The organism is Microcoleus sp. Pol12B4 (assembly GCF_036701385.1).
Lineage (GTDB): Bacteria > Cyanobacteriota > Cyanobacteriia > Cyanobacteriales > Microcoleaceae > Microcoleus.
The window spans coordinates 1-57,671 of record NZ_JAUBQR010000001.1; the positions used below are offsets into that span (position 1 = coordinate 1).

At 46.1% G+C, this 57,671-nt stretch carries 48 protein-coding genes (1 of these 48 running past the window's edge); 26 read left to right on the forward strand and 22 right to left on the reverse strand.

All coding sequences use genetic code 11. The features are described from left to right. Positions 1–124: 124 nt before the first annotated feature. On the reverse strand, positions 125–682 hold the full coding sequence (locus QUA38_RS00005; RefSeq protein ID WP_333158044.1) for an NUDIX hydrolase: 558 nt from the start codon (positions 680–682) through the stop codon (positions 125–127). A 220-nt stretch (positions 683–902) separates the two neighbouring features. Between QUA38_RS00005 and QUA38_RS00010 the strand changes: the two genes are divergently transcribed. After that, on the forward strand, positions 903–2,237 hold the full coding sequence (locus QUA38_RS00010) for an AMIN domain-containing protein (protein ID WP_333158046.1): 1,335 nt from the start codon (positions 903–905) through the stop codon (positions 2,235–2,237). Positions 2,238–2,429: 192 nt separating this feature from the next. Here QUA38_RS00010 and QUA38_RS00015 read toward each other — a convergent pair whose 3' ends face one another. After that, positions 2,430–3,032, reverse strand: coding sequence for a DUF3172 domain-containing protein (locus QUA38_RS00015; RefSeq protein ID WP_333158048.1), 603 nt, complete (start codon positions 3,030–3,032; stop codon positions 2,430–2,432). 287 nt (positions 3,033–3,319) lie between these two features. Here QUA38_RS00015 and clpS point away from each other — a divergent pair, with 287 nt between their 5' ends. After that, on the forward strand, positions 3,320–3,601 hold the full coding sequence (gene clpS / locus QUA38_RS00020; protein WP_190658451.1) for an ATP-dependent Clp protease adapter ClpS: 282 nt from the start codon (positions 3,320–3,322) through the stop codon (positions 3,599–3,601). Positions 3,602–3,839: 238 nt separating this feature from the next. On the opposite strand, the gene QUA38_RS00025 is transcribed toward clpS, so the two are convergent. Both QUA38_RS00025 and QUA38_RS00030 read right to left on the reverse strand, forming a co-directional pair. Beyond that, positions 3,840–4,172 carry an RNA recognition motif domain-containing protein gene (locus QUA38_RS00025; protein WP_006635107.1) on the reverse strand — a complete coding sequence of 111 codons (333 nt, stop codon included), beginning with the start codon at positions 4,170–4,172 and terminating at the stop codon, positions 3,840–3,842. A gap of 287 nt (positions 4,173–4,459) precedes the next feature. Further along, positions 4,460–5,740: a hypothetical protein gene (locus tag QUA38_RS00030; RefSeq protein WP_333158049.1), complete on the reverse strand. Its 1,281-nt coding sequence runs from the start codon at positions 5,738–5,740 to the stop codon at positions 4,460–4,462. Positions 5,741–6,149: 409 nt separating this feature from the next. Here QUA38_RS00030 and QUA38_RS00035 point away from each other — a divergent pair, with 409 nt between their 5' ends. After that, the gene (locus tag QUA38_RS00035) at positions 6,150–7,532 is read left to right on the forward strand and encodes a UDP-N-acetylmuramoyl-tripeptide--D-alanyl-D-alanine ligase (RefSeq protein ID WP_333158052.1); all 1,383 of its coding nucleotides are present in this window, start codon (positions 6,150–6,152) and stop codon (positions 7,530–7,532) included. Positions 7,533–7,655: 123 nt separating this feature from the next. On the opposite strand, the gene QUA38_RS00040 is transcribed toward QUA38_RS00035, so the two are convergent. Further along, on the reverse strand, positions 7,656–8,090 hold the full coding sequence (locus QUA38_RS00040) for a hypothetical protein (RefSeq protein WP_333158054.1): 435 nt from the start codon (positions 8,088–8,090) through the stop codon (positions 7,656–7,658). Positions 8,091–8,306: 216 nt separating this feature from the next. On the opposite strand from QUA38_RS00040, the gene QUA38_RS00045 reads away from it, so the two are divergent. Further along, complete coding sequence (locus QUA38_RS00045; RefSeq protein WP_333158056.1) at positions 8,307–9,428, forward strand: HNH endonuclease; 1,122 nt, start codon at positions 8,307–8,309, stop codon at positions 9,426–9,428. A gap of 116 nt (positions 9,429–9,544) precedes the next feature. Here QUA38_RS00045 and QUA38_RS00050 read toward each other — a convergent pair whose 3' ends face one another. The 6 genes from QUA38_RS00050 to rpsB all read right to left on the reverse strand — a co-directional run bounded on the left by QUA38_RS00050 (position 9,545) and on the right by rpsB (position 18,614). Continuing rightward, positions 9,545–10,081 carry a Uma2 family endonuclease gene (locus tag QUA38_RS00050; protein WP_333100238.1) on the reverse strand — a complete coding sequence of 179 codons (537 nt, stop codon included), beginning with the start codon at positions 10,079–10,081 and terminating at the stop codon, positions 9,545–9,547. A gap of 123 nt (positions 10,082–10,204) precedes the next feature. Further along, complete coding sequence (gene fusA, locus QUA38_RS00055) at positions 10,205–12,289, reverse strand: elongation factor G (protein ID WP_333158058.1); 2,085 nt, start codon at positions 12,287–12,289, stop codon at positions 10,205–10,207. 576 nt (positions 12,290–12,865) lie between these two features. Continuing rightward, complete coding sequence (gene recG / locus QUA38_RS00060; RefSeq protein ID WP_333158060.1) at positions 12,866–15,379, reverse strand: ATP-dependent DNA helicase RecG; 2,514 nt, start codon at positions 15,377–15,379, stop codon at positions 12,866–12,868. Positions 15,380–15,661: 282 nt separating this feature from the next. Beyond that, complete coding sequence (locus QUA38_RS00065; RefSeq protein ID WP_333158062.1) at positions 15,662–16,615, reverse strand: hypothetical protein; 954 nt, start codon at positions 16,613–16,615, stop codon at positions 15,662–15,664. Between the two features lie 186 nt (positions 16,616–16,801). Further along, positions 16,802–17,461, reverse strand: coding sequence for a translation elongation factor Ts (gene tsf, locus QUA38_RS00070; protein ID WP_006635114.1), 660 nt, complete (start codon positions 17,459–17,461; stop codon positions 16,802–16,804). A 322-nt stretch (positions 17,462–17,783) separates the two neighbouring features. Then, on the reverse strand, positions 17,784–18,614 hold the full coding sequence (gene rpsB / locus QUA38_RS00075) for a 30S ribosomal protein S2 (protein ID WP_172187021.1): 831 nt from the start codon (positions 18,612–18,614) through the stop codon (positions 17,784–17,786). 433 nt (positions 18,615–19,047) lie between these two features. Here rpsB and QUA38_RS00080 point away from each other — a divergent pair, with 433 nt between their 5' ends. The 4 genes from QUA38_RS00080 (at position 19,048) to QUA38_RS00095 (ending at position 23,980) form a co-directional block, all read left to right on the forward strand. Next, on the forward strand, positions 19,048–21,252 hold the full coding sequence (locus QUA38_RS00080) for a cation:proton antiporter domain-containing protein (RefSeq protein WP_333158064.1): 2,205 nt from the start codon (positions 19,048–19,050) through the stop codon (positions 21,250–21,252). A gap of 90 nt (positions 21,253–21,342) precedes the next feature. Further along, positions 21,343–21,900, forward strand: coding sequence for a hypothetical protein (locus QUA38_RS00085; RefSeq protein WP_333158066.1), 558 nt, complete (start codon positions 21,343–21,345; stop codon positions 21,898–21,900). 277 nt (positions 21,901–22,177) lie between these two features. Continuing rightward, positions 22,178–22,804 carry a DUF3038 domain-containing protein gene (locus QUA38_RS00090; protein WP_333158068.1) on the forward strand — a complete coding sequence of 209 codons (627 nt, stop codon included), beginning with the start codon at positions 22,178–22,180 and terminating at the stop codon, positions 22,802–22,804. A gap of 3 nt (positions 22,805–22,807) precedes the next feature. Continuing rightward, on the forward strand, positions 22,808–23,980 hold the full coding sequence (locus QUA38_RS00095) for a DUF4335 domain-containing protein (RefSeq protein WP_333158070.1): 1,173 nt from the start codon (positions 22,808–22,810) through the stop codon (positions 23,978–23,980). A 163-nt stretch (positions 23,981–24,143) separates the two neighbouring features. Here QUA38_RS00095 and QUA38_RS00100 read toward each other — a convergent pair whose 3' ends face one another. Both QUA38_RS00100 and QUA38_RS00105 read right to left on the reverse strand, forming a co-directional pair. Further along, positions 24,144–26,219 carry an abortive infection protein gene (locus QUA38_RS00100; protein WP_333158071.1) on the reverse strand — a complete coding sequence of 692 codons (2,076 nt, stop codon included), beginning with the start codon at positions 26,217–26,219 and terminating at the stop codon, positions 24,144–24,146. A 5-nt stretch (positions 26,220–26,224) separates the two neighbouring features. Next, a complete protein-coding gene (locus QUA38_RS00105; RefSeq protein ID WP_333158073.1) occupies positions 26,225–26,896 on the reverse strand; it encodes a hypothetical protein in 672 nt (223 codons plus the stop codon). Between the two features lie 240 nt (positions 26,897–27,136). On the opposite strand from QUA38_RS00105, the gene QUA38_RS00110 reads away from it, so the two are divergent. Then, positions 27,137–28,072 carry an OmpA family protein gene (locus QUA38_RS00110; protein ID WP_333158075.1) on the forward strand — a complete coding sequence of 312 codons (936 nt, stop codon included), beginning with the start codon at positions 27,137–27,139 and terminating at the stop codon, positions 28,070–28,072. A gap of 165 nt (positions 28,073–28,237) precedes the next feature. Here the strand turns inward: QUA38_RS00110 and QUA38_RS00115 are convergent, their stop codons facing one another. Next, positions 28,238–29,350, reverse strand: a complete 1,113-nt coding sequence (locus QUA38_RS00115) for an AI-2E family transporter (protein WP_333158077.1) — start codon at positions 29,348–29,350, stop codon at positions 28,238–28,240. Positions 29,351–29,495: 145 nt separating this feature from the next. Here QUA38_RS00115 and QUA38_RS00120 point away from each other — a divergent pair, with 145 nt between their 5' ends. After that, positions 29,496–30,446, forward strand: coding sequence for an alpha/beta fold hydrolase (locus QUA38_RS00120; protein WP_333158079.1), 951 nt, complete (start codon positions 29,496–29,498; stop codon positions 30,444–30,446). Between the two features lie 71 nt (positions 30,447–30,517). Here QUA38_RS00120 and cysS read toward each other — a convergent pair whose 3' ends face one another. Both cysS and QUA38_RS00130 read right to left on the reverse strand, forming a co-directional pair. Then, positions 30,518–32,065: a cysteine--tRNA ligase gene (gene cysS, locus QUA38_RS00125; RefSeq protein WP_333158081.1), complete on the reverse strand. Its 1,548-nt coding sequence runs from the start codon at positions 32,063–32,065 to the stop codon at positions 30,518–30,520. An 83-nt stretch (positions 32,066–32,148) separates the two neighbouring features. Continuing rightward, positions 32,149–32,283, reverse strand: a complete 135-nt coding sequence (locus tag QUA38_RS00130; RefSeq protein ID WP_333158083.1) for a hypothetical protein — start codon at positions 32,281–32,283, stop codon at positions 32,149–32,151. A 566-nt stretch (positions 32,284–32,849) separates the two neighbouring features. Between QUA38_RS00130 and QUA38_RS00135 the strand changes: the two genes are divergently transcribed. The 12 genes from QUA38_RS00135 to QUA38_RS00190 all read left to right on the forward strand — a co-directional run bounded on the left by QUA38_RS00135 (position 32,850) and on the right by QUA38_RS00190 (position 49,818). Further along, a complete protein-coding gene (locus QUA38_RS00135) occupies positions 32,850–34,184 on the forward strand; it encodes a DUF4912 domain-containing protein (protein ID WP_333158085.1) in 1,335 nt (444 codons plus the stop codon). A gap of 554 nt (positions 34,185–34,738) precedes the next feature. Next, on the forward strand, positions 34,739–36,055 hold the full coding sequence (locus QUA38_RS00140) for an ABC transporter substrate-binding protein (protein ID WP_333158087.1): 1,317 nt from the start codon (positions 34,739–34,741) through the stop codon (positions 36,053–36,055). A gap of 163 nt (positions 36,056–36,218) precedes the next feature. Continuing rightward, positions 36,219–37,127 carry a sugar ABC transporter permease gene (locus QUA38_RS00145; RefSeq protein ID WP_333158088.1) on the forward strand — a complete coding sequence of 303 codons (909 nt, stop codon included), beginning with the start codon at positions 36,219–36,221 and terminating at the stop codon, positions 37,125–37,127. A 71-nt stretch (positions 37,128–37,198) separates the two neighbouring features. Further along, a complete protein-coding gene (locus QUA38_RS00150) occupies positions 37,199–38,062 on the forward strand; it encodes a carbohydrate ABC transporter permease (RefSeq protein WP_333097940.1) in 864 nt (287 codons plus the stop codon). 104 nt (positions 38,063–38,166) lie between these two features. Beyond that, positions 38,167–39,249, forward strand: a complete 1,083-nt coding sequence (locus tag QUA38_RS00155; protein ID WP_333158221.1) for an ABC transporter ATP-binding protein — start codon at positions 38,167–38,169, stop codon at positions 39,247–39,249. A 332-nt stretch (positions 39,250–39,581) separates the two neighbouring features. After that, positions 39,582–39,929, forward strand: a complete 348-nt coding sequence (locus QUA38_RS00160) for a hypothetical protein (RefSeq protein ID WP_333158090.1) — start codon at positions 39,582–39,584, stop codon at positions 39,927–39,929. 372 nt (positions 39,930–40,301) lie between these two features. Then, a complete protein-coding gene (locus QUA38_RS00165; protein ID WP_333158092.1) occupies positions 40,302–40,739 on the forward strand; it encodes a DUF3574 domain-containing protein in 438 nt (145 codons plus the stop codon). A 161-nt stretch (positions 40,740–40,900) separates the two neighbouring features. Next, entirely contained in the window at positions 40,901–41,104 is a 204-nt protein-coding gene (locus QUA38_RS00170; RefSeq protein WP_333158094.1) for a hypothetical protein, read from the forward strand. A gap of 330 nt (positions 41,105–41,434) precedes the next feature. Then, positions 41,435–41,947 carry a hypothetical protein gene (locus QUA38_RS00175; protein WP_333158096.1) on the forward strand — a complete coding sequence of 171 codons (513 nt, stop codon included), beginning with the start codon at positions 41,435–41,437 and terminating at the stop codon, positions 41,945–41,947. 219 nt (positions 41,948–42,166) lie between these two features. Further along, positions 42,167–44,200: an ABC transporter ATP-binding protein gene (locus tag QUA38_RS00180; RefSeq protein WP_333158098.1), complete on the forward strand. Its 2,034-nt coding sequence runs from the start codon at positions 42,167–42,169 to the stop codon at positions 44,198–44,200. 675 nt (positions 44,201–44,875) lie between these two features. Continuing rightward, positions 44,876–48,313 (forward strand): PAS domain S-box protein, encoded by a 3,438-nt coding sequence (locus QUA38_RS00185; RefSeq protein WP_333158100.1) that lies wholly within the window; start codon positions 44,876–44,878, stop codon positions 48,311–48,313. Between the two features lie 200 nt (positions 48,314–48,513). Then, on the forward strand, positions 48,514–49,818 hold the full coding sequence (locus QUA38_RS00190) for a cytochrome P450 (RefSeq protein ID WP_333158102.1): 1,305 nt from the start codon (positions 48,514–48,516) through the stop codon (positions 49,816–49,818). Positions 49,819–49,970: 152 nt separating this feature from the next. On the opposite strand, the gene QUA38_RS00195 is transcribed toward QUA38_RS00190, so the two are convergent. Next, a complete protein-coding gene (locus tag QUA38_RS00195) occupies positions 49,971–50,576 on the reverse strand; it encodes a chorismate lyase (RefSeq protein ID WP_333158104.1) in 606 nt (201 codons plus the stop codon). Between the two features lie 164 nt (positions 50,577–50,740). On the opposite strand from QUA38_RS00195, the gene QUA38_RS00200 reads away from it, so the two are divergent. Next, positions 50,741–52,360, forward strand: a complete 1,620-nt coding sequence (locus QUA38_RS00200) for an NAD(P)/FAD-dependent oxidoreductase (protein WP_333158106.1) — start codon at positions 50,741–50,743, stop codon at positions 52,358–52,360. An 85-nt stretch (positions 52,361–52,445) separates the two neighbouring features. Here the strand turns inward: QUA38_RS00200 and QUA38_RS00205 are convergent, their stop codons facing one another. Next, positions 52,446–52,997, reverse strand: a complete 552-nt coding sequence (locus QUA38_RS00205) for an acireductone dioxygenase (protein WP_333158108.1) — start codon at positions 52,995–52,997, stop codon at positions 52,446–52,448. Positions 52,998–53,224: 227 nt separating this feature from the next. Here QUA38_RS00205 and QUA38_RS00210 point away from each other — a divergent pair, with 227 nt between their 5' ends. The 3 genes from QUA38_RS00210 to QUA38_RS00220 all read left to right on the forward strand — a co-directional run bounded on the left by QUA38_RS00210 (position 53,225) and on the right by QUA38_RS00220 (position 55,635). Then, positions 53,225–54,190: a M48 family metallopeptidase gene (locus tag QUA38_RS00210; RefSeq protein WP_333158110.1), complete on the forward strand. Its 966-nt coding sequence runs from the start codon at positions 53,225–53,227 to the stop codon at positions 54,188–54,190. Between the two features lie 225 nt (positions 54,191–54,415). Then, entirely contained in the window at positions 54,416–54,841 is a 426-nt protein-coding gene (locus tag QUA38_RS00215) for a DUF4359 domain-containing protein (protein WP_333158112.1), read from the forward strand. Between the two features lie 227 nt (positions 54,842–55,068). Beyond that, positions 55,069–55,635 carry a TerD family protein gene (locus QUA38_RS00220; RefSeq protein ID WP_333158114.1) on the forward strand — a complete coding sequence of 189 codons (567 nt, stop codon included), beginning with the start codon at positions 55,069–55,071 and terminating at the stop codon, positions 55,633–55,635. 171 nt (positions 55,636–55,806) lie between these two features. Here the strand turns inward: QUA38_RS00220 and hpsP are convergent, their stop codons facing one another. The 4 genes in view from hpsP to hpsO are tightly spaced (at most 47 nt apart) and all read right to left on the reverse strand, a layout consistent with a single transcriptional unit that may run on beyond the window. Then, positions 55,807–56,985 (reverse strand): hormogonium polysaccharide biosynthesis glycosyltransferase HpsP, encoded by a 1,179-nt coding sequence (hpsP, locus tag QUA38_RS00225; RefSeq protein WP_333158116.1) that lies wholly within the window; start codon positions 56,983–56,985, stop codon positions 55,807–55,809. 47 nt (positions 56,986–57,032) lie between these two features. Then, positions 57,033–57,212: a hypothetical protein gene (locus QUA38_RS00230; RefSeq protein WP_190738631.1), complete on the reverse strand. Its 180-nt coding sequence runs from the start codon at positions 57,210–57,212 to the stop codon at positions 57,033–57,035. Next, a complete protein-coding gene (locus QUA38_RS00235; protein WP_333158118.1) occupies positions 57,209–57,556 on the reverse strand; it encodes a hypothetical protein in 348 nt (115 codons plus the stop codon). The genes QUA38_RS00230 and QUA38_RS00235 overlap by 4 nt, the downstream gene beginning before the upstream one ends. Before the next feature lie 43 nt (positions 57,557–57,599). Further along, positions 57,600–57,671, reverse strand: the final stretch of a protein-coding gene (gene hpsO / locus QUA38_RS00240) for a hormogonium polysaccharide biosynthesis glycosyltransferase HpsO (protein ID WP_333158120.1). The gene runs 1,098 nt beyond the window's last position; only the last 72 of its 1,170 coding nucleotides appear in the window; the start codon falls outside the window, past its right edge; its stop codon occupies positions 57,600–57,602.

The window sequence follows — 57,671 nt, forward strand, 5'->3', positions numbered from 1 at the left end:
CTGGCGAGGTTTTGGCTCAGGTTTTTGGTGCTGATAATTCTCTGACTTTTCTCGATTTTCTCACTCTTTCTACTTAAGACCACAGTGTAATAAACAGCGTGTAAGGTTCCATTCACACAGCACCTTACCGCTGTTTATTCAAAAAATCTAATCCTAAAAAAATAGCTGCGATGCTTCCTGCAACACAAATTTGTCGGTTTTTTATTTTTACCAAAACTTCGGTAAGGGGGACTAAAACTACTTCAATATCTTCGGTAATATCTAATTTAATTTTGCTGGCAAGCTTGACATTTTTAGCAAAGTATAGGTAGATAGAATTGGTGTCTTTTACGGGGTTATCATATAAGGTTGCTAGTTCCAAAAAATCTTCAGCAACATATCCCGTTTCTTCGGCAAGTTCTCTGGCGGCTGCCGATTTACCGCTCTCTTCAGCAGGGTTGAAAGATCCAGCAGGCAGTTCCAGCAAAATTTCGCCTACTCCGTGCCTGTATTGGCGCACTAATACAAGTTCTTGCTGCTCGGTCGTGGCAAATATTAGGGCGATATTGGGTCGGACATTAACAAAAAAGTCGTCTATAATTTGTCCGTTTGGCAATTCTATTTCATCTTGTCTAACCTGACACCACTTGTTTTTAATAACGAAGCGCGATCGCAATAATTTCCATTTAGTTAAAATTTTCATATCAATACTCCGGACAGTTTTTGAGACTGAGGCTGAAACCCTCATTCTACCGTTAGCATTTGACCTCGCTGAGAAGGCTGAAACCCTCATGCTGCCGTTGTTGATTGAAAACTGTCCGGACTATTGTCATATCGCCATAATGCTAAACTTTCAGCGTCATCCGAAGGCACAATTTTCCCATCCATAATCTATTTCAGATAAAAAATTTCACTTAGCCGCCATGCCATACAAAAAATTACTCACCCGATTTGGGGAAGACTTACAAAAATTGACTGTTAATTCTCTAGCACCCGGATTGTTTGCGATCGAGTCACTGAGTCTGAGTCTAGCAGTCGTTGCCGCAGTTGCGACAGTGTCGGCAAAACTAGAACCAGCAAATGCTTCTACAGTCACAAGTTGGAAATTCTATCCGGCGACGAATCAGTTAGAAATTACTCTTCCAGAGGGAACAACCCCCACATATTCTCTACTCAACCCGTCTCAGATTGCTGTGGATTTACCCAATACTGAGATCGGAGTAGATGCAACTCAGCTATACCCACAAGGCAGAGTGCGTTCTGTGGGGGTGAGTCAACTTCAACCGGGAACGGCGAGAATTCTGGTCAATTTGGCTCCTGGAGTCGGTTTCAGCGCAGGGAAAGTTCAGTTCCAAAGAATAGGGGTAGAAAATCGCTGGGTGTTGCGTCCTTCGATCGAACCGACTCCAATAATTATGGAAACTTCCGAAACTCAACCCCAGCCTGCAATACAAGTACCGCAAAACCAGCCACCGACAGATTCCAACTCAACTTCTGCCACAGAGGTCGATCGACCTGAGCCTCCTATTTCCCCGAATCCCGGTTCAAATTTTTCGCAGCGGTCTACTTCAAATGACCAAATCCGGCCGATAACAGTGCCTTTAGTTAATGTTCGCCTTGACGAACGCCGTGGGGTACAAGCTGCTGCGGTACCCCGCCTAGCCCCTCAAATAACGGCTGTTGCTGCACCCCAACAGCGCACCCTTACTTTTGGTGAATCACTTCCTCGCGGCCACTCAAATGCTCCTTTGCAGGCTGCGACTGGGGCGAATGTTTTGTTGCCGGCGGGCACGGAGCTCAGTTTGCTCTACCCCGGTGATCAGGCTTTGCACCTTGCCCGTGCGAAGCCCAGCCGAGAGGAAGTGCTGCTGCTGCAAGGGGGAATTCTCGACAGTCTTGGCAATACGATCATACCTGCTAATACGCCAGTCATCGGTAGGTTTGAAACAACCAACCTCGGCAGTCGATTTGTAGTCGAAGCTATTAGTTTCAACGGTCGCAATATTCCTCTCTTGGCTCGGTCGGAACCCGTGGGAGGCCGACGAACTCAGCCTTCCGATCGTAGTTTGTTGCGAAATACTGGTATTGGTGGCTTAGCTTTGTTCTTGCTTAGCGGCTTTTCCGGTATCGGTTTGTTGGCGGGAGCAGCCGGTGGTGTTGCTACAACTTACGTCGCGGCTCCTCAACCTGCTACGATTCAACCTGGCCAAATTTTGCAAGTTCAGTTAACGGAAGATTTTTCCCAGTTCAGTTTTTGAAGCAAGAAGGAAGAGGGGACAAGGAAGAACGAAGAAGTTCGAGGTAAGACTTCTTTTTTCCCTCGAACCTCTTTGTTTAAAATTTACTTAGAGCAGTTTTCCATTCTATGAAATAAAGTAAGGACTTAGGCAAAGCCTAAGTCCTACTCCCTATCTGTAATTGACTCAACTGAAAACCGCTATATCGGGGATTTAGAAATTTTGACCTTCCGTGGTTGGAGCTATCGAACCCGGTTGGTTGAGGAACAGGTTTTTAGCGCCGTCGTTTTGGTAGATACAGTTAATTTCGGGTTGAGCTTCCAGGGGGCCGGTGAAGCCAAAGGTGTTCATGCGATTTTTGCAATCGCGCACTTGGTCTTGGCTGATGAGTTTTCTTTGTTCCAGAATTGCCCAGTTATTGGTTCGCAGGACGCATCCGGGGCGCATACTCGGCTGCGAGATGTAGACGTTAAAAGGGTTGAGGGTGACGTAGAGGCGCATATCTGTCACCATCGCGCTTGCTCCAAACTGCACGCAAAGTTCTGGGTTAGGGGCGCTGCGATCGATAAATTCACGGGAGGCTACGTTCTCTGGGCTAATTGTAGCTGTGGAGCTAAAGGCAATGCCAATCCCAATTCCCAGAATAAAGACGGCTGTTAAGATTCCTAGGGTGGCGGAATTGAGGAAAGAGGGTTTGCCGGACTGAGGTTGACGCCGCGACTGTCCGCCCAAGGAGCCGGGGTAGTCGGAGTCTTCATCTCCTCGGGATGGGTCGCCGCTGAATCTGTCGTTGTAGGATTTAGGTTTGCGTTTCATATAAGGTTCCCTCAGTTCTGGAGACTCAACAGGTAGTAGTTTGTTATTTTTAACCGATCTCGCCTTTCTAATATTATGGCGCTAGGAAGGTTGTTGCTACAGGCCCAGGACACCTCCTATGGGTTTGGTGTTGGGTTCACAGCTCGAGATCGACCAAGGGGCTGCCTTGTCTGAATTTTCAGATTTCAATAAAATAGCTGAAAGTGACATACTCTTGCACAGCGGAGGAATCCGGCTCAAGACTGTTAACAAATTTTAACATTTTACAAGTCAGGAGGTATAGATTAGTGTCTGTCGAAATTATTCAAAAGCCTTCCACAGTCCGTAAGCTTGCACCGCGCTACCGCGTTCTGCTGCACAATGATGATTTCAATCCTATGGAGTACGTGGTGCAGACTTTGATGGCGACGGTACCGAGTCTGACTCAGCCACAGGCGGTAAATGTGATGATGGAAGCCCATACTAACGGGATGGGATTGGTGATTGTTTGCGCTCTCGAACACGCTGAGTTTTACGCTGAAACGCTCAATAATCACGGATTGAGCAGCACCATCGAACCTGACGATTAGAACCTGACGGTATTGCAACGGATTCGCCCAGTGGTTTCAGGCTGATACCGTCAACCCTCATACCAAAAAGCCAAGGGTCGAACCCTTGGCTTTTTGGTATATTTAATCTGGTAGATATGGAAATTTGAAGAGCATAGATTTTTCGGAACTGCCGGAAGTGGTTCCGAGCTAGGTGAGCTCGATCACCACTTTCAACTCTCCAATCTCAAATCTTTATCCGAGGAAACTAAAGAGGAAATTAATAACGTCCTCCTCCGCCTCCTCCTCCGCGAGCAAATTTTCCAGGACCGCCGCCGCCCCGGTTGCCGCCACCCCGGCCGCCTTCATCTTCGCGGGGCTTAGCTTTGTTTACTTTGAGGTCGCGACCCATCCACTCTGCTCCGTCGAGAGCACTAATGGCTGCATCTTCTTCTGCATCTGTGGACATTTCTACAAAACCAAAGCCGCGGGGGCGACTGGTTTCTCTGTCGGTAGGTAGATGTACTCGCTTAACGGTTCCGTATTCGGCGAAGACGGTGGTGATGTCTTCTTGGGTAACTTGGTAGGATAAGTTACCGACGTATATCGACATGAGGAATAACTCCAAAATTTAGACAGTGCGAAGATTTCAGTTTCGGAGAGTCCCCTGCCGATACAGAAGGGCAAGTTTTTAGACAATTCTGTAGCAATGAACAAAGCCTGCAACTGAATCTGATTCACACTTGGTACTTTAACATAGAATAGCGTCTTTTGAGTAGGTTTTAGGAGTCAATTAAGTCGTTCTAATTAAAGGTAAAACTTTTAGGGTATTCAGAAACCTGGTCGATCGGTGTGATGTTTTGCCTGCTGTGGAAGCAGAGAAAGTTATGCCGCCCGCTTTCACCGCAGGAAAGATACATCCACCTTGCCAAAGTTGGTACTCAAAGCTAGGTTTACGTTTTCCAGGGCTTTGACTAACCACACCACGCCTTCTCGGGTACTGCATTCGTAGTGACCGAACAAAATTGCCAGCCGCTTTTCTAGGTAGGGCTTGACTTTGCCGCAAATTAGTACGATTTTCAGCAGCAAACCAGTGGTTTGGGTGGGGCCGAGGTTTGAGATCAGGTCGATGAAGACAAAGTGGTTGGGCCGCACAGGACTCTCTACTACTAAAAAGTTCAATAACTGGCTGCAAGTTCTGATCATTAAAAATTCATTAAACTTTTGATCGTCGCTGTGGGGCAGGGTATTTTGTAGTTGCTTATACAATTTTTCGTTAAAGAGACGTTTGCCGTAGCGCTCATCGGTGACAGAAGAAATCAGGTATTCGTACAAGTCGTCTTTAAAGGAGCGATAGGACTGATTTGTGCTGGCGTTCGCCGTGAAACGGCCCGCTAGCTGTCTGTACGTATCGGCTCCTTCCACTTTTCCCACAAATTGCTTGAGGGCAAAGAATAGTTCCGGGTCGGTCAACAGGGTCGGATTTTTTATAACTTGTATATTTCTGCCGAAGGAAAGGGAAGTTTCTCGACGGGCTATTTGGGCTTTTCTCACTTGGTGAGCAACATATTGTGAGAGGTTGATCTCAAATTGCTGCTGCTTTTGAGCTTGGATTTTTTTAATAATTTTTTGTTGTTCGTAGGTGCTGTCGTCGCTGAGGAGGCAGTGTTTGTAGAGGTAGGGGTAACGGGGAATTAAGGTTCCGAGGGCAAGGGTAGCAGGGGTTTTGCTGTTGCTGCTATCTTCATTGCTGTGAGTTATGACTTTGGCTAAGCGTTGGAGGGTGAGGTACTGTTCACTTTCGGTAAATTGATTTACTAATTGGGGGATAGAGCCTCGCCCCCGCGATCGATTGTATCCAAATAATATTTTGGGCGCTTCTTCAAACACAGCGATCAATTCAGGGATGGCTGCTTGCTTGCTGGGGTATGTTTGCCAACGGTTGATCATGATGTGGCAGCAGCGGTTGAGGATGTATTTGAATTCTTGTTCGGCGTGTTTTGAGGCTGCTATTTTGTCAAGTGCGTCGGCGATCGAGCGATCGGGATATCCGGTACCCTGGATAAACAATGTGCGAAAGCGGCTGATGAGTTCGGCCGGCTGCTCTCGTTGTACCAACTCCAGCCAATGCTTGTAAAGTAGCTGTTCTTCTTCGTGGCTTTGTCTGTTGTAGTCGTTCACTGTGGATTAACCCTCCGAGGCTGGGGCAGGAGCTTTCAGCGCTATTAGCTTGATGAATTGGCAAATGAATCGCAATAATTGAGTCAACCAAGCTTCTCGCCGGCTGAGACTTATGGGTAGAAGCTGTCAGCAGCTTAAGCCGGTCGATATTTTTTGCTTAGTTAAACTATTTATCAACACCAGCATGACATGAATTGTTGGTAATTAGCAAGGCCTTAAATCACCATCGACTGTGTAAAGTATTGGTAAAGATTGTGGGTGGGTACGGGATAATTTCTTAGTGGGCCGACGATTTAGTATTAGGATGATCAAGGTCAATCCTGATCCGCAGCCTGCTGTTAGTGAAATTTGAGGTTGGGCGGGGTAGAATTAGCTGTGAAAATAATTATTTGAAATGTGAGTGCTGGTTATGGTTTGTCGTGTAAGTATCGCCCAACTATCTGAAGTTTTAAGTGTACCTTTGCCTGCTGTGTCTGAGGGCGTTTTGACAGCTTTAGGGACAGGTATTGCCACAGATACGCGCACTCTTGAGGGGGGTGAAGTATTTTTGGCGCTGCGGGGAGAGCATTTTGACGGCCATCAATTTGTGGCAAAAGCCCAGGATTTGGGGGCGATTGCCGCGATTGTCGATCGAGATTGGCAAGAGGAATTGCCGAATTTTCCGCTGTTGCGCGTTGATGATACTTTAAAAGCTTATCAGTCGATCGCCCGCTGGTGGCGTGACCAATTCAGTATACCTATAGTTGCTGTTACTGGGTCTGTAGGTAAAACTACTGTTAAAGAGTTAATTGCGGCGCTTTTGTCAACGACGGGAAATGTTCTTAAAACTCTATATAACTACAACAATGAAATTGGCGTACCAAAAACTTTGTTGGAGCTTTCACCGACCCACAATTATGCTGTAATTGAAATGGGGATGCGCGGGAGTGGCGAAATTGCGCTGCTGTCGAAAATTGCGCGTCCTACTGTGGCGGTAATTACTAATGTAGGAACGGCACATATCGGGCGATTAGGATCGGAAGAGGCGATCGCCCAAGCTAAGTGCGAACTGTTAGCCGAAATGCCTGCGGATAGCATTGCTATTCTCAATCACGATTGTGACAAATTAATCGCAACTGCGTCAAAAGTTTGGCAGGGAAAAACTTTAACTTACGGTTTAGAAGGCGGGGATTTGTGTGGGAAATTGCTCAACCCTGATACAATGTCTGTGGAAGGTGTAGAATTGCCACTGCCGCTGCCGGGACGGCACAATGCTGTAAATTATTTGGCGGCTTTGGCTGTAGGAAAAGTGTTAGGTATTGATTGGGAAGTTTTAAAGCAAGGTTTGTCTGTGCAGTTACCGGATGGACGGGCGCGCCGCTACGATTTGCCGCAGGATATTGTGATTTTGGATGAGACTTACAATGCGGGTTTGGAGTCGATGTTGGCGGCCCTGAGACTGTTAGCAGATACTCCTGGAAAGCGCCGGATTGCGGTGTTGGGAACGATGAAGGAATTGGGCGATAGGGCGATCGAATTTCACCGACAAGTGGGAATGGCGGCGCGAGAGTTGCAGCTTGACGCTTTGTTTGTTTTTGCTGATTTTGAGGAAGCAGCGGCGATGGCCGCGGGCGCTGCGGGTTTGCATTTTGTGGAGATAGGAGATATTACAGCCAAGGATGGGCGGGAAGATTTAGCAAAGCGGTTGTTGGGATTTGTCGAAAAGGGCGATCGGATTTTATTTAAAGCTTCTCATTCAGTTGAGTTGAATCGAGTTGTGGAGAAGTTTAGGGCAGATTTTGCGGGGGAGTAATAGAAAAGAAATTTTGGGGATGTGCAATTATGCGATCGCTTCTAGTCGATCGCCGCCTCAAACTCACGTTTCGATCGTTGATGCGTAGGGTAAGATGCCCATCTGCACCTAAGTCCCGATGGCTCAATATTTTGATAGCCCTCTGGCCTCGATTTCGATATCGGGATCGATCTCAATTATTGAAATTTTGGCATTTTCAACTACTGTATTTCCCATCATTGTATTGTGCATTGCCTCAAACTTAGATTCTTCCTTAGCAATTCGTTCGTAGTGCAAAATTACGTGATAACGCTTTTCAATAGGCTCTCCAGAATCTGAAATTTCCACCGCGTCCCAATCTATATTTTGAGATTGTTCGGCTTGCTGGCGGTAGCGAGAGGCTAAATTTTCTAGGGCGATCGCGATCGCGTGTTCTTTCGTTTGTCCGTAAAAATTCATGGTATCATCAGGGCGATCGCTCAGAGACGATGAAATCTGACAAAGATACTGCCCGTTTGATTGAGCGCAAACGTCGATCGCAATTGTACCAGCAGTGCGATCGGGATTTATTTGAGTCATAAGCTGTTCGGCATTTAAAAGACGATAGTAGGGTGCGTCAGTCCATGAGCGTTTCCCTTGTCCAGTAACTATTCTAACTGACGCACCCTACAAGGCTGAAACTCACCACAGCACAAGTTTTAGGAGCCGGGGAAGCATAACCTATTTCAGGATATGTCGAAAAAAAGCTAAAATATCGATTAGTTTTCGTTGAACTTGTAATGTCGGAGAGCAGATATGAATTCAGTTGAGGAGACCGGATTGTCACAAATCGTTGACTTGCCACTGATAGGGTCTGCTGAACAATATCTCTTCTCAGTCGAGGACGATCGAGAGCGTGCTGATAAGCTACAAGAATTACTTGTCCCTAAGCTTAAAATTCTCATTGAACAAGCTTGTGACCTAATTCACCAAGTTTATGGCACAGATGTACTCTCAGATTGCCGAATAACGACTACACCAGCTCATCGATCTGGAGCCAAGAAAACCAAGCCCGTGGAAATAGCAAGCGCTGGCTTGGCTATAAAAGGAAAAAGTTGGTATTTCCAACAGAGGTTCGCGTGTAATTCTGATAGTTTGTATGTGCAGTTTTTTGGATTAAGAGGGCTAGAAGGCAATCCAATTGTCCAAGTCCTGAAGAACCATTTGGAAGATGTTACTCGGATTTTGGAGCAGGGTAGATATGAAGTTTACTCTGATGCTATTGCACCGGGAGAGCCTAAAAAGTTAGAATCTTATGAGTCAATTAACAAGCTGCAATTGGTTCCTGAACCAGGTTGGAAAAGCACTTATATTTGGAGTCCATCCCTAGTTCTTCCTATTAAAGACCTAGATGCAGCTCAGCCAGTGATTGATAACTTTGTCGAACTCTTTGCTATCTTTCGTGCTGCAATAAATGTGTTTCTTGGTGAGGAAGATCATTTTGAGGACTACCTAAAATGTTTGTGGGATTGGCAAAATCCGCTTCAGGTTCAGGAATCTGTAACTACTACTAGATTCTTTCCTGATGAAGTAGATGCAGTACAAACATTTCGTGAGGGGGCAGTACGGCAAGTTTCAGTCAACGCTTATGAACGAGAGCCTAAAGCTCGGCAAAAATGTATTGATTATTACGGTTCAAGTTGCTATATTTGTGATTTCGATTTTGGCAAAACTTTTGGACAACCAGGAAAAGGTTTCATTCATGTTCATCATCTAAAACCCCTTTCAGAAATTGCAGAAGAGTATGAAATTGACCCTATAAAAGATTTGCGTCCTGTTTGCCCAAATTGTCACGCTATGATTCATCGTCGTTCACCACCATTTAGTCTTGAAGAAATCAAGATGTTGTTGATGTCTGCTCGTGGTTCTACTATCTAATATGTGGGGCTTGCTGAATAAGCCGATCGCAAACCCAGACCACGCAATATGCGCTATATTCAGCAAACCCTAATTACTATCAACGGGGTTTTAAACCCAGTTTTCTAATAAAATGCCTACTGTCGGCGAATCATAGCCATCACAGCATCAACCGTAAGTTCCGGGAGAATACCTAAAACTGGTAAAATATCTGCACCCGAACAGATTATAGGTAGCTCCTCACCCTGCCATACCCAAACTTGTTGGTGAGAGAGATCGATTAGCCATGCTAATTGCGTGCCGTTAATGAGGCAGTGGAGGATCTTATTCTGCAATTTTAAAGTGCTTTGATCCGGCGATAGAATTTCAATTAACCAATCCGGTGCGCCGTTAAGTGGTCCGTCTTCATCGGTAAGCCGATCGCCTGCTACAATCGCTATATCTGGTACTGGCGAGTAGGGAAGTACCAAGCAACGCAACTCTGGTATCGCTTCAAATCGATCAGTCCGATCGTTGATATAGTTAACCAAGTTGTGTTGCAGTCGCGAATGAAAAAGGGTTGGCATAGTTTTTTGAACTGCTCGTCCCAGAATAAATTCCCATGCAGGCGAGGATTCAATATCCGGTTGAGCGAGGAAGTCTGTTAGTGAAAGTGTTGCGATCGACTCAATCATATTTTTTTGTCGAACCTCACTGTACTTATTATCTAGATTAAATCCCCGACTTCGTAGAAGTTGTCGGGGATTTAATTGTTCTGTTTGACTCCAGATAGCACCTACCGGGAGTCAAAAGCACTACTACTTCGCGGCTTGACGCTCTTTTGCCGCCTTAATCACTTCTTCAGCGATGTTGCTCGGACAAGGAGCATAGTGCGAGAAGGACATTGAAAACTGTCCGCGCCCAGAGGTCATAGTACGCAAATCGCTAATGTAACCAAACATTTCGCTCAACGGCACATCGGCCTTGATCCGTGCTCCTGTTTGGCTTGTCTCCTGAGATTTCATCATCCCCCGGCGGCGGTTGAGGTCGCCGATCACGTCGCCCATGTAGTCATCTGGAGTGAATACATCGACATTCATAATCGGTTCGAGCAACTGAGGCCCGGCTTTCGGCAGAGACTGACGATAAGCCGCTTTGGCAGCAATTTCAAAGGCCATTGCTGACGAGTCTACGGGGTGGAAACCGCCTTCTAGAAGCGTGAATTTCAAGTCTAGGCAGGGGAATCCGGCCAAGACGCCTTTGTCGATGCAGCTTTCAAAGCCTTTTTCGACCGCTGGCCAATATTCTCTCGGCACGCTACCACCGGTCACTTTTGACTCAAACTGGAAGCCGCTTCCCACCTCACCAGGCTCGATCACATAGCCGATTTTGGCAAATTGACCGGAACCACCTGATTGCTTTTTGTGGGTGTATTCGTCTTCGAGGCGCTTGGTAATCGACTCGCGGTAGGCTACCTGTGGTTCGCCGACTTCTACTTCGATGCCGTGGGTGCGCTTGAGAATGTCTACTTTGATGTCGAGGTGTAACTCGCCCATCCCCTTGAGAATCATTTCGCCGCTTTCTTGATCCGTCACCATGTGGAAGGATGGGTCTTCTTGCACCATCTTGGTGAGGGCTGCTCCCATTTTTTCTTCGCCGCCTTTTTGTTTCGGTTTGACCGAAATCGAAATAACGGGATCGGGGAATACCATCGGCTCTAGGGTTGCGGGATTTTTGGGGTCGCAGATGGTGTGTCCGGTGCGGACGTTTTTCATGCCCACGATCGCCACAATGTCCCCGGCTTGGGCCGATTCAATTTCTTCGCGAGAGTTGGCGTGCATTTCCACCAAACGGCTGATGCGCTCGGTCTTGCCTGTGGCGGTGTTGAGTACGGTGTCGCCCTTGGACAGAGTACCGGAGTACAGGCGCGTGAAGGTTAGAGCACCGTAGCGATCGTCCATGATCTTAAACGCCAGTGCCCGCAATGGTCTGTTGGGATCGACGATCGCAAACTCGCCGGTTTCCTCGCCATCGAGATCGACTTCTGGCTGCGGTGTGACTTCCATCGGGTTTGGCAGGTAGTCAACTACGGCATCTAGAACCAACTGCACGCCCTTATTCTTAAACGATGAGCCGCAGTATGTGGGGAAAAATGCCCGATCGCGAGTACCTTTGCGAATACAGCGCTTGAGGTCATCAATACTCGGTTCATTGCCTTCGAGATATTGTTCCATCAGAGTGTCGTCTTGCTCGACGGCCAGTTCGATCAACTGTTCGCGCCAAGTTTCGACATCATCGACCATATCGGCGGGGACATCTTTAATTTGATAGTTCATGGGATCGCCGGAATCATCCCAGATCCAGGCTTTGCGGGTCAGCAAATCGACTACGCCGCAAAACTTTTCTTCTATGCCGATCGGCAATACCATCACCATCGGTTTAGCTCCGAGGATTTTATCAACTTGCTTGACAACGCGGTAAAAATCTGCACCGGTGCGATCGAGCTTGTTGATGTAGATGACGCGAGCGACTTTGGAATCGTTAGCGTAGCGCCAGTTGGTTTCAGATTGCGGTTCAACTCCACCCGAACCGCAGAACACACCAATGCCACCATCGAGAACCTTCAAAGAACGGTAAACCTCGATCGTAAAATCGACGTGTCCCGGAGTATCAATGATGTTGAGCTGATGCTCGTTCCAGAAGCAGGTGGTAGCAGCGGACTGAATCGTAATCCCGCGCTCTTGCTCCTGTTCCATGAAGTCAGTAGTCGCCGCGCCTTCGTGAACTTCACCAATTTTGTGGATTTTGCCTGTCAGTTTCAGGATTCTTTCTGTTGTGGTGGTCTTGCCAGCATCTACGTGGGCGAAGATGCCAATATTTCGATAACGAGTGAGATCTTTCATAATTACTGTTGAGATTAAATTCGACGAACCGTCGGCGACCACCTGCAAGCGTAACCAGCGAGGAATCAATGTTGCCTTAGGCGCCAGTACAGGCTAGATTTCCTTTCCCCTGTTTCTGGCAGAACTATCTTAATTTTGACACTTCCCCGTCATTCCTGCGAAGGATTTTTGGTTCGATCGGTACGGGAATCCTTACAATTCATAAAAATACCCTAGACCAAGGGAAAAATTTTCTGTGAAAGTTAGGTTGGGTTCAGAAAGTAGGTTGGGTTGAGGCACTCGTACCCAACAAATTCTTGTTTTTGACGCTTCGCTCAACTTGATATTTTGCACCATTCTCAGCAAAACGGTATAAAGCGGGTTTTCCTGACAAAAAACCTCAGATTTTACGTGACTTTGTGGCAAGAAACCCGGTTTCTGACATTAAATCTGACATTAAATAGGTAGGTGCAAATAAATCAGCCTACGGGGAGAGGGCGCGTGAGTGGAGCAATAAACTGCCGGCTTTGATAGATATTCGCTTAACCCGACCATACAAAATATTATTAAAAACACCGTTGCTGCGTCCAGGAATATCTAAGTCAAAATCGACCCGCTCATCATCCGCTGATATCTCCGCTCCAATTCATCCCGCACCACCGGCCACTGATTCAAAGTTTCATCATTCTCAATTACCATTTGAGCCGCGGCCCTCGCCAACTCCAAAACCTCCTGATCCTCCACCAAACTCGCCAAAGCAAAATCGGGCAAACCCGACTGCCGAGTTCCCAAAACCTGACCTGGCCCGCGCAATCTCATGTCCATTTCCGCAATAAAAAAGCCATCTTGAGATTGTTCTAAAACCTTCATTCTCTGCATAGCTTCCGCCGTTTTGGAACCGGGCATTAACAAACAATAAGAACGGTTGCTGCCCCGACCAACTCGACCCCGCAACTGGTGCAATTGGGACAGTCCAAAACGCTCAGAATTTTCAATCAGCATTACCGTTGCATTCGGCACGTCTACTCCCACTTCTACGACAGTAGTAGATACTAAAATATCAGTTTCTTTGTCCCGAAACTTAGAAATTGCTTCATCTTTGTCGGCACTGCTCATTCTGCCGTGGAGCAAACCCACCTTAAACTCAGGAAATACACTTTTTTCAAGTTTCTCTTTTTCCTCAATTGCCGATCGCACGTCCAACTTTTCCGACTCCTCCACCAGCGGGAGCACCACATAAACTTGACGCCCGCTCGCCACTTCCCGCCGAATCAAATCGTAAGCTTGAATGCGTTCTTTGGCAGACAGTACAGTGGTTTGAATAGCCTGCCTACCAGGGGGAAGTTCATCAATTTGACTCACATCTAAATCCCCGTGCAGCGTCAGCGCCAGCGTCCGGGGAATGGGAGTTGCCGTCATCGTCAAAACGTGGGGAGCTTCGCCTTTTTGCTGCAATTTAGCGCGCTGGTGCACACCGAATCTGTGCTGTTCGTCAATTACCGCCAAACCCAATTTATGGAAATTTACCGTATCTTGAATCAGCGCGTGAGTTCCCACTAAAACTGGCAATTCTCCGGTTTCTAACTGGCTGTGAATTTCCCGGCGCTTTGCTACTTTTGTCGAACCAGTTAACAGTTCAACTGACAAGTGCATCAAGTTAAACCAACCTACCAATTTGCGGTAGTGCTGTTCTGCTAAAACTTCTGTCGGCGCCATTAACGCGGCTTGATAGCCGGATTGAATTGCTGCTAGCATTGCCACTACGGCCACTACGGTTTTGCCAGCACCGACATCGCCTTGCACTAATCTGTTCATCGGTTGCGACGAAGCTAAATCATTGAGGATGTCGTTAATTACTCTTTCTTGAGCATTAGTCAAGGCAAAAGGCAAGATTTCATAAAAATGTTCGATCAATTTGCCACTAGGAATGATGACAGCACTAGCTTGAGCTTTCCTTTGGGTTTGGCGGCGCTTTAAAAGTCCTAATTGCAGGTAGAAAAATTCGTCAAAGACTAAGCGGCGGCGGGCGGCGGCCAAACAATCTCGATCGAGCGGAAAGTGAATATTAGTCACGGCATCGGCTAAACCCATTAAACCGTAACGCTCGCGCAAATCCTCTGGTAGCGATTCTGGCAACATTTTCGCCGCCGGCATTGCAGCCAAAATCGATCGCCTCACCGAACCAGCATTCACCCCTTCCGTCAGCGGATAAACTGGTATCAGGCGGCCGACTTTCATTGATTCGATCGCACCGCCGGAGTCGTCTAATACTTCTAACTCAGGATTTTCTAAAGTAATTCCATATTTACCTTGCTTCACCAACCCGGAAGCTGCCAGCACCGCACCAGTACAATACTCGCGCTTTTTGAATTCTTGCCAACCGCGATTGCTGTAGCGAGGGCCTGCAAAAAAACGACTAATTTTTATTTCTCCGGTGCGGTCTTTTAAAATTACTTCTAATATGGTTAACTTCTTATTCTTTGGACTAGAAAAGCAATTGCAGCGTTTTACTTCGGCGATCAAAGTGACAGTTTCCCCAGCTACGAGTTCGCGAATTTGTACTTGCTTTGCATAGTCGATGTGGTTGCGGGGATAGTAGTAAAGCAAGTCATATACAGTGTATAAACCCAGTTTTACCAAGCGGTTGCCGTTGGCAGGGCCGATGCCGATGACGCGGGTTAACTGTTGGTCGAGAGTCAGGCTGGGCGGTGGGGGTGCTGTACTCAGGGGTGCAGTTCGGGGAACGGAAAGTGCTGGGGCGGTTGGTTCAGAAGCGTTAGCGTTTGCGGGTCGGACTTGTCCTACTTGTTCTTGCTGGTGGCGAGTTTCTTGTTCCCAAACTTGCTCCATGTGCCTCAGAAAACTGACCGTAATGGCGATCGAATGTTGGCGCTGTTCGAGATCTTTCTGAGGGTAGATGTCAAATTCAGCCGCTAGTTGTCTGGCTCGATCGCGCGAAGAAGCCACCACAGAACCTGCAAGTTGTCTCAAACTCAGGCCCAGAAACTCGCTGAAGCGGTATTGACTGCCTTGGATGTCGTTAAATCCGCGATCGGCTTCTACTGAAAGAGCTTTTTGCAATCGCTGCCATTCTGGTTGATCGATAGTCATATAAATTTTAGATTTTAGATTTTAGATTTTAGATTTTAGATTTTAGATTTTAAATTTTAAATTTTAAATTTTTCTTTTAAGAAGCTTCTACTAAAAAAATTATAACACCGAGAAACCGGGTTTCTTTAATAAACCCGGTTTCTCAGTAGCCTAAAAGTTTGACGTTTTAGCTTTTTCTTTCTTCCCTCGGACTTCTTGGATCGGACTTATTCCCTCGGACTTAAACCCGTTAAATCAGTTACATCATCCGTTGGTGAACTTCCTTCTTCCTTCGACATCCGATCAATCTTCAAACCAACTCGATCGCCAAGCCGACTCAGCCTCCACCACAGCGAGTTCCCGCTGCTTTTTCTGGTAATCGCGGCCCAGCGAGTTCAACTTTACAGACAGGTTACGAATTTGCTGACGCCAAGCCGAGGTTCCCGCATCGGCAAACTCTATTTCCGATAGCCGCAGTTTAATCGCTGTAATGTGCAGCGCCCTACTACCAAAGGTTGCTGCCAATTTTCGCGATGCTGATGAGGCATCTGTTTCAATGATTAAGTTTAATAAGTTAGGGGGTCCAGCAACACTATCACCGGAGGATTCAGCACCAGAAGCAGCTTCTAGAACCGGTTCTGGCAATTGACTCGGCAAGATTCCCGACTGTTGCAGCAAGCGGTTGGTGTCGCGAGAAAGCAGCTTGAGTATATGGACGATCGACTTTTCAATACTATTTTGCCAGCGTGCCAAACTTTCAGGGGAATTGGCGTTTGGCAATTGATAATTTGCCAATGAAAATAGATAGTTAATTGCGGAAACTTGGTTTTTTTCCTTTTGGTCTTCTTCCTTGTCGTCTGCTTCGTCTGCTTCGTCTTCCTCTTCGTCTTTGTCGAAGTCGTCTTCGTCTTCCTCTTCGTCTTCCTCTTCCTCTTCCTCTTCCTCTTCCTCTTCCTCTTCCTCTTCCTCTGCTTCTGATTCAGTCACCAGCGATCGCAATTTTTCCTCCGACGCTGCGGCCAAAGCCCTTACAGACTGCTGCATTTTTTGCCTCCCCTCGAAGGACAACTTGAGAAACGACTCAGGTACTGCTTGAGTGCAAAGGTGATAGCAAGCCAAAATTAACTGCTGCCGCACCGCTTGTCCCAACGCAGTTAAATAACCTTCGTAGGTACTGCTAAACTCTAACTTCAAGGCAGCTAAAGACTCTTCGAGTCCTGCCAAATCTTGCTCTATTCGCTCTCTTGGTCGCACCATATCTCTTGTATAAAATTAAAATAGGACTTACGCAAGTTTTAAATCCTTACGCTATCTGTAATAAGGTATCCACTGCACGCCCTACAAATATAGTTTGTCCATAAGTCCTGTAAAAATTAAAAATTAAAAATGTGAAAAATCGATTTTTCACATTTTTAATTTTTAATTTTTAATCTTAATTTGGGATTATTGAACACCCATTTGGGCTGCCACTTCGTCGGCAAAGTTAGCTTCTACCTTTTCAATGCCTTCGCCCAACACAAAACGCACAAATCGGCGCACTTGGACATTTTCTCCAATTTGGGCGATCGTTTGTTTCACCAACTCTTCCACCGAGATATTCTGATCTTTAATAAAAGGCTGATCCATCAAAGATAACTCTTTCATGCGCTTCTCAATCCGCCCTAGAACAATCTTTTCTTTGATGTTTTCCGGCTTGTTGCCCAAGTCATCTTTGCCCATTTCAATTGCCTTTTCTCTTTCGACAACTTCGGCGGGGATATCTTCAACTTTCACGTATTCCACATTCGGGCAAGCTGCAATTTGCATCGCAATATCCCGCACTAACTTTTGGAATTCTTCGCGACGTGCCACAAAATCTGTTTCGCAGTTAACTTCCACCAGCACTCCCACGCGGCCGCCGGTGTGAATGTAGCTGCCTACCAGTCCTTCTGAGGCAACTCGTCCACCTTTTTTACCTGCCGAAGCCAGACCTTTTTTCCGCAGCCACTCAATGGATGTTTCCATATTGCCTTCGTTTTCAACGAGGGCTTTTTTGCAGTCCATCATGCCCGCGCCAGTTTTTTCGCGCAGTTCTTTAACAAGTTTTGCAGATATGTCCGCCATCTTCTTTAAGTTCCCAATCAAAATTAGTTATTAGTCATTAGTCATCAGTCATTAGTCATCAGTCATTAGTCACTAATTTTAATGTTAATGATTAGACCAGAGTGAAGAAATACCCAGTCGATCATAGTACCGACTTTGTAGGTGTAGCGCCAGAATTAATTCTGACCCTAACACAATGAATGCTTTTGCCAGAGTTCTACTAATGACTTAGACTCGTGCTATGTACAATTAAAAATTAAAAATATCCAACTAAAAATAATTATTATTTTTAATTTTCAATCTTTAATTTTTAATTTCATGATGTCAGATTCCGAGGGCAATACTAGCTCTCGGTTTCTTCGCCTTCTGCCTCAGCAGCGTCGTCGGGATCTACATAATCGGGGTCATCCAATTCTTCGATTTCGACATCATATTCAGCGCCTTCGTAACCACCGTCGTAGTCGTAGTCTTCCTCAGAGTCGCCGCCCTGCTGACCGTGACGACCTTCGTAGATGGCATCAGCCAACTTGCCGACAATCAGCTTGATCGATCGAATAGCATCGTCATTCGCCGGAATCGCAATGTCAACCAAATCCGGGTCGCAGTTGGTATCCAACAGAGAGACGATCGGAATTCCCAACTTTTGGCATTCCAAAACCGCATTATACTCGCGGCGTTGGTCTACCAGAACCACTCCGTCGGGAATCTTCCGCATAGATTTAATCCCGCCCAGATATTTCTGGAGTTTTGCCATTTCTCGGCGCAGTACCGAAGCTTCTTTTTTCGGCAGTAAATCGAGGGCGCCGATTTCCTCGCGGCGCTCCAAGTCCTTGAGGCGCTCCACGCGGGACTTAATTGTCGTCCAGTTGGTGAGCATTCCCCCCAGCCAGCGCTGGTTGACGTAATAAGCACCGCAGCGTTGAGCTTCTTGGGCTACAATCCCTGCAGCTTGGCGCTTCGTACCCACGAACAAAAACTTTTTGCCTTTTTCTGAGGCAACTCTCATGTACTCGTAGGCGTCTTCCATAAGCTGAGCCGTCTGCACGAGGTCGATGATGTGAACCCCGTTGCGCTCTGTAAAAATGTATGGAGACATTTTCGGGTTCCACCGACGGGTTTGGTGTCCGAAGTGAACCCCTGACTCTAGCATTTGAGCCAAACTGACTACTGGCATTGTATTTTTAACTCCTGATTCGGGTTAATCCTCCACCCGGTCGTATTTCTGAAGGTTTGCGCCCTCGAAACACCCGAAAACCCGGATGTGCGAATTTAAACAACTTTTCTAGTTTATCACAGCGCGCGCTACTTTTTCTGACAATCTGATATCCGTAGGGTTGGCTTGGCACCCAGATGTGAGATTTAATGGGAGGGTTGCGTGTGGGGTGTGCACGATGCGGTTAGAGTTACTCGCAAGCGCTTCTTAAAAACGAAAAATCTAGGTGGGAGGTTGCCAAAGCCTTTGTTCGCTTGTGAGAGAATGGCGTTGTTGGTGCGCCTCTTGTGCCTTCTACCTTCGATCGAGCTGGTATCCATTTTTTTCTCGGCAATTCAGTCAACTTTATTAGCCTGCCCTCTCGATCCGCAAAAATCCCACAGCTAAAAACGCCATGCCCATACCCATTCTCGTTCTGCTTGAAGTTCTAATTGTCATCGCACTTTCGAGACTTGTAGGTTTAGGATTTCGAGCGATCAAACAACCTCAAGTCATTGGAGAAATTGTAGCAGGAATTATGCTTGGGCCTTCTCTGTTTGGCTTAGTTGCACCAGATTTAGCAACAGCACTTTTTCCAGCCGAAGCCGTTCCCTTCCTCAACGTGCTATCTGAGGTGGGGCTAATATTTTTCATGTTTTTGATTGGTTTGGAACTGAATCCCAAGTATCTCAAAAGCAATTTAGATATAGCGATTTTAACTTCTCACGTCAGCATTCTAGTGCCGTTTTCTCTAGGAAGCTTGCTAGCGCTACTGCTGTATCCCATAGTTTCAAATAATAGCGTTTCTTTTACAGCCTTTGCTTTATTTTTGGGCGCTGCGATGTCAATTACGGCATTTCCAGTGCTAGCAAGAATTATTACAGAACACAACTTGCAGAATACAAAATTGGGGACGCTGGCCCTGACTTGCGCTGCGGTAGATGACGTAACGGCGTGGTGTTTGTTAGCTGTGGCGATCGCAGTTACTCGTACTAATTCGATGCTCGGTGCTTTGCCGACAATTATTGAGTCTTTAATTTACATCGGTTTCATGCTGACTGTAGTCCGCTGGTTCTTGCAGCGGCTTTCCAAGCACTACAACCGCACAGGTAGATTAACACAGTTAGTGCTCTCCGGCATTTACATGGGAGTTGTAGCTTCTGCCTTAATTACTGAATTAATCGGCATTCATTTAATTTTTGGTGCATTTTTGCTGGGTGCTGCCATGCCGAAAAATGCGGGATTAACCAGAGAATTAGCAGAAAAAACCGAAGACTTTGTACTAATATTTCTGCTGCCGATATTTTTTGCTTACAGCGGCTTGCGGACTCAAATCGGCTTGCTCAACAGTCCCGAATTGTGGCTGCTGTGCGCCGCAGTTTTGGGAGTAGCCATTGTCGGCAAGTACGTCGGCACTTACGTTGCTGCCAGAGTTTGTGGCATCAACAACCGCGAAGCTTCAGCATTGGGATGGCTGATGAATACTCGCGGTTTGACTGAACTAATTGTGCTGAATATCGGTCTTTCCTTGGGGGTAATTTCGCCGCTGCTATTTACGATGTTAGTCATCATGGCTTTAGTGACAACTTTTATGACTTCACCACTGTTGGAGTGGACTTATCCCAAACGGTTAATTAGGTTAGATATTTCTGAGTTTAACTCTGAAGATTCAGAATTAGAACGTTCAGAATTCGCGGAAAATAGCGAAGAAACTGCTAACAAATTGCTCCCAACTTATCGAATTTTAGTACCGGTTGCCAATCCCAGCACGCAGAAAGGTTTACTGCGACTAGCGGTAGCGCTGGCGCAGCCGGCTGCTGGTATGGGTGGTGATGATTTAAAGTCGGCGGCGGTTCATCCTCTAAGTTTGATAGAATTAAATGATGACTATGCTTTTGAAAGTACGCCCGCGGAAGCCGATCGCATTATTCAAGAGCGCCGCTCGAAATTATCAGAATTGATTGAGAGTTTGGAACTGCCGGAGGCACAAAAATTCGTACATCCCATCATTCGGGTTACTAATGATGTAGCGAGGGAGACGGCACAAATTGCGACAATAGATCGCGCGGATTTGATTTTAGTAGGATGGCACAGACCTACTTTTAGCAGCAACCGTTTGGGAGGACGTGTCGGTCAAATTCTCAGCAACGCTAAGGTGGATGTAGCAATTTTTGTTGACAGAGGCACGGAAAACTTGAATAACTTGTTAGTACCTTACGCGGCTAACATTCACGATGATTTGGGGTTAGAATTGGCGCTGAGACTGTTAGTTAATAGCGAGGAACGCCGTTTGACGGTGCTCCGGGTGGCGGTTGACGGGGAAGCTGAAACTGCTCTGAGTTATGAGTTTCAGCGAGTGATGGATCAGTTGCCTGTTGATGTGCGATCGCGCATTGAAACTCCGATTGTGGAGGCTGCTGAGCCAATTCAAGCAGTGGTTGCGGCTTCTGCTAATGCTGATTTGACTATTGCGGGTACGAGTCGGGAGTGGGGAATTGAGCGCCAAACTTTGGGACAGTATACTGATGAATTGGCTGTGCAGTGTCATTCTTCGCTGCTGATTGCCCGGTGCTACGTTAAAGTGCGATCGCACTTGGCATCGGTACTTCCTCAAAAGTAGTCAGTTGACTGTTGACTGTTGGCAGTTGTGATTAGTTATTGGTTATTGGTTATTTGTGATTTAGTACCAATGTCCAATGCCCAATGCCCAATGCCCAATGCTCAATGCCCAATTCCCAATTCCCAATTACTAATTACCATGATGATGAATCATTTAAGCCTCAAATCGCTGGCATTTTACGGGATTGCAATCGGATTAGTTTCACTGCTGTTTAAAGTAGTAACCGCTTATGGGGAAGCAAATTTAAAGGCTCCTCCGGCAATTGCGGGAAATTATCGCTTCGATCCTAAAAGTTTGCCCGAATGTCTGAAATCTGATGTTTTGGTATTGACAATCGAGCAATCGGGTGTTTATTTGAGCGGCAATTTGCGATCGGACAGCAGGGAGGGCAGGGAAAAAACAGCCGAGGAGAGACCTTCTCTATTTGGTAAATGGGAAACTCAAGGATTGAACTTGTCGGGTGCGGTTGCTAATTTAGCTGGTTGCAGCGACTCCACAGCAACCGGTCAAAACAGTTCTGTTAAAATGCGCGGAATTGTCGAGCAAGATAGCCTCAAGGGAAAAATTAGTCTAACTGATAAGGCGGCGGCTAGTGATTTTATGGCTCAAAGAGAAGCAGCCACGAAACCCCAGAAGCAGGAACATTGATCGATCCCAATAGGAAATAAGCAATGGGAAATGGGTAATTCTTTGTCGCTTTCTGACTTTCCCCTTCTCCCCTAATGAAGCAAGGAATCACAAAGTGGCGGCGGGGTTGGGGGAATGGGCGATCGAACTCCCGCTGGAGCTCGCCTGTGACGGTCGGTTGCTGCTAAATTAGAAAATATACCTAAAAGTCAATGATAAAAATAAAGTATCCCAGAGAAGTTCTTGGTTGAGAATTTGTCTTGCTCAAGACCCCCCGTGCCCGTATAGTTTGTTTGGAATGGATGTTGCCGTGATATTAATGCCGTCAGAAACTTCGCTTACCCAGTCAAACCCATTAATTTTAGACAGTTTGCCAGACTTGTCGCCTTCCGATGGGGGATGTCCCCGCCGAGCCAGATTACAAATTGACTTGATGTTGCTGGCGATCGAAGCCTTGTATCTCGGAGGTGCTGAAGAAATGCTGGCCGTGTCAAAGGACCTGGAATTGGAATCAATTATCAAAAATCGGGTTGCCCTTTGGCTGATGCGGAATACTAACCCGCTGAGACGCTATACCCAGCGCCGCTCCCTTAGCATTGTGGAGGCAAAAGCGCTGGTGGCGATCGCCTGCAATATGGCGCGCAAGTTAACCGCCACAATTCGGCAGTTGCTGCTAGACTCGCAGCAATTGCGATCGAGAAATATCCCCCTCAACCAGAACCAACCGCTGGCCGAGTATTTAGAACGCTTTCGAGCTCACTTTCGATCGCGCATGAACCCCAAGCGATCGCTAGTGGCAGCTTACGATTCCGACGAAAAGCTCAACGAACTAGCTGTGAACTTGTTGAGCAAACTGCTATTTTGTACAGGCACAGCCGGAATGCAGCGCTTCTGGGTTAGCCTGTTTGATGGAGAAGTTGAATAAAAAATGACTATTAGGCGTCAGTACAGTCTGCCAAATTGCACCCTGGTTCTAGAAGGGTTGAGCGATGGTTCCGCAGCCAGCCAGTTAGATATACGGCCGGTGCTTTCCATATTAATGAGCGCTGAATGCTATGTTACAGGTCTTGGCGAGCCCCTAAGCGGGGGACGAGATTTTTTTGAAAGCTTGGTGAGGGCCGTCAGCAGCTACGCTCAAGAATTTATGAGCGGAGTGCATTATCCCGATCGCTACGGCCCGAATTTGGGTATGGTGCAGTTGCACAGAATTGACGGGAATTTGCATCGGTTGACCGTTCTACCCGCCTCCACAGGCAGCCCAACCCAAATCGATCAAAAAACAGAACTGTCGGCAAAAGTAGATTTGACGACGGTACAGCTATTTGACTTGGTAGAGGCGATCGATCAGTTTTTTGCCGACACGCAGACGCTGCCGGAATTGTCGCTGCAATTAACCCCAATTTCCAGGCGTTATATCAAGTCTGCCGAACCTTTGGCGAAGCGGAGTTTGCCTGCTGTGGTGGGGGTGTCGAGTTTGGCTTTGGCGGCGATGGCGTTTTTCTTGGTACCAGTGCCCGAAGTCCAGCGCCAGAGAGATCCGGTGCCGCAGCCCAATCCAGCGGGCCAGAATCAGGGAACGCCGAATCCGGGCGGATCGGGTTCGCCTAATCCCAATCCCACACCCCCTGCTGACGGTTTGCTGCCTGGGACTCAAACTCCCAACGCTGAATCGATTTCGCCGACTCCGAGCCCTGCGCCGCAGCCGGACGCTTCACCTAGCGCCACACCGCAGTCGAGCACTTCGCCGGAAAGCACGCCCCGTCCTCTTGCTGAAGGTTTGGCAAACCCTGATGCAGCAAGTTTGCCAATTACCGATCCAGCCCAAATTGAGCTTTTGAGAGGCAAACTTTCTCAGCAAATTGACGGAGTTGTGAAGAATCAGCCTCCGGTTGATGCGGAGTTGGTTTATCGGGTGAGTGTGGCCCAAGACGGGGCGATTGTCGGTTACAAGTCGGAGAATTCGGCAGCAGTCGAGAGATCCGAAACGCCGTTGTCCGAGTTGCTTTACAAACCTGTTGGCAGCAGACCACCTGCGGAAGCGCTGGCTGATTTCCGTGTAGTTTTGGCACCAGACGGCACTGTTCAAGTCAGTCCTTGGTAATGGTTGACTGTTGACTGTTAACGGTTGACTGTTGACTGAATCAAATCCGGCTTTCCTACCCCTTTTATTCTTTAGTCCCTCTCTGCTAGGACGAAAGTTTGTGTAGGATCGGTTTTAACCGCCGATTCTTATCAAGGGGTTTCTAACCCGGGTTTGATATGATTCAAAGCCCTGTTGGTGCGATCGGCTCAATATCTGGATCAAATCCCCCAACTTGATTGGTACGAATTATCCACAAAAATGCTCCCTGTTTTAATAAAACTTTGGCGATTTCATCTTGGGTGCGTCTGGGCAACATTGTTCTGTAACTAATAGCAGCTTTTATCAGGTTTGCTATACCAACAAAAAAGGTTTTTTTCAGTTCAGAATCAATCCCCGCTAATCTCGAATTTTTGCGCCAATCTGGACGAACAATACCGAGGGGCATTAATACTTTTTCTAAACTCTCTCCTAATGCTACTAGCTGGTGAAACCTTTGGGTTTGTGGGTCGGTAGGATGTGTTTTTAGCCAGTCTTGAATCTGAGGATTTGACTCTATTTCGGAAGTAATTTTTTTAATTGTCGCGTAAATTGCCTGACTTGAATCTTGGACGCAAGAAGTTGCTGGCGTGACTAAACTTGCGCCGGTGCCGTCTCCGCTGCGGTAGCGGGCCATCATGATATCTAGTTGCTGGTTTAATTCGGTTAAAGGCGACAAAGTGATGCCGTCAAAATCGTAGTCGCAACACACGCAGTCTAATTTACAGATGATATCGCAAACCGGGCGATCGCCCAACCAGCCACGCTGCAAGTCTCCCATGTAGCTTTGCCATTTGCTGGAACCTGCGACAATTCCGTCGGGATTGTGGGCGTAAACTTGTTTGTATTCTATGTCAAAACGCAGTTCGCTGGTAAAGCGATCGCGCACCACTTTTGCTATTCCGAAAGCAAAATGTCCGGTGACAATTCCCAGCGGTGGCTGGTCGCCTTTTTTCCCGCCGATACCCCCGAAACTGTGAATCACTATCCCGATATCTCCTTCTTGCCAAGGAGAGATGGAAGCGTTTTCTGTAGCATCATTCGGGGTTAACAATACTCTTCTTGCTTGCCCTTTTTGGGCTGGTGTATTTTCCCAATTTTTACTGTTTAAATAAGCGAGAGATTTTTTCAGCCCTAAATGTGTTTCATCGGGTGTTAATTGGGCAATTTTGCGGGGTTCGATTGCCTGCACTACAAATATACTGTTTTCGTCTCTTTCGCCGTAAATGTACCAGCCGTCTGGATTTAATGGCGATTGTTGGATCAGGTGATTGGTAAACCTCGCTACGCCATTTTTGTCTGGCTGTACTTGTGGAATCCGAATAATTTCGGCGTCGCCGTCAAATTGTTGAGATGTTTTGTTGAAATGCCGGACAATAAATTGGTCGCTGTCGGGTTCTTTTCGCTGTAAAATTGATACTAAGGCGCACAAACGTCCGATAATTTGTACTGGTTCGCGATCGATCGTGAGTTCCTGGCGATCGCTGCTGCTATAATTAATCGCAATCACCGGCCTGCGTAGCATCACAGTCACGCTGTTTTCAAGTCTGCTGCCTGCTAGAGTTTCTAAAGGGCCGACATTTCGCCAGCCGTTCAATCTCTCTGGATGGATATTGCCAGATTTTTGACTTTTTTTAGTTTCTTCTGTGAAGTTTATATCTTGACTGACTGCGTGGACAAAAAACTGTACTTCGCGATTTGTACTCCATTTCAAAAATGCTGTTTTGCCAATGAAATTTTTATATTTTTTGGGGGCATTTATTACTTCAAAAAAAACCGTACCGTAAGGCTGGCGCTGTTCGTTTAAGGGCAAAATTAACCGCCCGTGCCAAAGGGCTATCGGCTTGTAAAGATAGGCAACTGATGCTGAATTTTCGCAGATGATCTCCGGCTCAAAATCTATTGAAATATCGCTTTTCCCTCCAAAAATAGTAGCAGTTAAATTTCCGTCACTTTCTACAAATCGGGGTTCTAAAAAAACCTTTTCAGGTTGTGAAAAATTAGCGGTTAAATGACCATTGTTTTTTGTGTACGAGCGTCTAAAGAGGTGAGATTTATCGAGTTTTGCTTGCAACCAATTTAGGAAAATGCGAATAAAAATAAACGCTGTTAAACCAAAAACAACAGCTAAAATAATTAGCCCCAAGGTCAAAATGAATTGGTTGAAAGACTGACCTGATACTAAAAAAATTGTTTGCCAGATCAAAGAAAATTCCGCCATAATATCTAAAAACGAGTTTTAGGTTCGATCCAGTCTGTGCTGGCTTGACTGCCGAAAACTAGGGGTTTGTCCTCGGTGACAGGTACCGTTTGCCCTGTCATATCCACTGCACAAAGAGGCCAAGATCGATCGCCCAAATTGCCTGCGCGGAACAGAACTTTTCCGGGACAAACTTGACTCCAACCCAACAATACAGCATGAGTGTAAAGACTGCGAGCAGGAGCAACGGTATAAGTGTAATTATCATTTTTGTCCCAAATGACACCGTAGTCTGACATATCGGAAGAGTTGAAAAGTGCTTCAAATTCGCGGGCGAGAATGCGGGAACCGTCTTGATTCCAAGAAACAGGCACTAAAATGGCGATCGTCCCGGACATATCTGTATCCTCGCTACCATACATCCCACTTTCCGCGAGGGGCGAAGCAGCCGCCACTGTTTGCAGTTCGCCGGTTTTGAGATTTTCCACAAACATGACGCTGCTAACCCGACAGTGGGAGAATTCCGGCTGCACTTGCAACTCAATTCGACTGTAAGCTGCGTATTGGCCGTTAGTTGAAACTAGGGATGGACTGCGATAATAGCGGAGGCCTGTGCCGGCAGTGGAGCTCACTTTAGCATGAGTGGCAGTAATCCATTCCCAAGGAACGGGATAAGGGCTATTTAAAGGGTCAGTCATCGGTTTTTTTTCCAAAAATTTTACTGAATTATCCAACAGATTCAGGCTGGCAGGCAACAAACTAGAAACCTGGTTTCTGCCTCGATGCTTCGCCACTAAACCCCAGATTTATAGAAAGCGGGTTTCTTTTTGAGATTTTAGATGGGAGGATAAATCTCAAATCTCAAATCTCAAATTTCCAATCGGATAGGTAAGATAGTATCGAAATTAATCTGGTATGTACACCGAGAGGGATGAAACATGACGCGATCTTTTAACCAAAAACCTTCAATCCCCCCCACTGGCGTCTCCAAGTCGCGGGGAAAAGGTTTGCTTGTACTGTCGCTGATTTTTCGACTGCTGCTGCTGGGGGTGGGCAGCGGTTTTGCGTGGGTTTTGGGGATAGCGATCGCTCAAATTTATCCGTCAGGCGCGACGGAGATGCCGCTGGCAGAGAGATTGCTGCGTGTAACTCAAAATTTGACCTCCAGCCCGAAACGCGCCCCAGCAACGCCAATTCCGGCGCTCCCGCCACCAACCGTTACACCAACTCCCCAGTCAAAAGTTAGTCCTGCCCAGAGAGAGAAATTGCAGTCGGATTTGAGACAGTTGCAGGGTGAACTCAACGCGCTGATTGGTCGCACCGCGGCTTTGGAGACTCAGTTGGGCAGCAGCCGCCCGACGGAAACTTTGGAAAAGCGTTTGCAGTTGATGTCGCGGGAATTGGCGGCGCCGGAAACGGCGGCAAGTGTTGCCCCTGCTTTACCTGCGATCGGCAGCAGCCCGAGTCTGAACCCTGAAACGGTTAATACTGACCCACAGAATGCCAATAATCCGGTGTTTGGGGGGGATGGGCTAATGGTGACTCTGCCCAGCGATGTTTTGTTTGATACTGGCAGCATTTCTTTGCGCGCGGGAACAAGTGCGATTTTGGACAATTTGGTGGCGGAGTTGGGCAATCACGAGGGGGCAACTGTGCGCGTTGCAGGCCACACTGACGACGCGGGGGAAGCGGCGGACAATCGCAATGTGTCGTTTGCGCGGGCTCAGGCGGTGGTGCAGTATTTGTCGAGTGTACTCGGTCAGAAGTATCATTGGGTGGCGATCGGCTATGGGGAAAGTCGTCCTTCGGTAGACAATAGTTCGGATACTAATCGGCAGCGCAACCGTCGCATTGAAGTGGCAATTAGTCCTTAGTCAGCGGACTTGTGGATACTAGATTTATTGCATGAATCTTTGATTGATAGTCAACCGCAGATGTAAGGCAGATAAACACGGATAAACTCAGATATTTTCCACAGAGGTGAGCGAATGCTTGCAATTGGAGTCTACTGTGTTGAATTCTCAAGGCGTAAGCTGCTGTTATGCTGAAGGTGTCAGAGGTGGCAAGTCAGAATTATTTTTAGCCTGATCTATTGCCTCTCGATGTTCGCTCCTAAGTTTGGGTTTTAAATACAAGTTTTCAATCAAAGCTGCCACTCCAGCAAACCAAGGTGGCACAATTACAGCTCCAATAATTCCTAATACTTGAACGCCGCCCAATACAGACAGCAATTGATATAAAGGATGCACACCAACCGATGAACCAACCAGCAAAGGATCGAGGACGTAAGTTTCTAAATTCTGGATGATTACAAATAACAGTAATACCCACACAAGTACCCAGCCACCTTTCGCTAATGCTACGATTAATGCTGGTACTGCTCCTAACACGGGGCCGATGAAGGGAATCAAGTTGGTAACACCTGCGATCGCACCCAAGCCTAAAGCAAATTCCGGCATTCCCAAAATGCTCAAACCTGTGGTAATAAATATCCCTAAAATGCCCGAAACTAAAACTCGTCCGCGAATATAACTTCCCATTCTTTGACCAATTGGCGCCACTTGTGCGGCTAATCTTGCGTCCCAAGGTTTCGGAAAAAACTGCACCAAACTTTTGATTAATGTGTCGCTGTCGGCAACCATATAACCTGAAATAAATAATGCTAAAACTAGGCTGAAGAAACCGCCTAGAATGCCTCTGGTTAAGCTGTACGATCGCAAAACCAGTTGTTGGCTCGATCGAATCAGCCAATTAGTCAGCGATTGAGTGTCCACCAACTGACCGACCAGGGTTGGGGCATCGTCGGTGAGGCGACTCAATACATTAGTTGCCACTGTTCGCAAACTTTCGACATAAACTGGTAGCTGCCGCAGCAGTAACTCTATTTGTTCGATTACCGTGGGCCCGATTAACACTACTGTCCCGCTAAATCCGCCGATGAGAGTTAAATAAACCATAATCACCGCCAGCCAACGGGGAGCCCGCATGGTTTCTGCCCAATTCACGATCGGCACGATCGAAGCCGCCAGGACAACTGATATCATCAGAATTACTAGCAGGCTTCGCAATTGCCACAGCAGCACTAGCAGCAAGGACGATGCTACAATTAGCAGCAAGTTAGGTAAAGAAATGGTAATCCGCTGTTCTGACATAATTAAGTAATCAAGGTTTGTATTGGCGCTTATGTTATCCCGCAGAGCGGGTTTATTTATATTCTCATTTACCAAAGATATGTCGGGTAAAACCAGCACCTACTCATATTATAATAAAAAGTAACATCGGTTCAAAAAAAATAAGATGCAACCGCCATATTCAACCCAAGATTTTTCCACTATTTCGTCTATAAAGTCACCAACGCTGTTTTACGAATGGCAAAATTATCGCTGTGCTTATGAAGTTTATAACCCAACTACTGCGACACAAGATAGCATCCCTTTGTTATTAATTCATCCGATAGGAGTTGGTTTGTCAAGAATCTTTTGGCATAGATTTTGTGAGAGTTGGTACCAAGCAGGGAACACTAATCCGATTTACAATCCCGACCTTTTGGGCTGCGGCGATAGCGAAATGCCGGCTGTGGCTTGCTATCCTGACGATTGGGCGGCACAGTTGCAGTATTTCTTGGAAACTGTAGTCAAAAAACCTGCGATTGTACTCGTGCAAGGTGCTTTACTGTCTGTAGGCTTGGCATTAGCAAAAATGCAGCAGGAAAGCGACTCAAATTTAATTCGCGGCTTAGTCCTGGCAGGGCCTCCGGCTTGGGCGGTAATGAACAAACATTCGACAGAAAGACAGCAACGAATTGTCTGGAATTTGTTAAATTCTCCCTTGGGCAACGCTTTTTACCGCTACGCCAGACGCGCTGAGTTTTTGCGTTCTTTTTCTGTGAAGCAACTGTTTGGCGATGCGGCAAAGGTTGACAGCGAATGGTTAAATGTTTTGCAGGCTGGGGCGGCAAATCCTGACAGCCGCCATGCGGTTTTCTCGTTTTTAGCCGGGTTTTGGCGCCAGGATTATAGCGGTACGATTCAAAAGTTCGATCCCCCCGCACTCGTTGTGATGGGAGAAAAAGCCTCAAGCATCAGTCAAGCGGGTAAGGAAGAAAAACCGGATGAAAGATTAGCCCAATATCTAGCGCATTTTCCCAATGCGGAAGGTTTATTAATGCCGGGGCGCAATGTTTTGCCCTATGAATCCACCGCAGAATTTGTCGCGGCTGTTGCGAAGTTTGTCAATGGAAGTTTTTAACCGCAGATATTAGCAGATGAACGCGGATGGAATTTCATCGGGGTTCATCTGCGGTTAAAAAACTCTAAATTTCAACTGCGGTGCCAAATTGTTGTACCATCTTTTTGATCTATCAAAGTAATTCCCCGATCCTTAAGTTCGTTGCGAATGCGATCGCCGTCAGCGAAATTCTTAGCTTTTCGGGCATCTTTCCGCTGCTGAATCATCGCCTCAATCTCCCCATCAGTTAATCCGCGAATCACTTCAAGTTTATTAATACTTATGTTCGAGTTATCGGTATAGAGAGTCGCACTTAGCGGGACGCTTATGCTAAATCCTAAAACTCGGGCTAACTTAACAAGATTCTGCCACTTTTGTTGCAACACGTCCGAAGGCATTTCCGTTTTTCCCCCATGTACAATTATATTGCTTTCGCGCCGCAATTCCTTCGCCAATTCAAACATAACAGCTAAAGCATTAGGAGTATTGAAATCATCATCCATCGCTGCTCTAAATTGCTGTACAGCCTCACTCTCCACTATGGGCAATTTCAGAATTTTATCTGAATCCCAACCCAATTGGGAACCGTGTACAAAACCAAAAACTATGCCTTCGTTAAGAGTATTCCAGCCATTTCGAGCCCTAGCGATCGCCTCTTCGGTAAAATCAATTTGGCTGCGATACTGCGCCATGAACACAAACAGCCTCACCGCCATCGGTTCTACCGCTTTTGACTTCTCGCTTCCTTCCAAAGCTGTATCGCCCGACCAATTCCCATCCAATAAATCGCGAATTGTAATAAAATTGTGCAAAGATTTTGACATCTTTTTGCCGTTGACAGTCACAAAAGCATTGTGCATCCAATAATTAGCAAGTGACTTGCCCGTCGCGGCTTCAGATTGAGCAATTTCATTCTCATGGTGCGGAAAAGTTAAATCGGAACCACCGCAATGAATGTCAATAGTTTCGCCCAAGCAATCGCGCACCATAGCTGAACATTCGATGTGCCATCCGGGGCGACCTTTCCCCCAAGATGAATCCCAAGCAGGTTCTCCCGGTTTAGCACTTTTCCACAGGGCAAAATCTGATGAATCTTGCTTTTTTTGAGCTTCTATTTCTGCAGTTTCCAATCTACCGCTAGCCCCAGCCTGCATTTCTTCCAACTTGCGGCCGGAAAGTTTTCCGTAATCTGGAAATTGCCGAACATTATAGTAAACGTCGCCACCGGAAGCATAGGCATAACCTTTATTTTCTAATTCGTGAATCAGCCGTTTAATGCCGTCCATTGTATGGGTGGCGCGGGGATATTCATCGGCCCTGAGAATATTTAGCTTGTCCATATCTGCAAAATATTCCTCGATGAAGCGTTCCGCCACGGCTTCCATTGTGGAATTTGTTTCGCGGGCGCGGTTGAGAATTTTGTCGTCAATATCTGTAAAATTCTGCACGTAGCGCACATCGTATCCCCGCCACATCAGATAGCGTCGCACCATGTCCCAAACAATGTAAGCGCGGGCATGACCGACGTGGCAGTAATCGTATACCGTAACGCCGCAGCAGTACATCCGCACCTTTCCTGGTTCGATGGGTTCAAAAGGTGATTCACGACGGGTCAAGCTGTTGTAAAGCGTTAGAGTCATTCGATTTTAGATTTTAGATTTTAGATTTTACAAGATTTAGGCCGAACGTCTATTTCTAGGGTGTGCAGTACCCACCTTAATCTTTATAGGTAGCGTCCAACCACTTTTGCATTCAGGACTACGGGCTTGTAGTTACGATCGCCCGTTAGCGAAGCTTGCAGAAGAAGAGCGCCCAACTGCCAGCCTAGGAAATTGGGTACTGAATCTCCTCTATCCATAGTACCGCCCCAGCAGACTCAATCTCACATCTAATTCGTGTCAGGAAATCGTGACAATAGTTTCTCGGACGATCCCCGTAGGCTCCGTATTGTCAAGATTTCCTGACAATCTGATCCCCAAAATCACGAAAATGCGTATAAGTACCCAGGATTCAGGGCAAAGACCCCTTGACCCGATCGCAAGTTGTCTGCAACATTAAGTCATGACAAAGCGATCCCAAAGAAATGCTTGACTTAAGCAAGCCTGGGAGTCAAATAGCGCGTGTGCTGCTAGCACAGCGTTGCTAGCAGCACCGGTCGCACTCACAAAATCGATCTTGTCAATCAAGAATCGACAGATAAAGCTTTATTTAGATCGGACGGTGCGCGCAGAAGCCAATAAGTCCAAACCCTCGATCGCATGGGGGACAAGACAAGCTAAAAACAAGCAAGGCTTCAAAGGTTGGAGAGATTTGGAAGCTCGATAATATGTGGATTTAAAAGAGTTTCTAACTCAAAAAGTCAACACACTTGTGTTGAAAGAAAAAAATCTAACCCGCCATCCCAAATTAGTGGAGAACGAACTCATGGCAAAAGAACGCCCACCATTAGAAGAGATGACTTTGCGACAACTCCGCAGAGTTGCTAGCGAATGTGGAGTATCTCGCTACAGCCGGATGCGGAAATCGCAACTTCTGGCATCAATTCAAGAAATTCAACGCACCAAATTTTCCTACAGCCCATCTCGCAAACTAGAGGCACAAGAAGCAGTGGAAGCAGCAAAGTTTGAACTCGGTCAAGAAGATAGAACAGGCGGTTCTTTGTCGTCTGTAGATGAAGGTTTAGCAGATTTGCCCAACGGCTACGGTGAAAGCCGGGTGGTTTTAATGCCCCGCGACCCTGAATGGGCCTACACTTACTGGGACATTCCCAACGATCGCAAAGAAGAATTGCGTCGCCAAGGAGGACAGCAACTCGCCCTGCGGATCTACGACGTTACAGATGTTAACCTCGACATTCAAAGCCCGCACAGCATTCAAGAATATCCCTGCGACGAACTGGCGCGGGAATGGTATGTGCCAATCCCCGTGAGCGATCGGGACTACGCGATCGACATCGGCTACCGCTGTGCAGATGGTCGCTGGCTGGTATTAGCTCGATCTGCCCAAGTCCGCGTTCCTCCCGTCTATCCCAGCGACTGGATTGAAGATCAATTCATCACCCTCGACTGGGAAGAAGAGTTGCAAGGCAAAACTTTCGCCGAACTGGTTCCTCCGGCCAAGAAAATGGCACAAGCAGCTAATGGCTTTGGTTTCAGCACCGAAAATGCTATCTACGAACAAATCTTCGGCATGGCAGAATCTGCCGAATCCATGCGCGTAGCGGGTTCTATCTTCGGTTCCATGCAGCACGTCGCTGGTTCGGTCCAGCAAGTCGGCATCCACGAACAAGCTCTCAGTTCCTACGTGTTCCCCTCCGGCGTCGGAATGTGGGCGGCTCCCACTATGTCCGGCCTTACCGCGTCAGGTGTCGGTATGTCCGGCCTCACCATGTCAGGTGTCGGTATGTCCGGTCTCACAATGTCCGGTTTCGGTATGTCGGGTGTCGGTATGTCGGGAGTTGGCTTTGCCGCCCCGATGCGCCCTCGCCAGTTCTGGTTGGTTGCGGATGCCGAACTGATCGTCTACGGCGCTACCGAGCCCGACGCTACCGTCTACGTAGGCGGACAGCCGATTAAACTCAATGCTGACGGCACTTTCCGCTTCCAGATGTCCTTCCAAGACGGCTTAATCGACTATCCGATTTTTGCAGTAGCAGCAGACGGCGAACAAAACCGCGCCATCCACTTGAAATTCAACCGCGAAACCCCAGAACGGCGCACCAATACCAAGCAGAATGCCGTTGTGGAATGGTTGGGCTAATCCCAAAGGTCGAAAGATCGATCGAGCGGCGGGCGCTCATACAGGTTTGTGCCAATTTTTGAACCATCACAAGGCATAGCCTCAGCCGATCATGATTTGTTAAGGTTAATCCCAGACAACAACCCATAACACCCCCTATACACCGTTCTCCTGTTTTGAGGAGCGGTGTTTTTTGTGTTTAGAAGAAAGAAGGAAGAAGGAAAAAGGAACAAGGAATAATTATTTATTTAAATGTTCTCAATAGACTTGAATTGCATAAATTTTTGATTGAAGGATCAACCGTAGATTACAGGCAGATAAACACAGATAAACGCAGATAATCTCAAGATAGTTGATGATTTTTGTAAGATGTTTAATATCTATCTGTAGATAGATGTTGATTTAACTCGCCATCTAATCAGTTAAATCAAAATTTGCACTTTTGACTCAAGCATTATTAAGTAAGCTAAAGTTTACTTAAACTTTTATTGCATAAACTCGGTAAATCCAGCGAAACAAAAGAAAGCGAGTTATGAGAGAAATAAGGCGATCGCAGCGCCATTTCTCAAAAGCAAATGCAAAAAATAAATTCCCCGCAGCCACGAAGCCAGAAGCGTCCCCGTCTTTTAGCCTTATTCGCTGCCACATTAACCGCCGTCTTGCTTTTATTTATTCTGCCGGCACTGACTCAACAGCCAGTCGTGCTCACCATGTTAATGCAAGGCCAAGACATTGTTAACTGGAAACCCTTTGTCAAAGAATTTGAACAGAAAAACCCCGACATTCGCATCAACCTCATAGAAGGGCCTTTTGACACCAACCTCATAGAAAATCTTTATACATCTGCCTTTCTTTTAGGCGAATCGCCCTACGACATCATCAACATGGATATTGTATGGGTTCCCAAATTTGCAGCTGCAGGTTGGGTAAGCGATTTGACAGACAGAATTCCCCCGGAACAACTTTCCAAATTCATCCAAGGTAACGTCGAAGGCGGGCGGTATCGAGGCAAACTTTACCGAATTCCCCACGCTTCCGATGCCGGAATGCTTTATTACCGCAAAGACATTTTAGAACAAGCGAAAATTCCAGCCCCGAAAACCTTTGAAGAGATGGTAAAAATCTCTCAAAACTTGCAGAAACAGGGAAAAGCTACTTGGGGTTATCTGTGGCAAGGTAAACAATACGAGGGAGTATCTGCGATGTTTGTCGAAGTGCTCTCCGGTTTTGGTGGCTTCTGGGCCAACCCGCAAACTTTTGAAGTTGGGTTAGATAAACCCGAAGCAATTAAAGCAGTGGAATTTCTCAAAAATACGATCGCCTCCGGCATCTCTCCTCCGGGTGTCACCACCTACGGCGAAGAAGAAACCCGGCTGTTGTTTCAAAATGGCAAAGCGCTGTTTTTGCGAAACTGGCCGTATGTTTGGAAGCTGGCAAATGCCGAAGGATCGAATGTTAGAGGCAAAATTGCGATCGAACCAATGCTCAGCAGTATCGGTCAAACAGGCGGTTCCTGCTTGGGCGGCTGGGGCTGGGGAATTGCCAAAACTTCAAAACATCCAGAACAAGCGTGGAAAGCAATTCAGTATCTTACCAGTGAGGAAACCCAGCGCAAATTTATTTTAGAAACGGGTTTAATTCCCAGTTACAAGTCCCTATTTACCAACAAAGAAATAGTCGCCAAATATCCCCACTACCCGCAACTGCTAAAAGTAGTGGAACGGCCAGCTTTGCGCCCACCCCTGGCACAATATGCTCAAGCTTCTGATATTTTGCAGCGCTATTTGAGTTCAGCTTTTACCGGGAGAATGAGTGCAGAACAAGCAATGAAAGCAGCAGCTAGCGAAACTCGCAATTTATTAGGCAGTTTGAAACAACCCAAAGCTTCGTAAGTCCTAAACAGGCTTTCCGGCTTGTTCCACAAAGAGTGATTTTTTTTATTTGGGAATTGGCATCTTGCCTGCCACAACAGGCTTTCCGGCTTGTTCCATAAAAGCTAATTCTCTTGCGGGTTGGGCTTCTAGCCCGCCATAAAATAATTTAAAGGTGAAAATTATGCAATTAGACAAGATGCGACAGCGCGAACAAACAACCGGATGGATATTAGTAGCACCAGCTTTGATAATTCTGCTGCTAGTATTTGCTTACCCAATATTGCGCGCTTTTTGGCTGAGTTTATTCACCCAAAACCTCGGTACAGAATTAAAACTGGTTTTTTCCGGTTTTGCTAACTACAGTCGAATGTTAGGCGACGGGCGTTTCTGGCAAACTTTAGGCAACACCACAGTATTTACAGTCGTCTCTGTTTTGCTGGAATTAATTCTCGGTATGGGGATTGCCTTAGTCTTAAATCAATCCTTCGCAGGGCGCGGCATTGTTCGCACAATCTCCTTGCTACCTTGGGCACTGCCCACTGCATTGATGGGAGTAGCTTGGGCGTGGATTTTTAACGACCAATACGGAGTAATTAACGACATTTTGAGACGATTAGGATTGATTCAAAATAGTATTAGCTGGCTGGGAGATCCGACTTTGGCAATGATGGCTGTAATTACAGCAGATGTGTGGAAAACTACGCCCTTTGTCAGCTTGCTTTTACTAGCAGGATTGCAGTCAATTCCCGGTGATTTGTACGAAGCACACGCGATTGACGGCGCGAGTAGCTGGCAGAGTTTCCGTCAAGTTACGGTTCCCCTGCTGATGCCCCAAATTGTGATTGCTTTGCTGTTTCGATTTGCCCAGTCTTTCGGCATTTTTGACTTAATTCAGGTGATGACGGGAGGGGGGCCGGCGGGGGCAACCGAGACGGTTTCTATCTACATTTACAGCACGGTGATGAGGTATTTAGACTTTGGCTACGGGGCGGCTTTGGTGGTGTGTACTTTTTTGATGTTAGTGGCAGCAGTTGCGATCGCCGCTTACCTGTTATCGAGAGCCCGCATCAATGCAGCCGGAGGAAACTAAGACGATTTTAGATTTAGGATTGGAGATTTTAAATAACCAACTGTTGCACTTTTATTTCATTGGTATAAATTATGTCGATCGCCCGCGAACAACCCACGAAAAAAACCTTTAACATCCGGCAATTAATCTTGCCAATCTCAGCGCTCTTAATTGTCGCATATTTCCTCGCACCTATTATCTGGCAGGTGCTAACTTCTTTCAAAGTAAATGCAGATATTTCGGCGATTCCCAACATCTACATTCCCAAACGAATTACTTTCGAGCATTACCTGTCCCTCTTCCAACGTCGCCCGTTTGCTCTTTATATTTTAAATAGCGCTTTTGTTTCCATTACTTCAACATTGCTGTGTTTAGCAGTAGGCGCTCCTGCAGCTTACGCTTTAGCCAGGTTGCGGCTGTGGGGCGAGAGAATCATCCTGGCAACTGTGACGATTGTGACGCTATTTCCAGCGGTTCTACTATTTTTGGGACTGCTGGAAATTGTCAAAGCTTTGGATTTAGGCAATAATTATTTAGCATTAATTATTCCTTACACCGCAATCAATCTGCCCTTGACAATTTTGGTAATGCGGAGTTTCTTTCAACAATTGCCAAAAGATTTGGAAGATGCCGCTAAAGTAGACGGATACAACACTTTTCAAATGCTGTGGCAAATTGTGCTGCCGATGACATTTCCTGCGTTAGTTACAACTGGAATTTTAACATTTATTTCAGCTTGGAATGAGTTTATATTTGCACTAACATTTATGACTCGCGAATCTCTAAAAACAATCCCCGTCGCCACGGCTCAACTCAGCGGGGTGTCAGTATTTGAGATTCCTTACGGCCCGATCGCCGCAGCCACCGTTTTGGGAACTTTGCCCTTGGTTTTGCTGGTTTTGGTGTTCCAGCGGCGCATTGTTCAGGGTTTAACTGCGGGGGCAGTAAAAGGATAAATCGATTTTAGATTTTAGATTTTAGATTGAACTGGTTCCTGGGTTCTGGCTGGGAACGAGTCAAACAACACAGTCAACAGTCAACAGTCAACACTTTAAAAATCATGGCAAAATTGCAACTAAAAAACCTCAATAAAACCTACAGCCCTAAAGTTGTTCCCGTAAAAGACATTAGTTTGGATGTCAGCGAAGGAGAATTTCTAACCTTGCTGGGACCATCGGGGTGTGGCAAATCTACGACACTGCGGTTAATTGCAGGGTTAGAACAGCCAACTAGGGGCGAGATTAGAATTGGCGATCGCGATGTCACTTATCTCAGACCGGGCGATCGCGATATTGCAATGGTTTTTCAAAGTTACGCGCTGTATCCGCACATGACAGTATACGAGAATATGGCATCGAGCCTCAAACTTCGCAAAATCTCCTCCGGTGAAATCAATCGGTTAGTGACAGAAGTTGCAGCATCCCTAGGATTGACGGAATTAATCGATCGCAAACCAGGAAAACTATCAGGCGGACAGCGACAGCGAGTCGCCCTCGGCCGCGCATTAGTGCGCCAACCGGAAGTATTTTTGCTCGACGAACCTTTGAGCAATCTCGACGCATTATTACGGGAAAAAGTTAGGGCCGAACTCAAACAATTGTTTTCCTCCCAAAAAGCTCCTGTAGTGTACGTAACTCACGACCAAACCGAAGCAATGACGCTTTCTACAAAAGTCGCAGTTCTCAACAGCGGCAGCGTGCAGCAGCTCGATCCGCCACACTTAATTTATACCCGTCCTGCAAATCAGTTTGTAGCCGGCTTTGTGGGCAGCCCGCAAATGAATTTGCTCGTGCTTAAATGCCATGGCAATTTTGCTAAGTTGGGGGATTTTGGAGTTCCACTCCCAAATATGCCGACTCTGCCACCAGAAATTGTTTTAGGAATTCGCCCCGAACACGTCGGCTTTGCAGATGCAGAGGCCGGCAATATAGCGGCCGCAGAGGCAATTAAAGGTGAGGTTTATTTAGTGGAAAACTTGGGAATGCAAAATTTAGTTAGCGTTCGAGTTAAAGGTGTGGACTCAGTAACAGTGCGGGCTTTGCTGCCCAATGACCGCCACTGGAATTCCGAAATTGTAGAGCTGGTTTTCCCGCCTCAGTTGCTGCACTGGTTTGACGTAAAAACGGGCGATCGCTTGCAATAAGAATTTGCCTTGCATAGCATGATTGATTAAAAATTCTCTAACCCTGTGCTGAAAAATATTTTTTTTGCTTCTAACTAAGTTATGACTTTAGTTAGAGGTAGAACTATTTGGCTGCTGTTAACGTGATATTCATGTGTGAAAAAGCTAATTGGCTGACACATAGGTTGCGTGTTTACCAAATTTAATCGCTAACCTCTAACTCTATTTAGGTCGTTAATCGGAAGTTAAAGCTAAGTTGGCTTTACCTCGCATTAGCTGCTGGTTTTGGAGCGAGCCAATTAGATAAAAAATGTTGAAAATTATCACAAATCAACTTAGGGAGTATTACTGAGATGAATTTCATTTCCACAGCCATTGCTCGCATCAGTTCCCTGCTTAAGGGCTTTCAAATTAAGAGTTTTTTGAGTGTTGTCCTAGTCGGTTTTCTGGTGCTGACAACCACTGTTGATTCGGGACGCACTAACAAAGGTTTTGGCACGCAAGCCAGCTCAAAATCTGAGCTAAACAATTCTGAAAGACCCCAAACAACGCGGGAATGGAGGCAAGAAGCTCGCGAAACCTCAGACTCTCCCGGCGAACGAGCTCAGAAGATTGGCCAAGAGGCAGGAGCAGCCGTGAAAGAAATGGGCGAGATGTATCAAGACACTGCTAAGAGAAGTATCCGCGAATTAAAGGATTAGTAGCTCCACCTAAAAAATATAACACTGAGAAACCTGATTGCTTTCGGGGGGCAGCCAAGAGTGCTCGCCCTTCCGGGTTTCTGAACACCTGAAAAGTTTGACGTTTAAATAGGTTGAGCTACTTAATACGACAGACGCAATCAAGTAGGCGAGCATACATAAACTAGAACAGATGCTCAAAAACCCAGTTTCACCTGAGAAACTGGGTTTTTGAGTTGGAAGTCTTTTATGTTAAATTAAATCAAATTCGCGTTAAAAACCCGTTGCTCAGACTCGGTGGTTAAAACTGAGATATTTCAGTATTCTCAATCATCCTTTCAAGGGCACGCTAGAAACAACGGCCCACAATATAGAAGTTCCACGTAATTCCTGATGAAGAAACATTTTAACAGTCTTTTCTTGACAGGCCTGCTGTTCATCCTGCCTCTTTGTCCGGCAACAATTGCCCGCGCTCAACTTCCCGAAACTTCGGATACTAATGCCAAGCAAACAAATCTCCTCAAAGATGAACTCTATTTTGGCTTAACAAAACCGGGAGGCGAGACAATTTCTGAATCCGAATGGCAGGAGTTTGTCAAGGCAGTTATTACCCCTCGCTTTCGGGAAGGGCTAACCGTATTAGACGGCTCAGGGCAGTTTCTCAACAGAGCGGGAATTCTGATTATAGAAAACTCTAAAATAGTTATTTTAATTTATGAAAGTAGTCCTGAAAAAAATCAAGCTATTAATGAAATTATCGAAACTTACAAGCGCACTTTCCTGCAAGAGTCTGTGCTGCGGGCCACCAGCGAAGTTAAGGTTTCTTTCTGATGTGGTCATCCAATCAGCGTATTTATGATATTATCCGTGGTAATCAAGGTCATATCCTCAAAGATAATTAGGGTGCGGTGCAATAAAAATCATAAGTTGTGGGTATCGATCGCAGACTGCAAAAAATCCCTAGAAAAATCTGCCCGGGAGAAAACAAAAACATGATGAACGACGGCAACCAAAAAGCTGAAGCGCCGGAAAGCGAGGATTCACAAAATTTGTCCGGCATGGCGAAAGCTTTTCTTGTGAGCGTGGCTTGGTCTTACGCAGAGGCATTGGAGCGAATGAAACGATCGCGAAATCCACAGGAACCCGCGCCGGAATCTCCTATAGAACAAGTCGAACCCGATACTGAAAAAAATTAATGAAAGACTATTAATGCGATCGATTTGACAAACTATCTGGAGGTGCGATCAAACGCAATAGTCAGTTAGCTGTTTTGAGTTAAGAACAATCAACTCAGAACAGCGAACTGTGCAGCTAAAAGCGGATTTGTATTGGATTTTACAACAAAAAAAACTTAAAGCCCCGTGACCCTTCAACAAGCTCAGGAAAAGCTTTAGTCCGGGGATGACAACGGCGTTGCAGGTGTGAACCTCAACCTATATCTATTCATAAAAGAGATTTAAACTAAACAAAGTACGGTTTTACCGCTACAGTGTACAAAACAAATAACCAATTTTTAGATCGGTCTCATGTCTAATTCAAAAATGATTGGCAAAGCGATCGCAGGTGGCCTTTGCTTCGGCATCCTCGCCAGCTTCACCGCTTCACACGGCCCCGCATCCGCAGCAGCACCAATAATTGCCCAAGAAACAGCAGCCCCGGCCGCTAGCAGCATCGACCAGCAACTCCTAGGTCAATGGCAAGGCACAGTCCCCTCCGGTCAGTCTTTCACCTTCGTCTTTGCCCCAGAAGGCAAATTGTTTCTCATGGCTAAAGGCCCCGACGGAGCCGCCCGCGCCAAAGAAATGAGGTACAAAGTTAATCTCGGTGAAAAACCGATGCACCTTGATGTCGGCCTCAGCAGCACAGAAACCGTTGAGACTGTTTTTGAGTTGACTCCCGAAGGTCAAATGCGCCTTCAGTTGCAAGGCACTAATCCCGGACAGGCAAGACCTAATTCCTTAAACGAGCAGGCAACCGTGTTTAAAAAGGTCTCCGAGGCCACTGCACTGCCTGCTGACACTCAAGTCATCGGTTTTTGAGGAAAATTGCAGGCAGAAGGCACTCCAGTAGTTCTGAGTTTTGAGTTTTAAGTTATAAACCATTTAAAATTCAAAACTCATCCACGGCGAAGCGTTGCGAAGAATGTTAGCTTTCGCCATCTGTTATGCAAAGCCATCTTAAAATCTTCCTACTGCCTTCTGCCTTCAGCAGGCCCTGCTACAATCCACTTAATCTCCATTTAACTGCCATAGACCTCCATGAGTGAAACCGTCCTAGAAGTTCGCAACCTGCGGGTTCAATTTCAATCTGCGGACGCAAGCGATGCGTCTGCAACCGTCAAAGCGGTTGACGGCATTTCGTTTGAGGTCAAGCGAGGGCAAACTCTGGGCATCGTGGGAGAGTCGGGATCGGGAAAATCGGTAACATCCCTCGCTGTTATGGGTTTGCTGTCGAGTTCGTCAACGAAAATCGACGGCGAAATTTGGTTTTATTCGACAAAAGACGGCGCTAGCAATGGGCCTGTGAATCTGCTGGAACTGCCGGACAGGGAAAAACAAACATACCGGGGCAGCCAGATTGCGACGATTTTTCAAGAGCCGATGAGTTCGCTAAATCCCGTTTATACGATCGGATTTCAACTCACAGAAGCCATTTGTTTGCACCAACAGGTGTCGCAGACAGAAGCGCGGCGCCAAGCTGCTTCTTTGCTGCAAGAAGTGAAGCTGCTACCGGGGGACGATGAGATCAGGCAGCGGTGTTTGGCTTTGCGGCAAGAGCATTCCCAGGCTGCTGCGGGAAATCAAGCAGTTATAGAGGACGCTCGCGATTTGATGCAGCTCGTCAACGGCCAAAAACAAGCTATGCTCGATCGCTATCCCCACGAACTCTCAGGCGGTCAAATCCAGCGCGTGATGATTGCAATGGCCATTTCTTGCAATCCAACTTTATTAATTGCTGATGAACCGACAACGGCTTTGGACGTAACCGTGCAGGCAACAATCTTAGCTTTGCTGCGGGAGTTGCGGGACTCTAGAGGCATGGCAATGATTTTTATTACCCACGATTTGGGCGTCATTGCTGAAATTGGCGATACGGTGGCGGTGATGTACCGGGGCAAAATTGTTGAGTGCGGTGCGATCGAACAAATTTTCAGCAATCCCCAACATCCTTACACAAAAGGTTTATTAGCTTGCCGCCCAACTCTCGATCGGCAACTGCGCCGCTTGCCGACAGTTTCCGATTTTATGGATGTCACCACAAATGCTAGCGGCGAATTAGTAATTGTCGAGAAAAATGCCGATTTAGATGGCGACAACAGCGGAGGAAATTCCGCTTTTGCAACAGGAAAACCCCCTAGGTTGCCGCATATTTCTGGCCCTTTGCTAGCTGTTAATAACTTGCGCGTCGGTTTTCCTGTTCAGGGGATGTTTGGCGAAACTAAACGCTTGTTTATGGCGGTAAACGATATTTCTTTTGAGGTTTATCCGGGCGAGACTTTGGGATTGGTGGGCGAGTCTGGGTGCGGCAAATCTACTTTGGCGAGGGCTTTGCTGCAATTAATTCCGATCGCCAGCGGTAAAGTGTTTTTTGAAGGTCAAGAAATTACGCCTCCTGCGAAAAGTAGTTCGGCCTCGCAGTGGATGGCTAATTATCGGATGAAAAAAGAGTACGATCGCAAATTGCGGTGGCTGCGGCGCGATCTGCAAATTATTTTTCAAGACCCTTTTAGTTCTCTCGATCCGCGTCTAAATGTTGGGGATGCGGTGATGGAACCGATGGTGATTCACCGCTTTGGTAAGAACCACAAAGAACAGCGCGATCGCGCGGCTTATTTGTTAGATAGAGTAGGTTTAAACCCCGATTTTATGCGGCGCTACCCTCACGAGTTTTCGGGCGGACAGCGGCAGCGAATTTGTATTGCTAGAGCTTTGGCTTTGAATCCTAAGTTTATTATTTGCGATGAGTCGGTTTCGGCATTAGATGTGTCGGTGCAGGCGCAAGTTTTAAATTTGCTCAAGGAGTTGCAAACAGAGTTTGGACTGACTTATATTTTTATTTCTCACGATTTGAGCGTGGTCAAGTTTATGAGCGATCGCGCGATCGTCATGAACAAAGGTAAAATCGAGGAAATTGGCACTGCTGAACGCATTTACCGCCAACCGCAGCAAGCTTACACGCGGCAACTCATAGCTTCTATTCCAGCAGGGAATTTGGAGCGAATTCGGCAACAGCAACTAGGTCGCCAAGCTGCTTGGCCCCCATCGCCTGCAGATGACTCGAAACACATTTGATATCTAGTGTTTTCAACTGGTATCAATTACCAATTGCCGGTTACAAATTACCAATTACTAATTAACCCTTTTGCGTGAATATCTCGTCCAACAAAAAACTGCTACAAATATTTTTTTCATTTTATCTTCAGAAATCAGCAGTTTATATTTATTTTAAATTAATAATTTATTTATTGTCAAATTCAACCTGCTTGAACTTGAGTAATATTCCGGGTTGTTCAACCGACACCCAGGGCGCTCCATGCAGTATTTTCCTAGATCAAACCGGGTCATTCCTGGAGCCAAAAAGTTGTATAACACGCTACTATAACGCGGTAAGCTGCTTCAGGCGAACTCTACATAATTAGGTTATTCGTCCAAGAGTGCCAATTTCTACGTCCAATTAGCTAGATTAGGCCAAATATCCAATGACTAACAGCAATATGTAGCGTAGTATTATATATAAACTCTCTCTATGAGTCGGAAAAAGTAAAAAATGCACATCCCAGCTAAGAAAAGATTGCTCGCTAATTCCGTAAATACACTGAAAATTTACTTAATTATCTAGCCGGCTTGAGTAAATATACGCAGATTTTAAAATGCTAGATTTCGCAAGCTAGCAAAGTTTTACAATATTTTAAAAATTTTATTTTAATTTTAAGTCCCCACGAATAAAACGGAATCAACAGTAAAAAAATGAAGTATTCTGTTCATATCGAAGAATCCAAAAACAGTAAATTATTGAACTTACTCCAACTGTTGTTGAGAAAATTCACGGCAGCAGTCACCAGAATAGAAAAGGCAGAAGGCAGCAAGGAGTATGAAAAAAAAATCAGCGTAGCGACGATCGCCCCGGGCAGTGTATTCTCAATTTTGATAATTGTACTGCTTGTCTTAAACGGGTGGCTCGTAGCTGGCAGCGATGATAATTTCTACCATCGCCAACTCGCCCTGGGATTTTTGGCAATAGCAAATATTGTCTTTTTGGCGGTATCGGGGCGCTCAAAAGCTTCTGCTGTCGCAGCCCAAAACGATCGCCAATCTAGTAATCCCGACGGGGGCGATCGCTTTTTTAGCCTCTCGCTAGATCTGCTGTGCCTCCTTAGTTTTGACGGTTATGTAGCACTCATCAACCCAGCAGCAGAAAAAATACTCGGCTATTCCTCAGGAGAAATGATTGGCCAACTGTTCATTGAATTCGTGCATCCAGACGATCGGGAAGCTACTTTAAAAGAAGCTGAAAGTATTGCTGCGGGGAATAATACCGTTGGGTTTGAAAACCGCTGGCGCTGTCGAAACGGGTCTTACAAGTGGATAGCCTGGACTGCTACCCGTTTCTACGAGGAAGAATTGATCTATGGTGTCGGCCGCGACATTACCGCTCACAAACAAGCAGAAGCAGCGCTGCAAGAAAGCCAGCGTTTTGTTGAGCGAATTGCCAATACCAGTCCGAATCTTCTCTTTGTTTACGATGAAAGGGAGCAGCGAAATGTCTACAGCAACCGCGAAATCACTGACACCCTCGGCTATACGAGCGCAGAAGTTGAAAACATGGGCAGCAATCTACTGCCCACCATCATCCACCCTGACGACTTAGCTAAATTTCCCGGATATTTTCAGCAATTAGAAAATGCTCCCGACGGCGAAGTTATTGAGTACGAATATCGGGTGCGCGACAAACAGAATTGTTGGCACTGGTTAGTCAGCCGGAATATTGTATTTAGCAGAACAGAGGAGGGAAAAATTAAACAGCGTCTCGGTGCTGCTACGGACATTACAGAGCGCAAAATAGCAGAACAAGCTTTAGCAGAACAATTGAAACTTTCTCTATTCACAGCAGATGTGGGAATTGGTCTAACTCAAAACCAGACTTTGCTTGCAACTTTGCAATATTGCGCCGATGCAGTTGTGCGCCATTTGGATGCTGCGTTTGCTCGGATTTGGACGCTGAATGAAGACGGAAATGTATTGGAACTGCAAGCAAGCGCGGGGATATATACTCACATTGAGGGGGCTCACAGCCGCATTGCTGTCGGCGATTTCAAGATTGGTTTAATAGCCCTGGAGCGACAACCTCACATTACTAATTCTGTGAAAGAAGATCCCCGAATCCAGGACAAAGAATGGGCCTCACGAGAAGGAATGGTGGCTTTTGCTGGATATCCGCTAATTGTTGACAATCAGTTGCTGGGAGTAATCGCGATGTTTGCTCGTCAGGAGTTGAACGAATCAACGCTGATTGCTTTTGCATCAAGTGCCGATGCGATCGCCCTGGGAGTTAAGCGCAAACAAACAGAAGAAGCTCTCGCCAGACAAAAGCAAACTTTGAGGGCAATTATTGACAACGCTCCCATCTGGGTGTGGCTGACTGACACTAAAGGCAAGATGCTGTTGGTTAACAAAACTTTTTGCGAATCTGTGAACGTTCCTGAAGAAAGATTTTTGGCAGCATCTCACTCTTGTGAAATTTTGGGATCGGAAGCATTTGCTAACTGCATGGCATCTGACGTGCAAGTCTGGAGTCAAGATAGTCCTTTTTATGCTGATGAAATTATCCAGTTTGCTGACGGTAAAAATCACCATTTAGAGGTAATTAAAGCTAAGGTAAAAGAGGCAAACGGCAGCGCGATAGGCTTAATCGGCTTGGGTTTGGACGTTACACAACAAAAAGAAGCTCAACTAAAATTGCAAGCTTCGGAAGCGCGATTCCGGAAGTTAGCGGAGCAGGAAGCACTTCTGAACCAGCTAGCTAGCAATATCCGCGAATCTCTAGATTTAGATACTATTTTGGCAACAACTGTGCAGCAGATTCGCGACTTACTGCAAGTCGATCGCTGTGTGTTTATCTGGTATTTGCCCGACGCTTCGCCACCTGCTTGGGATGTCGTCCACGAAGCTAAGAATGATTACTTGTTCTCGCTTTTGGGTTATTTCCCTGCTGACATAACGGGTACGCTGCCGCAAAAAATCGCTAATTTGGAAGTTTATCAAATAGATGATGTTGCAACTGTCAGCGATCCCGTAGAACGAAAATTCTTTTTGGAGGCTGGTTACAAGTCTGTCTTGGATTTGCCGATTAAAAGTGCCGGGGGTTTAACTGGTGTTATTGGCTGCGTTTCTTGCAGCGAGGTGCGTAAGTGGACAAAAGAGGAAGTGGAGTTAATGGAGGCAATTGGCGATCAATTGGCGATCGCCATCAGTCAATCTGAACTTTACACTAACAGCGTCGATTCAGCTCGGATAGCGCAAGAACAAGCTGCAAAACTCGAAGTAACTCTGTGCGAACTCCAGCAAGCTCAAACTCAGCTCGTGCAGGCAGAAAAAATGTCGAGTCTCGGTCAGATGGTAGCAGGAATTGCCCACGAAATCAATAACCCGGTCACATTTATTTTCGGCAATCTTACCTACACAGAAGAATACACCAGAAATCTGATGAAACTGCTGCAAATGTATCGAGATGAATACCCGGAACCTTCTCCAGCGATTCAGGAAGAAATAGAAGTGTTAGAGCTAGATTTCTTGCTAGACGACTTGCCGAAAATGCTGTCTTCTATGCAGGTGGGAGCCACTCGCATCCGGGATATCGTGCGGAGTTTGCGGAATTTCTCTCGCCTCGACGAATCTGACATGAAAAAGGTTAACATTCACGAAGGCATCGACAGCACATTGATGATTTTAGAACACCGTCTGAAATTTCAGCCCGATAGCGTAGCGGGTACGGAGTCTCATCGCCCAGCAATTCAAGTCATTAAAGAATACGGACAACTGCCACGGGTGGAGTGCTACGCCGGACTGTTGAATCAGGTGTTTATGAATATTATTGCTAACGCTATTGACGTGTTACAAGAACAGCTCGAAAATCCGGGAATTATCCGCATTCGTACAGAGGTAGAAGGTACTCTTGCTGTGATTAGAATTGCTGATAACGGTGCAGGTATCACCGATCAAGTCAAGCAACGGATATTTGACCCATTCTATACTACCAAACGGATCGGTTCAGGAACAGGAATGGGTTTAGCGATTTCCCATTCAATTATTGTCGAAAAACATAAAGGTGAAATTAAGTGTTTGTCGGTGGTGGGGAAAGGCACTGAATTTATAATCGAGATTCCGATTAAAAGGACCGAAACTTAAAGTGGTTTTTCGGCAAAAATATTAAGGTGCGTCTGTTGGGAAAACCCAATTTTTTTTACTAACCTTAAGGCAGACAAACCCTACAGGCTACAAATATAAAAAAAATATTTTACCATAAATTTGTCTGGTGCGTATTGCCCGCCCTCCCACTAAAATTGATATGATATTAAAAATCTAACATCTCAAATCTTAAATCTCAAATGGCATTACCTCCCGGCAGTTTAGGTTTACCCCTAATTGGCGATACTATCAACTTTTTGCAAGATTCCCAATTCGCCAAAAAACGCCACCAGCAGTACGGGCCCATTTTCAAAACCAGCCTTTTCGGACAGCCTACCGTGTTTATGTCTGGTCAAGAGGCTACTTTGTTTGTTTTAAGCAATGACAACCAATATTTTGTTGTGACTTGGCCTACCAGCACGAGAGCGCTTTTAGGGTCCCTTTCCTTGGCATTACAAACGGGTGCTAACCACCAAAATCGGCGCAAGTTGCTGTACCAAGCGTTTCAGCCACGAGCTTTGGCAGGCTACATGGGCGCGATGGAAAATATCACTCAGCGCTATTTGGAAAAATGGGTCAAAATGGAAACCATGACTTGGTATCCTGAACTGAGAAATTATACTTTTGATGTGGCGGGTAAGTTGTTGGTTGGGATTGATAATGGTGCGGAAACGGCGCTAGGACATTATTTTGAAACTTGGTGTAATGGTTTATTTTCGATTCCTTTAGATGTGCCTTGGACTCAGTTTGGCAAGGCGAAAAAGTCCCGCAAGCTGCTGTTGGCAGAACTAGAAAATATTATTCGAGACAGACAACAAGGAACCCCTAGTGGCAAGGATGCTTTGAGTTTGCTGATTTCGTCTCGCGATGACGAGGGAAATAGTTTGAGTTTGGATGAGTTAAAAGATCAAGTGCTGTTACTGCTGTTTGCGGGACACGAAACTTTAACTTCGGCGATCGCCTCTTTTTGCCTTCTCCTAGCTCAACATCCCGATGTGATGGCAAAAGTCCGCACCGAACAGAAGCAGTTCCCCGCTACGGAACCCCTAACCTTGGAACAACTCAAACAAATGACCTATTTAGAACAGGTGCTCCAAGAAGTGCTGCGTTTAGTTCCACCAGTGGGAGGTATTTTTCGGACAGTCATTAATGCTTGTGAGTTCGGCAGCTATGAAATTCCAAAGGGTTGGACTGTGCTTTCTCAGATTAATCAAACCCATCAGGATAGTCAACTTTATCCTGAACCCGATCGCTTCGACCCCGATCGATTCAACTCCGAGCGATCGGCTAAACCGTTTAGTTACGTGCCATTTGGTGGAGGTTTGCGGGAATGTTTGGGCAAAGAATTTGCCAGGTTAGAAATGAAGTTGTTTGCGGCAAAGATTGTTCGGGAGTTTGAATGGGAGCTTTTACCAGATCAAGATTTGCATTTGATCACAGTACCGACTCCGCATCCCCGCGACGGTTTGCGAGTGAAGTTTCGTAGAACAACTATGAATAGGTAGAAAATCTAGAACTTCGGCTTTTTAAAGAATTCGGCAACTATTCTTAAGAACAGACCGGAAACCCTGTTCTTAAGAATAGGTAAATGTGTTTGTGGGTCCTTGCTCCTAGCCCGCCCTGAAAGCCTTATTGATAATGGTGCAAGATCTCAGCCTCAATCAACATCCAATTGCATCGGCCCCAAATACTTAGTTAAATAAGGAGAAAAAACCTCATAAATCAGAGTCAATGGCTTCCCGTGATGCCAAAACAAATAGTGTCGCCCCCAAAAAGGGCCCGACTCTTCAAACGCTGATTCCAAAGCAGCCGAATCACCGCAATAAATGCCCTGCACATCGCGATACAATTCTGTCCGCAGTCTCGCTAAACTGGCCCAAATTGGCAAAGATTTATTTTGTAAGTATTCATCTACGTGGCTCGCTTCCCACCAAGAAGTTGCATAGGCTAAGCGCTGTCCCGAAGCAGTCCGCAGCCACACTTGGCGGCGCAGCCGTGGCCCCGGAACCGCGACAATTTGCTCTGGCGCGCCGTCTGCATCTTCACCGACTAAGGACATATCGATGACATCAACTTCTGTGGGTTCCCCTGTCAGCAGTTGCAGGTGACGAGTAGGGGAACCGTCGCCCAGGAGCAGTATTTGCCACGCCGGTGCGAGCTTGGTGTGGGGCAAACCCTTTTGTACTGCGTCTTCTGCTCCTTGCCACAGGGGGTTGAGAGCGTGCCAGGTCCGGCTGTTTTTGGGTGTAAATGTTGCAGTCAAGGGTCTTTACAAAACTTAATTTTTTGTTTATTATAACGCTTCTTCAATTATCCACTCAAAAATTAAAAATTGCTCGACCGATGACGATCGCCCATAGGATGTCCGGTTAAATAGTTATAATACTTCTGTTCGGGATTTTTATTCTTCCTTCTTCCTTCCACTATATGTTACGAATAACCGAAATAAAACTCCCCCTAGATCATCCTCAAGATGCGATCGCCAGTGCCATTATCAAAAAGCTGCAAATTCCCCCCGAAGAATTGCTCAGCTATTCCATCTTCAAGCGCAGCTATGATGCTCGTAAAAAAGCAGAAATCCTCCTTGTCTATATTGTGGATGTAGAGACGACACAGGAAAAGCAACTTCTCCAACGCTTCAAAAAAGATCCTCATGTAATGGTGACACCAGACACGAGTTATCGCTATGTAGCGCAAGCCCCCAGTAATTTGACGATTCGCCCCATTGTGATTGGTACAGGGCCGTGCGGTATGTTTGCGGGTCTGATGCTGGCACAAATGGGGTTTCGCCCCATCCTTTTAGAACGCGGAAAAGCAGTGCGCGATCGCACAGTTGACACCTTTGGATTTTGGAAGAAAAAAGCAGAATTCAACCCAGAATCTAACGCCCAGTTTGGCGAAGGTGGTGCGGGTACTTTTTCCGATGGCAAACTCTACAGCCAAGTTAAAGATCCTCAACATTATGGACGGAAGGTATTGACGGAACTTGTGAATGCAGGAGCTTCACCGGAAATTTTATATATTAATAAACCGCATATTGGCACGTTCAAACTGGTGGGAATTGTCCAAAGTCTTCGCGCCCAAATTGAATCATTAGGCGGAGAGATTAGGTTTCAAAGTCGTGTGGAAGATATCCACATCGAAAATGGAAAAGTGCAGGGACTTACCCTCGCCAGCGGAGAATATATTGCTAGTAATTATATAGTTCTGGCGGTGGGACACAGCGCCCGCGATACTTTTGAAATGTTGTTTTCGCGCGGGGTTTACATCGAAGCAAAACCATTTTCTATTGGTTTTCGGGTGGAACATCCCCAAACTATTATTGATCGCTGTCGTTTTGGCGATCGCGCAGGCCATAAGCTTTTGGGTGCCGCCGATTACAAACTGGTTCACCATTGCCAAAACAATCGTTCTGTGTATAGTTTCTGTATGTGTCCCGGTGGTTTGGTAGTGGCGGCGGCGTCAGAACCGGGGCGACTTGTCACTAATGGGATGAGTCAATATTCTCGCAATGAACGCAATGCTAACAGCGGGATTGTGGTGGGTATCACGCCGGAAGATTATCCCGGTCATCCCTTAGCAGGAATTGAGTTTCAGCGTCGCTTAGAAGAACGGGCATTTGAGTTAGGAGGTGGCACTTACAACGCCCCTGGGCAGCTTGTGGGGGATTTTTTGGCGAATCGCCCTTCCACGGCGCTAGGCAGTGTGCAGCCGTCTTATACGCCGGGAGTTGTGATGACTGATTTGAGCGAAAGTTTGCCAGATTATGCGATCGCAGCTATCCGCGAAGCACTTCCGGCTTTTGACAAACAGATTAAAGGATTTGCGATGGATGATGCGGTTTTGACTGGGGTAGAAACGCGCACTTCTTCACCAATTCGGATTAAACGCAAGGAAGATTATCAGAGTTTGAATACAGAAGGTCTTTATCCTGCTGGGGAAGGTGCAGGATATGCGGGTGGAATCCTGTCGGCCGGGATTGATGGAATTAAGGTGGCGGAGGCGGTTGCTTTGAGCATATTGCAATCTTCAAACCACAAAATTTGAGGCTGGATTTGAGGATTTTTAGATGATTTGAAGATTGCCGTCAACTGTCAACTGTCAACCGTCAACCCTCAACCGTCCACTCTGTTCAAACAGCAGCTAAACGCGATCGAATTTCCGTATCGGTATACTCCGGGATCCAGCCTTCTTTGGTGATAAAATAGCGCACCGCTTTAATTTTCCGGGCTGCTGTCAAATAAAACCAGTGTTCTGTATTCGCCGGCACGTTGATAAATTCTTCCGGCTGCACTGTGAGTTCGACTTGGCTGCCGTCAGGCCGCACGAAGCCGAAAATGCCCTCGCCTGCTACGATATAGCGAACTTCATCATCGACGTGGATGTGGCACTTGGTGAATTTCGACAGCATAGTGTCGAGGTTGGGAATGTCTGGGTGCAGTACGATTAAGTCGCGATCCTGATAGCCTGCACTTTCCGACAACTGTTCAAAGTAGCCGTCGAGGGCTTGCAGCACTTGCTCTTTTTGATTGTCGTCAAGAGCATCTTTAGCTAACAAATTTTGAATTTCAGCGCTGTCACCCACGGGCCAGCGGTTGAGTTGAATGTTTAAGGAAGCGAGTTCTCGGGTAATGTCGCTCTGTTGAGTGTAGGTGGTACCGTTTTCGAGTCGCAGGATAGCCATTTTTGCACGTTCCAATTTTTGGGTGAGGCGATACACAGGCACTGTGAAAGATGTTTGTCGATCGCGCCTGTACCAGAATCACAATTTTAACGCTAATTTGAACAGGCTTTCCGCCCTGTTCCACAACAGTTGAATATTTGTCGCGATAATATTGATAAGTCAGGCGCCAGCTAGCACCAGCAGCGATCGGCAATACTGATATCTTAAATGTAATTTTTGCAACAACTATGCCTACTTATACGGGAATTTCTAGCGAAGCTTTTCAGCATCCCCTCGATCGCCAAGCCGAGGCAGCATTGCGGAGCGTGCCTGGATTTGATTTAATTGCCAGCAAATTTGTAGAATTTGTCTACGAACGGCCACAATTCGTTTACCTAATGGGAAATAGCATTCAAGTCGGCCCACGCCAATATGCCAGCATTTATCATATATTTCGGGAGTGCGTGCAGGCTTTAGATGTTTTTCCAGAACCGGGTTTGTTTGTTTCTCAGAATCCCTTAGTTAACAGCTATGCCCTGGGAAAAAACCAACCTTATGTAGAATTAAACACTGGTCTTTTAGACTTGTTGGACGAGGCGGAACTGCGGGTAGTCTTGGCTCATGAGTTGGGACACATTAAATGCGGTCATCCAACTTTAAATCAAATGGCTACCTGGGCGATGAGCGTCGCCTCGACAATTGGCGAGATGACTTTCGGGCTGGGAAATATGGTCGGTAGCGGTTTAATTTTCGCTTTTTATGAGTGGCGGCGCAAGGCTGAATTGTCGGCAGACCGGGCTGCTTTGTTGGTGACCGATGACTTGAACAATGTGATGAAGACGATGATGAAACTTGCTGGAGTTAGCAGTAAATATGCTGACCAATGCAGTTTGCAAGAATTTATCCGCCAGTCTGACAACTATCAAGAGCTCGATCGAGACAATCTCAACCAAGTGTATAAATTTTTACTTTACAACGGCGACCAAGGCGTGATGCTGAGTCACCCTTTCCCGGTGGAAAGGCTGAGGTATTTGCGAGACTGGGCCAGTTCCGAGGAATACCGCCAAATTAAGCTAGGGAATTACAAGCGGGCTGTAGCTGAGGGTGCGGTTGATGTGAAGTCGCAAACGCCTAACAGCGAGACGGAGGCTTTGCGCCGTCAAATTGAAGAGTTGCAGCGGGAGATCGAGAGGCAAAAATCAAAGCGAAACTAAGTTTAAATTCCTCGTTTCCAGGCTGTGCCTGGGAACCAGCTAAATGTTTTGTTGAAGATTTACCGGATTTGAGGGAGGGGGAAACGTAAAAGGAAGGTAAACCAGTGAGAGACTTACTCGCAACTGGCCTCCAATCTAAAAACTGTCCCCTCCTTTCGGAAATCTGTTTCTGAGGAGGTGTAGTTTAAATCAAGAGAAGCTTATAAATCAACGGGGCTAAAAAAAATGAATATTGATAACGCAATGAATACTAACAAGCCAACTTCTAATTTTTTCGGCAATGTGGGAAAAGTCGCGATCGCCCTGACTCTTCTGGCCGCCGGCATGGCATTTACAAATCCTGGGAGAGACGAATACCTAACTTATGCTTCCGGCGTACTCCAAACCGAGTTGGAAAGCACTGTGTGCAAAGATTCTCGCGTTCCGAAAGCTTTGGGCGGCATTACAGATACTTTGATCGGCAGTTGCAAGAATTTGCTGACTTCGCAGCGGGGCACGATCGCAAGCTTGCTAGACAATACAACGCAGCGTCAAAATTTAGGTGTGGTCAGTATTTACACAACTCAATTAGGCAAAAAAAGCTATCCAACGGTTGGAGCTTTTGGGAATTTCGTGACCTTGCCACCTAGTTCTGAAAATGCTCAAAAGTAATTTCAAATTAAGTTCCATTTTAGAAACCGGGTTTTGTAGAAAGCCCGGTTTTTTCTTACGTAATTGTCTCTAAGTAAATCTCAATAAATTCGGAGAGCGGTAGCACATATTTTTAATCAGGCCCGCTATTAGAGGCAAAACATTAAGTTTTCTTAAAGAAGAAAACTTAATGTCCCACTTAATATTAACATGAACGTTATAAAGTTTGATGTTTAACAAATAAGCAGATGGCAATGCAATTAAGTAAGGGTGAGAGATTTAATATCTCTAAAGAACCGCCTGGTATAAAAAAAATGGCGATCGCCCTGGGTTGGCAAGTGACAGAGGCAGGACAAAGCTACGAGATTGATGTCTCTGCCTTTATGCTAGGTGCTGACGGCAAAATACCTAACGATAAATATTTTATCTTTTACAATAATCTGCAATCCGGTGACAGTTCGGTACTGCAAGTGATTCGGGATAAAAACAACCGAGGTCAAGAGAATAAGACTCTTTACGGCGTTATCTTAGAAAGAGTTAATCCTGAAATTGAGGAAATAACTTTTGTTGTGACTATTCACGAAGCAGATAAAAATAAGGCAAATTTTAGCAATATCAAAAATGCTTTTATCAAAGTTTCCAATTTGGATACAAAAAGCGAACTGGTTCGGTATGAATTAAAAGAAAATTTTTCGTTAGAGACTGCTGTAGAATTTGGTCGTTTGTATAGAAAGAATGGAGAGTGGAGGTTTCAGGCGGTAGGAGCAGGATATCAGGCAGGATTGCAGAGTTTTGTTGACAAGTATTGCAGCTAAAGTAACAGCGATGAAAAAATCTCGCCTGCACATTCTGATAGCAGCAGCACAAGAAGTCGCAGCAGGAGAAGAAGTAAAAGGTAAACCTCAGTCGCATTAGTCAATATAGCAACCGCCAAGAGGGTTAGGAGGTTGTTAATGGCTGAAACGATTGATTTTAATGCTTCTTCCTTATGCTATAGATGACAAAATCTCCTGGTAAGCATCGATGGTGTGCTGGGCGATCGCCTCCCAGTTATAATGCTTTTTGGCATACTCTTGGCCGTTCAATCCCCGCCGTTGGCGCTCCTGTGGATTGAGAAGTGCTGATTTAATTGAATTGGCGATCGCCCCTACTTCCAAAGGCCCCACCCAACCAGCTTCTGCTTGCTGTATGTCTTCCGCAATATGTATGCGATCGGAAATGGCGACAGGTACACCGGCGGCCATTGCTTCTGCTACAGCAATGCCAAAGTTTTCGTAATAAGAAGGCAATACAAATAAGTCGGCTTTTGTTAACAGTTCAACTTTTAAATCACCGCTCACAAAGCCAGTTATTGTTGTGTATTTTGCTAAGCTTGAATTCTGAATTTGCACTTTAATTTTTGTTTCATAATCAGCATCTTGGGGATTTGAACCAGCTAAAATAAAGTGAAACTCTATGCCCGCTCCTAAAATGCTTTCTAATGCTGGAATCAGCAAATCAAGCCCTTTTTTAGGTTCAATTCGCGACATAAATAAGATGATTGGCACTTGAGATTCTCGCAATCTTGTAGGAAACAAATCTGCTGTCACCCCCAATGGAATCACCAAATCCCGTGGCGCAGGCATTTTGCTTGTGCAGTTCAAACCAAATCTTTCTGAGATTTTAGCTTCTTCTTTACTTGTGAAGTGAATTGCGGCTGCCCCTGCTAAATTAGGGCGTTCTAAAAGCGTGGCATAAATATGTTTCAAGCGCTTTTTTTTCTGCAAATCTGCGGGGTCAAGCATACCGCAGGGACGCATAATATATGGCAACTTGTGATATCTAGCAATTGTGGCGGCAAAGGTAATTACTGGCGAGAATAAAGCGTGAATGTGGGCGAGGTCAAATTGTTGTGCATTTTCATTTAACCACTGCAATAAACCCAGAGAAAACTTATATCTACGAAACGGAGAACAGCGGAAATAAATAATTTGATAACCGTTCTGTTTTATTGGTTGATTTAAGGAGACATCTAAGGGATGTTGACCGATATCTCCGTTAGAATCTGTGGTGATAATTGTGACATCAATACCTCGTGAAGCGAGGGCAGCAGAAAGTCCTAGTACCATTTGACTTGGCCCGCCGTAGACTAGGGAAATTGAGGGGATAATTTGGAGAATCCGCATCAGGGATAGTTATTTAAATCCACATACCAACCTCTCCCAGTACAAATTTAATTATCTGGAAAAGGCTGCCCGTCTAGCTGTTCAGCTTCCTCTCTCTTTGTGGCTGTAATTTGGGTATTGTGAGCCATTGTCTTGGAAAATTCATACATTTCACTGGCTTTAGCTTCTGCAGCTTTCACAATTTCAAGAATTTCCAGGAGTTGGCTTTCATCTGGTAATTGTTTCATGGTAATGCTTCTAATCTCTCAACTACTTTGTCAATCATAATTCTCGCTTCAGGAGCCATACGTAGCAATGCTGCTAAATAATCTCCTGCTTTTTGAACATCTTCATCGGGCACACCAGCCATCAATACATTGCCCACCATGTGCTCTGCTTGTAAGCGAACACCTGATACGCAGAATTGAAAATTACTGATCGAAGAAAAGTATTGCATCAGTATTTCATTTTCTGGAAAAAGAGACATTGCTCTTCTAAGTGCAAAAAGTCCCTGCGTTGCTTGGCGTTCAGTCTCGTGTAGTACCTGGTAGAGTTCATCAACCAAAGAGCGTATGTCGGAAGGAATAGACATTTACTACAGCTTTTATTTAACACTTGTATTATACTGCTAAAAGTTACAACAATTCTTTGTAAAATTCCAACAACTGCTCAGCTAAAGCTTGATTGGTATAATTGCTCATCGCTCT

Excerpts from the sequence above, each read along its gene's own strand:
- QUA38_RS00095 (WP_333158070.1), top strand. The coding sequence starts at position 22,808 with ATGACTATTAGGCGTCAGTACAGTCTGCCAAATTGCACCCTGGTTCTA.
- QUA38_RS00050 (WP_333100238.1), bottom strand. The coding sequence starts at position 10,081 with ATGATTGAGTCGATCGCAACACTTTCACTAACAGACTTCCTCGCTCAA.
- QUA38_RS00035 (WP_333158052.1), top strand. The coding sequence starts at position 6,150 with ATGGTTTGTCGTGTAAGTATCGCCCAACTATCTGAAGTTTTAAGTGTA.
- QUA38_RS00005 (WP_333158044.1), bottom strand. The coding sequence starts at position 682 with ATGAAAATTTTAACTAAATGGAAATTATTGCGATCGCGCTTCGTTATT.
- QUA38_RS00165 (WP_333158092.1), top strand. The coding sequence starts at position 40,302 with ATGAAGAAACATTTTAACAGTCTTTTCTTGACAGGCCTGCTGTTCATC.
- QUA38_RS00085 (WP_333158066.1), top strand. The coding sequence starts at position 21,343 with ATGCCCAATGCTCAATGCCCAATTCCCAATTCCCAATTACTAATTACC.
- QUA38_RS00145 (WP_333158088.1), top strand. The coding sequence starts at position 36,219 with ATGCAATTAGACAAGATGCGACAGCGCGAACAAACAACCGGATGGATA.
- tsf (WP_006635114.1), bottom strand. The coding sequence starts at position 17,461 with ATGGCGGACATATCTGCAAAACTTGTTAAAGAACTGCGCGAAAAAACT.
- fusA (WP_333158058.1), bottom strand. The coding sequence starts at position 12,289 with ATGAAAGATCTCACTCGTTATCGAAATATTGGCATCTTCGCCCACGTA.
- QUA38_RS00210 (WP_333158110.1), top strand. The coding sequence starts at position 53,225 with ATGCCTACTTATACGGGAATTTCTAGCGAAGCTTTTCAGCATCCCCTC.
- QUA38_RS00110 (WP_333158075.1), top strand. The coding sequence starts at position 27,137 with ATGACGCGATCTTTTAACCAAAAACCTTCAATCCCCCCCACTGGCGTC.
- QUA38_RS00045 (WP_333158056.1), top strand. The coding sequence starts at position 8,307 with ATGAATTCAGTTGAGGAGACCGGATTGTCACAAATCGTTGACTTGCCA.
- QUA38_RS00115 (WP_333158077.1), bottom strand. The coding sequence starts at position 29,350 with ATGTCAGAACAGCGGATTACCATTTCTTTACCTAACTTGCTGCTAATT.
- QUA38_RS00175 (WP_333158096.1), top strand. The coding sequence starts at position 41,435 with ATGTCTAATTCAAAAATGATTGGCAAAGCGATCGCAGGTGGCCTTTGC.
- QUA38_RS00065 (WP_333158062.1), bottom strand. The coding sequence starts at position 16,615 with ATGGTGCGACCAAGAGAGCGAATAGAGCAAGATTTGGCAGGACTCGAA.
- cysS (WP_333158081.1), bottom strand. The coding sequence starts at position 32,065 with ATGACTCTAACGCTTTACAACAGCTTGACCCGTCGTGAATCACCTTTT.
- QUA38_RS00040 (WP_333158054.1), bottom strand. The coding sequence starts at position 8,090 with ATGACTCAAATAAATCCCGATCGCACTGCTGGTACAATTGCGATCGAC.
- QUA38_RS00215 (WP_333158112.1), top strand. The coding sequence starts at position 54,416 with ATGAATATTGATAACGCAATGAATACTAACAAGCCAACTTCTAATTTT.
- QUA38_RS00230 (WP_190738631.1), bottom strand. The coding sequence starts at position 57,212 with ATGAAACAATTACCAGATGAAAGCCAACTCCTGGAAATTCTTGAAATT.
- QUA38_RS00135 (WP_333158085.1), top strand. The coding sequence starts at position 32,850 with ATGGCAAAAGAACGCCCACCATTAGAAGAGATGACTTTGCGACAACTC.
- QUA38_RS00155 (WP_333158221.1), top strand. The coding sequence starts at position 38,167 with ATGGCAAAATTGCAACTAAAAAACCTCAATAAAACCTACAGCCCTAAA.
- QUA38_RS00120 (WP_333158079.1), top strand. The coding sequence starts at position 29,496 with ATGCAACCGCCATATTCAACCCAAGATTTTTCCACTATTTCGTCTATA.
- QUA38_RS00180 (WP_333158098.1), top strand. The coding sequence starts at position 42,167 with ATGAGTGAAACCGTCCTAGAAGTTCGCAACCTGCGGGTTCAATTTCAA.
- QUA38_RS00160 (WP_333158090.1), top strand. The coding sequence starts at position 39,582 with ATGAATTTCATTTCCACAGCCATTGCTCGCATCAGTTCCCTGCTTAAG.
- QUA38_RS00100 (WP_333158071.1), bottom strand. The coding sequence starts at position 26,219 with ATGGCGGAATTTTCTTTGATCTGGCAAACAATTTTTTTAGTATCAGGT.
- QUA38_RS00205 (WP_333158108.1), bottom strand. The coding sequence starts at position 52,997 with ATGGCTATCCTGCGACTCGAAAACGGTACCACCTACACTCAACAGAGC.
- rpsB (WP_172187021.1), bottom strand. The coding sequence starts at position 18,614 with ATGCCAGTAGTCAGTTTGGCTCAAATGCTAGAGTCAGGGGTTCACTTC.
- QUA38_RS00090 (WP_333158068.1), top strand. The coding sequence starts at position 22,178 with ATGGATGTTGCCGTGATATTAATGCCGTCAGAAACTTCGCTTACCCAG.
- QUA38_RS00010 (WP_333158046.1), top strand. The coding sequence starts at position 903 with ATGCCATACAAAAAATTACTCACCCGATTTGGGGAAGACTTACAAAAA.
- QUA38_RS00025 (WP_006635107.1), bottom strand. The coding sequence starts at position 4,172 with ATGTCGATATACGTCGGTAACTTATCCTACCAAGTTACCCAAGAAGAC.
- QUA38_RS00190 (WP_333158102.1), top strand. The coding sequence starts at position 48,514 with ATGGCATTACCTCCCGGCAGTTTAGGTTTACCCCTAATTGGCGATACT.
- recG (WP_333158060.1), bottom strand. The coding sequence starts at position 15,379 with ATGACTATCGATCAACCAGAATGGCAGCGATTGCAAAAAGCTCTTTCA.
- QUA38_RS00130 (WP_333158083.1), bottom strand. The coding sequence starts at position 32,283 with ATGGATAGAGGAGATTCAGTACCCAATTTCCTAGGCTGGCAGTTGGGC.
- QUA38_RS00235 (WP_333158118.1), bottom strand. The coding sequence starts at position 57,556 with ATGTCTATTCCTTCCGACATACGCTCTTTGGTTGATGAACTCTACCAG.
- QUA38_RS00200 (WP_333158106.1), top strand. The coding sequence starts at position 50,741 with ATGTTACGAATAACCGAAATAAAACTCCCCCTAGATCATCCTCAAGAT.
- QUA38_RS00170 (WP_333158094.1), top strand. The coding sequence starts at position 40,901 with ATGATGAACGACGGCAACCAAAAAGCTGAAGCGCCGGAAAGCGAGGAT.
- QUA38_RS00185 (WP_333158100.1), top strand. The coding sequence starts at position 44,876 with ATGAAGTATTCTGTTCATATCGAAGAATCCAAAAACAGTAAATTATTG.
- QUA38_RS00220 (WP_333158114.1), top strand. The coding sequence starts at position 55,069 with ATGGCAATGCAATTAAGTAAGGGTGAGAGATTTAATATCTCTAAAGAA.
- hpsP (WP_333158116.1), bottom strand. The coding sequence starts at position 56,985 with ATGCGGATTCTCCAAATTATCCCCTCAATTTCCCTAGTCTACGGCGGG.
- QUA38_RS00140 (WP_333158087.1), top strand. The coding sequence starts at position 34,739 with ATGCAAAAAATAAATTCCCCGCAGCCACGAAGCCAGAAGCGTCCCCGT.
- QUA38_RS00150 (WP_333097940.1), top strand. The coding sequence starts at position 37,199 with ATGTCGATCGCCCGCGAACAACCCACGAAAAAAACCTTTAACATCCGG.
- QUA38_RS00105 (WP_333158073.1), bottom strand. The coding sequence starts at position 26,896 with ATGACTGACCCTTTAAATAGCCCTTATCCCGTTCCTTGGGAATGGATT.
- QUA38_RS00015 (WP_333158048.1), bottom strand. The coding sequence starts at position 3,032 with ATGAAACGCAAACCTAAATCCTACAACGACAGATTCAGCGGCGACCCA.
- QUA38_RS00080 (WP_333158064.1), top strand. The coding sequence starts at position 19,048 with ATGCCCATACCCATTCTCGTTCTGCTTGAAGTTCTAATTGTCATCGCA.